The organism is Mucilaginibacter sp. P4_E8, from assembly GCF_056401495.1.
Genome location: NZ_JBFUJG010000022.1, coordinates 1 through 56,059, shown reverse-complemented (window position 1 = coordinate 56,059; position 56,059 = coordinate 1). Strand labels below are relative to the sequence as shown.

General features: G+C 41.7%; 64 protein-coding genes and 2 pseudogenes (1 of these 66 cut by a window edge). 26 read left to right on the top strand and 40 right to left on the bottom strand.

Annotation, left to right across the window (positions count from 1 at the left end; genetic code table 11):
• On the top strand, positions 1-41 hold the final stretch of the coding sequence (locus tag AC1DRQ_RS11840) for a hypothetical protein (RefSeq protein WP_477424581.1). It extends 511 nt beyond the left edge of the window; only the last 41 of its 552 coding nucleotides appear in the window; its start codon lies off the left edge, out of view; the stop codon is at positions 39-41.
• A 13-nt stretch (positions 42-54) separates the two neighbouring features.
• The gene (locus AC1DRQ_RS11835) at positions 55-1,047 is read left to right on the top strand and encodes an NADP-dependent oxidoreductase (RefSeq protein WP_477424579.1); all 993 of its coding nucleotides are present in this window, start codon (positions 55-57) and stop codon (positions 1,045-1,047) included.
• 313 nt (positions 1,048-1,360) lie between these two features.
• Here AC1DRQ_RS11835 and AC1DRQ_RS11830 read toward each other — a convergent pair whose 3' ends face one another.
• Positions 1,361-1,777 carry a winged helix-turn-helix transcriptional regulator gene (locus tag AC1DRQ_RS11830; RefSeq protein WP_477424577.1) on the bottom strand — a complete coding sequence of 139 codons (417 nt, stop codon included), beginning with the start codon at positions 1,775-1,777 and terminating at the stop codon, positions 1,361-1,363.
• A 131-nt stretch (positions 1,778-1,908) separates the two neighbouring features.
• Between AC1DRQ_RS11830 and AC1DRQ_RS11825 the strand changes: the two genes are divergently transcribed.
• Positions 1,909-2,703, top strand: coding sequence for an SDR family oxidoreductase (locus tag AC1DRQ_RS11825; RefSeq protein WP_477424575.1), 795 nt, complete (start codon positions 1,909-1,911; stop codon positions 2,701-2,703).
• 13 nt (positions 2,704-2,716) lie between these two features.
• Positions 2,717-3,040 carry a nuclear transport factor 2 family protein gene (locus AC1DRQ_RS11820; RefSeq protein ID WP_477424573.1) on the top strand — a complete coding sequence of 108 codons (324 nt, stop codon included), beginning with the start codon at positions 2,717-2,719 and terminating at the stop codon, positions 3,038-3,040.
• Between the two features lie 368 nt (positions 3,041-3,408).
• Here the strand turns inward: AC1DRQ_RS11820 and AC1DRQ_RS11815 are convergent, their stop codons facing one another.
• The 3 genes from AC1DRQ_RS11815 to AC1DRQ_RS11805 all read right to left on the bottom strand — a co-directional run bounded on the left by AC1DRQ_RS11815 (position 3,409) and on the right by AC1DRQ_RS11805 (position 5,265).
• Positions 3,409-3,651: a hypothetical protein gene (locus AC1DRQ_RS11815; RefSeq protein WP_477424571.1), complete on the bottom strand. Its 243-nt coding sequence runs from the start codon at positions 3,649-3,651 to the stop codon at positions 3,409-3,411.
• 195 nt (positions 3,652-3,846) lie between these two features.
• Positions 3,847-4,245, bottom strand: a complete 399-nt coding sequence (locus AC1DRQ_RS11810; protein ID WP_477424569.1) for a hypothetical protein — start codon at positions 4,243-4,245, stop codon at positions 3,847-3,849.
• 6 nt (positions 4,246-4,251) lie between these two features.
• Positions 4,252-5,265: a hypothetical protein gene (locus AC1DRQ_RS11805; RefSeq protein WP_477424567.1), complete on the bottom strand. Its 1,014-nt coding sequence runs from the start codon at positions 5,263-5,265 to the stop codon at positions 4,252-4,254.
• Positions 5,266-5,337: 72 nt separating this feature from the next.
• On the opposite strand from AC1DRQ_RS11805, the gene AC1DRQ_RS11800 reads away from it, so the two are divergent.
• Genes AC1DRQ_RS11800 through AC1DRQ_RS11790 form a run of 3 tightly spaced genes read left to right on the top strand, consistent with a single transcriptional unit; the run spans position 5,338 to position 10,471 of the window.
• Complete coding sequence (locus tag AC1DRQ_RS11800; protein ID WP_477424565.1) at positions 5,338-6,975, top strand: nucleotidyltransferase domain-containing protein; 1,638 nt, start codon at positions 5,338-5,340, stop codon at positions 6,973-6,975.
• Positions 6,950-9,145: a peptidase domain-containing ABC transporter gene (locus AC1DRQ_RS11795; protein WP_477424563.1), complete on the top strand. Its 2,196-nt coding sequence runs from the start codon at positions 6,950-6,952 to the stop codon at positions 9,143-9,145. Before AC1DRQ_RS11800 ends, AC1DRQ_RS11795 begins: the two co-directional genes overlap by 26 nt.
• Positions 9,146-9,154: 9 nt before the next feature.
• Positions 9,155-10,471 carry an HlyD family secretion protein gene (locus tag AC1DRQ_RS11790; RefSeq protein WP_477424561.1) on the top strand — a complete coding sequence of 439 codons (1,317 nt, stop codon included), beginning with the start codon at positions 9,155-9,157 and terminating at the stop codon, positions 10,469-10,471.
• A 322-nt stretch (positions 10,472-10,793) separates the two neighbouring features.
• On the opposite strand, the gene AC1DRQ_RS11785 is transcribed toward AC1DRQ_RS11790, so the two are convergent.
• Positions 10,794-11,567 carry a DNA-formamidopyrimidine glycosylase family protein gene (locus AC1DRQ_RS11785; RefSeq protein ID WP_477424559.1) on the bottom strand — a complete coding sequence of 258 codons (774 nt, stop codon included), beginning with the start codon at positions 11,565-11,567 and terminating at the stop codon, positions 10,794-10,796.
• Positions 11,568-11,602: 35 nt separating this feature from the next.
• On the bottom strand, positions 11,603-11,848 hold the full coding sequence (locus AC1DRQ_RS11780) for a hypothetical protein (RefSeq protein WP_477424557.1): 246 nt from the start codon (positions 11,846-11,848) through the stop codon (positions 11,603-11,605).
• A 97-nt stretch (positions 11,849-11,945) separates the two neighbouring features.
• Here AC1DRQ_RS11780 and AC1DRQ_RS11775 point away from each other — a divergent pair, with 97 nt between their 5' ends.
• The 11 genes from AC1DRQ_RS11775 (at position 11,946) to AC1DRQ_RS11725 (ending at position 19,973) form a co-directional block, all read left to right on the top strand.
• A complete protein-coding gene (locus AC1DRQ_RS11775; RefSeq protein ID WP_477424555.1) occupies positions 11,946-12,842 on the top strand; it encodes a DUF72 domain-containing protein in 897 nt (298 codons plus the stop codon).
• A gap of 360 nt (positions 12,843-13,202) precedes the next feature.
• Positions 13,203-13,973 carry a non-homologous end joining protein Ku gene (gene ku / locus AC1DRQ_RS11770; protein WP_477424553.1) on the top strand — a complete coding sequence of 257 codons (771 nt, stop codon included), beginning with the start codon at positions 13,203-13,205 and terminating at the stop codon, positions 13,971-13,973.
• A gap of 19 nt (positions 13,974-13,992) precedes the next feature.
• Entirely contained in the window at positions 13,993-14,235 is a 243-nt protein-coding gene (locus AC1DRQ_RS11765) for a hypothetical protein (RefSeq protein WP_477424551.1), read from the top strand.
• Between the two features lie 4 nt (positions 14,236-14,239).
• Positions 14,240-14,443 (top strand): hypothetical protein, encoded by a 204-nt coding sequence (locus tag AC1DRQ_RS11760; protein ID WP_477424549.1) that lies wholly within the window; start codon positions 14,240-14,242, stop codon positions 14,441-14,443.
• 149 nt (positions 14,444-14,592) lie between these two features.
• Positions 14,593-15,084, top strand: coding sequence for a RidA family protein (locus tag AC1DRQ_RS11755; protein WP_477424547.1), 492 nt, complete (start codon positions 14,593-14,595; stop codon positions 15,082-15,084).
• 68 nt (positions 15,085-15,152) lie between these two features.
• Positions 15,153-15,401: a DUF5712 family protein gene (locus AC1DRQ_RS11750; RefSeq protein WP_477424545.1), complete on the top strand. Its 249-nt coding sequence runs from the start codon at positions 15,153-15,155 to the stop codon at positions 15,399-15,401.
• A gap of 662 nt (positions 15,402-16,063) precedes the next feature.
• Entirely contained in the window at positions 16,064-17,773 is a 1,710-nt protein-coding gene (locus AC1DRQ_RS11745) for a tetratricopeptide repeat-containing sensor histidine kinase (protein WP_477424544.1), read from the top strand.
• A 53-nt stretch (positions 17,774-17,826) separates the two neighbouring features.
• On the top strand, positions 17,827-18,462 hold the full coding sequence (locus tag AC1DRQ_RS11740; RefSeq protein WP_477424542.1) for a response regulator: 636 nt from the start codon (positions 17,827-17,829) through the stop codon (positions 18,460-18,462).
• 94 nt (positions 18,463-18,556) lie between these two features.
• Positions 18,557-18,724: a hypothetical protein gene (locus AC1DRQ_RS11735; protein WP_477424541.1), complete on the top strand. Its 168-nt coding sequence runs from the start codon at positions 18,557-18,559 to the stop codon at positions 18,722-18,724.
• A 48-nt stretch (positions 18,725-18,772) separates the two neighbouring features.
• Positions 18,773-19,834, top strand: a complete 1,062-nt coding sequence (locus AC1DRQ_RS11730) for a hypothetical protein (RefSeq protein ID WP_477424539.1) — start codon at positions 18,773-18,775, stop codon at positions 19,832-19,834.
• Positions 19,835-19,859: 25 nt separating this feature from the next.
• Positions 19,860-19,973 carry a circadian clock KaiB family protein gene (locus AC1DRQ_RS11725; RefSeq protein WP_477424609.1) on the top strand — a complete coding sequence of 38 codons (114 nt, stop codon included), beginning with the start codon at positions 19,860-19,862 and terminating at the stop codon, positions 19,971-19,973.
• Positions 19,974-20,409: 436 nt separating this feature from the next.
• Here the strand turns inward: AC1DRQ_RS11725 and AC1DRQ_RS11720 are convergent, their stop codons facing one another.
• Entirely contained in the window at positions 20,410-20,862 is a 453-nt protein-coding gene (locus tag AC1DRQ_RS11720; RefSeq protein WP_477424538.1) for a DUF1003 domain-containing protein, read from the bottom strand.
• Between the two features lie 645 nt (positions 20,863-21,507).
• Here AC1DRQ_RS11720 and AC1DRQ_RS11715 point away from each other — a divergent pair.
• Positions 21,508-21,795, top strand: a pseudogene (locus AC1DRQ_RS11715) (DUF8188 family protein); the annotation flags it as partial.
• A gap of 115 nt (positions 21,796-21,910) precedes the next feature.
• Here AC1DRQ_RS11715 and AC1DRQ_RS11710 read toward each other — a convergent pair.
• The 4 genes from AC1DRQ_RS11710 to AC1DRQ_RS11695 all read right to left on the bottom strand — a co-directional run bounded on the left by AC1DRQ_RS11710 (position 21,911) and on the right by AC1DRQ_RS11695 (position 25,534).
• Complete coding sequence (locus AC1DRQ_RS11710) at positions 21,911-22,525, bottom strand: YdeI/OmpD-associated family protein (RefSeq protein WP_477424536.1); 615 nt, start codon at positions 22,523-22,525, stop codon at positions 21,911-21,913.
• 17 nt (positions 22,526-22,542) lie between these two features.
• Positions 22,543-22,950 (bottom strand): VOC family protein, encoded by a 408-nt coding sequence (locus tag AC1DRQ_RS11705; protein WP_477424535.1) that lies wholly within the window; start codon positions 22,948-22,950, stop codon positions 22,543-22,545.
• 72 nt (positions 22,951-23,022) lie between these two features.
• Positions 23,023-23,931 (bottom strand): helix-turn-helix domain-containing protein, encoded by a 909-nt coding sequence (locus AC1DRQ_RS11700; protein ID WP_477424534.1) that lies wholly within the window; start codon positions 23,929-23,931, stop codon positions 23,023-23,025.
• Between the two features lie 439 nt (positions 23,932-24,370).
• Positions 24,371-25,534, bottom strand: a complete 1,164-nt coding sequence (locus AC1DRQ_RS11695; protein ID WP_477424533.1) for an NAD-dependent formate dehydrogenase — start codon at positions 25,532-25,534, stop codon at positions 24,371-24,373.
• 308 nt (positions 25,535-25,842) lie between these two features.
• Between AC1DRQ_RS11695 and AC1DRQ_RS11690 the strand changes: the two genes are divergently transcribed.
• The 3 genes from AC1DRQ_RS11690 (at position 25,843) to AC1DRQ_RS11680 (ending at position 28,610) form a co-directional block, all read left to right on the top strand.
• A complete protein-coding gene (locus tag AC1DRQ_RS11690; protein ID WP_477424531.1) occupies positions 25,843-26,784 on the top strand; it encodes a helix-turn-helix domain-containing protein in 942 nt (313 codons plus the stop codon).
• 126 nt (positions 26,785-26,910) lie between these two features.
• Positions 26,911-27,642 (top strand): SDR family oxidoreductase, encoded by a 732-nt coding sequence (locus AC1DRQ_RS11685; RefSeq protein ID WP_477424530.1) that lies wholly within the window; start codon positions 26,911-26,913, stop codon positions 27,640-27,642.
• A 122-nt stretch (positions 27,643-27,764) separates the two neighbouring features.
• The gene (locus AC1DRQ_RS11680; protein WP_477424529.1) at positions 27,765-28,610 is read left to right on the top strand and encodes a helix-turn-helix domain-containing protein; all 846 of its coding nucleotides are present in this window, start codon (positions 27,765-27,767) and stop codon (positions 28,608-28,610) included.
• A gap of 29 nt (positions 28,611-28,639) precedes the next feature.
• On the opposite strand, the pseudogene AC1DRQ_RS11675 reads toward AC1DRQ_RS11680, so the two are convergent.
• Positions 28,640-28,822, bottom strand: a pseudogene (locus AC1DRQ_RS11675) (hypothetical protein); the annotation flags it as partial.
• An 88-nt stretch (positions 28,823-28,910) separates the two neighbouring features.
• Positions 28,911-29,363 (bottom strand): hypothetical protein, encoded by a 453-nt coding sequence (locus AC1DRQ_RS11670; RefSeq protein ID WP_477424527.1) that lies wholly within the window; start codon positions 29,361-29,363, stop codon positions 28,911-28,913.
• Positions 29,364-29,822: 459 nt separating this feature from the next.
• On the opposite strand from AC1DRQ_RS11670, the gene AC1DRQ_RS11665 reads away from it, so the two are divergent.
• Both AC1DRQ_RS11665 and AC1DRQ_RS11660 read left to right on the top strand, forming a co-directional pair.
• A complete protein-coding gene (locus AC1DRQ_RS11665) occupies positions 29,823-30,203 on the top strand; it encodes a helix-turn-helix domain-containing protein (RefSeq protein ID WP_477424525.1) in 381 nt (126 codons plus the stop codon).
• 17 nt (positions 30,204-30,220) lie between these two features.
• Positions 30,221-31,084 carry a helix-turn-helix domain-containing protein gene (locus tag AC1DRQ_RS11660; RefSeq protein ID WP_477424523.1) on the top strand — a complete coding sequence of 288 codons (864 nt, stop codon included), beginning with the start codon at positions 30,221-30,223 and terminating at the stop codon, positions 31,082-31,084.
• 44 nt (positions 31,085-31,128) lie between these two features.
• Here AC1DRQ_RS11660 and AC1DRQ_RS11655 read toward each other — a convergent pair whose 3' ends face one another.
• From AC1DRQ_RS11655 to AC1DRQ_RS11640, 4 genes are all read right to left on the bottom strand, one after another.
• Entirely contained in the window at positions 31,129-31,740 is a 612-nt protein-coding gene (locus AC1DRQ_RS11655; RefSeq protein ID WP_477424522.1) for an alpha-ketoglutarate-dependent dioxygenase AlkB family protein, read from the bottom strand.
• 28 nt (positions 31,741-31,768) lie between these two features.
• The gene (locus AC1DRQ_RS11650; RefSeq protein ID WP_477424521.1) at positions 31,769-32,848 is read right to left on the bottom strand and encodes an L-dopachrome tautomerase-related protein; all 1,080 of its coding nucleotides are present in this window, start codon (positions 32,846-32,848) and stop codon (positions 31,769-31,771) included.
• Positions 32,849-32,866: 18 nt separating this feature from the next.
• Positions 32,867-33,868: a YhdH/YhfP family quinone oxidoreductase gene (locus AC1DRQ_RS11645; protein WP_477424520.1), complete on the bottom strand. Its 1,002-nt coding sequence runs from the start codon at positions 33,866-33,868 to the stop codon at positions 32,867-32,869.
• Between the two features lie 627 nt (positions 33,869-34,495).
• Positions 34,496-34,717, bottom strand: coding sequence for a hypothetical protein (locus AC1DRQ_RS11640; protein WP_477424519.1), 222 nt, complete (start codon positions 34,715-34,717; stop codon positions 34,496-34,498).
• Between the two features lies 1 nt (position 34,718).
• On the opposite strand from AC1DRQ_RS11640, the gene AC1DRQ_RS11635 reads away from it, so the two are divergent.
• Positions 34,719-35,072, top strand: a complete 354-nt coding sequence (locus AC1DRQ_RS11635) for a hypothetical protein (RefSeq protein WP_477424518.1) — start codon at positions 34,719-34,721, stop codon at positions 35,070-35,072.
• Positions 35,073-35,086: 14 nt separating this feature from the next.
• Here AC1DRQ_RS11635 and AC1DRQ_RS11630 read toward each other — a convergent pair whose 3' ends face one another.
• From AC1DRQ_RS11630 to AC1DRQ_RS11605, 6 genes are all read right to left on the bottom strand, one after another.
• Entirely contained in the window at positions 35,087-36,694 is a 1,608-nt protein-coding gene (locus tag AC1DRQ_RS11630; protein WP_477424516.1) for a hypothetical protein, read from the bottom strand.
• 6 nt (positions 36,695-36,700) lie between these two features.
• A complete protein-coding gene (locus tag AC1DRQ_RS11625) occupies positions 36,701-37,741 on the bottom strand; it encodes an HlyD family secretion protein (protein ID WP_477424514.1) in 1,041 nt (346 codons plus the stop codon).
• An 11-nt stretch (positions 37,742-37,752) separates the two neighbouring features.
• Entirely contained in the window at positions 37,753-39,102 is a 1,350-nt protein-coding gene (locus AC1DRQ_RS11620) for a TolC family protein (RefSeq protein WP_477424513.1), read from the bottom strand.
• A gap of 248 nt (positions 39,103-39,350) precedes the next feature.
• Positions 39,351-39,653 (bottom strand): helix-turn-helix domain-containing protein, encoded by a 303-nt coding sequence (locus AC1DRQ_RS11615; RefSeq protein WP_477424511.1) that lies wholly within the window; start codon positions 39,651-39,653, stop codon positions 39,351-39,353.
• A gap of 618 nt (positions 39,654-40,271) precedes the next feature.
• Positions 40,272-41,141, bottom strand: a complete 870-nt coding sequence (locus AC1DRQ_RS11610; RefSeq protein ID WP_477424509.1) for an AraC family transcriptional regulator — start codon at positions 41,139-41,141, stop codon at positions 40,272-40,274.
• Positions 41,142-41,341: 200 nt separating this feature from the next.
• Positions 41,342-41,737: a nuclear transport factor 2 family protein gene (locus tag AC1DRQ_RS11605; protein ID WP_477424508.1), complete on the bottom strand. Its 396-nt coding sequence runs from the start codon at positions 41,735-41,737 to the stop codon at positions 41,342-41,344.
• Positions 41,738-41,927: 190 nt separating this feature from the next.
• Between AC1DRQ_RS11605 and AC1DRQ_RS11600 the strand changes: the two genes are divergently transcribed.
• On the top strand, positions 41,928-42,230 hold the full coding sequence (locus AC1DRQ_RS11600) for a tautomerase family protein (RefSeq protein ID WP_477424506.1): 303 nt from the start codon (positions 41,928-41,930) through the stop codon (positions 42,228-42,230).
• Between the two features lie 131 nt (positions 42,231-42,361).
• Here AC1DRQ_RS11600 and AC1DRQ_RS11595 read toward each other — a convergent pair whose 3' ends face one another.
• From AC1DRQ_RS11595 to AC1DRQ_RS11515, 17 genes are all read right to left on the bottom strand, one after another.
• Positions 42,362-43,270: an alpha/beta hydrolase fold domain-containing protein gene (locus AC1DRQ_RS11595; protein WP_477424505.1), complete on the bottom strand. Its 909-nt coding sequence runs from the start codon at positions 43,268-43,270 to the stop codon at positions 42,362-42,364.
• Between the two features lie 217 nt (positions 43,271-43,487).
• A complete protein-coding gene (locus AC1DRQ_RS11590; protein ID WP_477424504.1) occupies positions 43,488-43,871 on the bottom strand; it encodes a hotdog family protein in 384 nt (127 codons plus the stop codon).
• Between the two features lie 8 nt (positions 43,872-43,879).
• A complete protein-coding gene (locus AC1DRQ_RS11585; protein ID WP_477424502.1) occupies positions 43,880-44,824 on the bottom strand; it encodes an NADP-dependent oxidoreductase in 945 nt (314 codons plus the stop codon).
• Positions 44,825-44,999: 175 nt separating this feature from the next.
• Positions 45,000-45,482: a YbhB/YbcL family Raf kinase inhibitor-like protein gene (locus tag AC1DRQ_RS11580; protein WP_477424500.1), complete on the bottom strand. Its 483-nt coding sequence runs from the start codon at positions 45,480-45,482 to the stop codon at positions 45,000-45,002.
• Between the two features lie 27 nt (positions 45,483-45,509).
• Positions 45,510-45,983 (bottom strand): Dps family protein, encoded by a 474-nt coding sequence (locus AC1DRQ_RS11575; RefSeq protein WP_477424498.1) that lies wholly within the window; start codon positions 45,981-45,983, stop codon positions 45,510-45,512.
• A gap of 60 nt (positions 45,984-46,043) precedes the next feature.
• Positions 46,044-47,033 carry an alpha/beta hydrolase gene (locus AC1DRQ_RS11570; protein ID WP_477424496.1) on the bottom strand — a complete coding sequence of 330 codons (990 nt, stop codon included), beginning with the start codon at positions 47,031-47,033 and terminating at the stop codon, positions 46,044-46,046.
• 35 nt (positions 47,034-47,068) lie between these two features.
• A complete protein-coding gene (locus AC1DRQ_RS11565) occupies positions 47,069-48,100 on the bottom strand; it encodes an L-dopachrome tautomerase-related protein (RefSeq protein WP_477424495.1) in 1,032 nt (343 codons plus the stop codon).
• Positions 48,101-48,152: 52 nt separating this feature from the next.
• On the bottom strand, positions 48,153-49,298 hold the full coding sequence (locus AC1DRQ_RS11560) for an SMP-30/gluconolactonase/LRE family protein (protein ID WP_477424493.1): 1,146 nt from the start codon (positions 49,296-49,298) through the stop codon (positions 48,153-48,155).
• Between the two features lie 11 nt (positions 49,299-49,309).
• Positions 49,310-51,046 (bottom strand): thiamine pyrophosphate-dependent enzyme, encoded by a 1,737-nt coding sequence (locus AC1DRQ_RS11555; RefSeq protein ID WP_477424491.1) that lies wholly within the window; start codon positions 51,044-51,046, stop codon positions 49,310-49,312.
• 31 nt (positions 51,047-51,077) lie between these two features.
• Positions 51,078-51,440: a cupin domain-containing protein gene (locus AC1DRQ_RS11550; protein WP_477424490.1), complete on the bottom strand. Its 363-nt coding sequence runs from the start codon at positions 51,438-51,440 to the stop codon at positions 51,078-51,080.
• A 5-nt stretch (positions 51,441-51,445) separates the two neighbouring features.
• Positions 51,446-51,862, bottom strand: a complete 417-nt coding sequence (locus AC1DRQ_RS11545; protein ID WP_477424488.1) for an organic hydroperoxide resistance protein — start codon at positions 51,860-51,862, stop codon at positions 51,446-51,448.
• 2 nt (positions 51,863-51,864) lie between these two features.
• Positions 51,865-52,296 (bottom strand): cupin domain-containing protein, encoded by a 432-nt coding sequence (locus AC1DRQ_RS11540; protein WP_477424487.1) that lies wholly within the window; start codon positions 52,294-52,296, stop codon positions 51,865-51,867.
• Positions 52,297-52,333: 37 nt separating this feature from the next.
• Positions 52,334-53,272, bottom strand: a complete 939-nt coding sequence (locus AC1DRQ_RS11535) for an NADP-dependent oxidoreductase (RefSeq protein ID WP_477424485.1) — start codon at positions 53,270-53,272, stop codon at positions 52,334-52,336.
• Between the two features lie 195 nt (positions 53,273-53,467).
• Entirely contained in the window at positions 53,468-54,256 is a 789-nt protein-coding gene (locus tag AC1DRQ_RS11530; protein ID WP_477424483.1) for an alpha/beta hydrolase, read from the bottom strand.
• A gap of 44 nt (positions 54,257-54,300) precedes the next feature.
• Positions 54,301-55,239, bottom strand: a complete 939-nt coding sequence (locus tag AC1DRQ_RS11525; RefSeq protein ID WP_477424481.1) for an NADP-dependent oxidoreductase — start codon at positions 55,237-55,239, stop codon at positions 54,301-54,303.
• A 107-nt stretch (positions 55,240-55,346) separates the two neighbouring features.
• Positions 55,347-55,484, bottom strand: a complete 138-nt coding sequence (locus tag AC1DRQ_RS11520) for a hypothetical protein (RefSeq protein WP_477424479.1) — start codon at positions 55,482-55,484, stop codon at positions 55,347-55,349.
• Positions 55,485-55,529: 45 nt separating this feature from the next.
• Positions 55,530-55,847 (bottom strand): hypothetical protein, encoded by a 318-nt coding sequence (locus tag AC1DRQ_RS11515; protein WP_477424478.1) that lies wholly within the window; start codon positions 55,845-55,847, stop codon positions 55,530-55,532.
• Positions 55,848-56,059 lie beyond the last annotated feature (212 nt).

Sequence of the window (56,059 nt, the reverse complement as noted above, 5' to 3'; positions counted from 1 at the left end):
GCATAGAAAAAAAGGCGCTTACAGGTAACTACGGAATTTAATTAGCATTCAAGTATGAAAAGCAGACTTATCAAGCTTGCGCGCATGCCGGAAGGTATGCCACAGATCATTGACTTCCACTTGGAAGAAGACGAACTGGGACCTATAAAAAATGGTGAGTTGTTATTAAAGCCATTATATTTTTCCGTTGATCCATACCTTCGAGCTGCTATGAGCGGGGGACATCCGCCCAATTTGAACGTGGGTGATATAGTTAAATCACGTGGTATTGCCGAGGTAATTACATCAACTCATCGGAATTTCGCGAAAGGGGATTTTGTAATGGGTTATATGGAATGGCGTGACCGACTTGTGGCTAGTGCAAATGAGCTCAACCGCCTTGAGGCTAGAGGATTGCCCTTAAGCGCATACCTGAGTGTATTAGGATCTACCGGGTTGTCAGCTTATTTCGCGCTTAACGAAATTGGAAAGCCTAAGAAAGGAGAAACGATGGTCGTTTCCGGAGCAGCTGGCGCGGTTGGGAGTATTGCCGGCCAAATCGGGAAAATTTTTGGTTGTAAAGTTATTGGTATTGCCGGCAACGATGAGAAAATAAAGTTGATTACTTCTGATTTTCGATTCGATGGGGCAATCAACTATAAAACCAGTAAGGATATTGGTGCTGCCATAAAGAACCTTTGCCCTGAAGGCGTTGATGTTTATTTCGATAACGTTGGCGGCGATGTATCAGACGCAGTGCTCAGCAGTATGAACAATTATGGGCGTGTAGTAGTTTGCGGAACAATCGCTGAATATAATGATAGTCAACCGGCAATGGGTCCAAGATTGCTGCCGCTTATCGTTTTTAAAAAATTATTATTACAGGGATTCCTCATTGGCGATTATAAAGACCGGTTTGAAGAGGGTAGAACTCAATTGCAACAATGGCTGGCTGACGATAAAATCCGTTATCAGGAAACAATTACAAAGGGCTTTGAGCAACTTCCCAATGCGTTTATTGGACTTTTTAATGGTGAAAATTTAGGTAAGATGTTAGTTGAACTATAACCATGATGCGCCAATCCTTTATATTGTTGAGCTGACCGGCCCGGGAAAGGCCAATTCAAACCGATGACAGTTATAGCAAACGATCGGATGACGTAGATATGGTGCACCGATATCCGGCTGCTACGTGGGATTGATCCAAAGAAAGCCATGTCCTGGGAAGAGGAGGTTCACCGATCACAACGAAAGGATATTCTTCTTCGGGTATTATAACGTTCCTGAGCATTACCACAACTATTTAAGTACACATGGCCAACTCAGCAAGAATCTGGATCATCAGTCGCTCTCTTGAGGCAAATCGTGAAAAACCAGGACGTCAGGCTAAGACGCGAATTTTTGCTCCTTCGGTATGTGCTTCTACAGGTTCAGTTGATGACAGTGCGGCTCGCTTTAGAATGACCCTGCAAAGCCGCTCCTGATGCTCATCACCCCAAATGCCAATGGAACTGATAAGCGGGATAAGCGTTTTGCCAAAATCGGTTAGCGTGTATTCTACCCGCGGTGGCATAACCGGATAGATCTTTTTAATGACCATTTCATGGTCTTCAAGTTCTTTCAGTTGCACATTGAGTACACGCCTGGTAACATCCGGGATCTTTCGCTGAAGTTCACTGGGCCTTAAGCTGCCTTCGTGAATGAACCAAAGGAGACGGATCTTCCATTTGCCATACAGTACTTCACCGACCAGGTCAAGTCCGCAATTTAAATAGGGAATAGTCTTTTTTATATACATAAATACAAATATACAACAGGCCTGGTAAGTGAGCAATACGGATAAATTTATCACTATCTGATTCGTAAGTCCGTAATTGTTTGATATATGTGTACTGCTGAAATTTGGACAAAAAAATAACAATAAACATCATGACACAACAGTTCAATTACAGTAATGAATTATCGGGCAAAATCGCCCTGGTAACAGGAGGTACAAAAGGCGCCGGAAAGGCGATCGCAGAAAGGCTCTTGCAAGCCGGTGCAACGGTAATTATAACTGCAAGGAATGCTCCCGAAGAAGAAAACAACAGCCTGCATTTTATCCCTTCGGATCTAAGCAAGGCTCAAGATGCGCAAAAAGTGATCAGCGAAGTTCTGTCAACCTATGGCAGGCTGGATATCCTGATCAACAACCTTGGTGCTTCATCAACACCTGCCGGTGGCTTTTCAGCATTGAATGATGAGGATTGGATATCAACCCTGCAAGCTAATTTACTTGCTCCTGTCAGGCTTGACAGGGGATTTTTACCGCAAATGATCGAGCGGAAAAGTGGTGTTATTATTCACATCGCCTCCATCCAGGGCATTTTGCCGCTATACGATTCTACATTGCCGTACGCAGCTTCAAAAGCAGGATTGATCAATTACAGTAAAAGCTTATCGAAAGAAGTTACGCCAAAAGGTGTCCGTGTGTTAGCGGTTTCTCCGGGTTGGATAAATACATCAGCATCGGTAGCCTTTTTGGGCGAGATCGCAAGAAATTCAAATAGCACTGTAGAAGAAGCTCAGCAAGGTGTGATGGATGCATTGGGCGGCATACCTTACGGCAGGCCCGCCGAACCGGAAGAAGTAGCCGAACTGGTTGGCTTCCTGGTTTCACCAAGAGCCAATTATTTAACAGGAACAAATTTCATTATTGACGGTGGAACAATACCAACAATTTAAATAAATTAAGATCATGGAATTACCACAAATAGTAGAGCGCTTCATAGAAACGCAGCAGATTTACGACAGCAAGGCATTCGTGAAATGTTTCACCGAAACCGGCATTGTTCACAACGAATGCAAGACCCACACCGGAAAAGACGAAATTCATCAGTGGATCGAACATGCAATGGAGGCGTATAAATCTCAGCTGGAACCGCTTAATTATCAACAAGCTGAGTCAAACGGTGTCCTGACAGCAAATGTTTCCGGCACATTTCCTGGCAGCCCTATCGTGTTGAAATTTCATTTTGGACTAAAGGACGGCCTAATCGATTCATTAAAAGTAACCGAATAATTTACTACTGTAAAGCATCACTGGTAAATATCATTAGAAAACCGCCTATTTTAGATACGGCGGTTTTCTATCACTAATTGGACTGCCCAAACAAATCGTTACAAACATTGATCGTTGTTAAAAACAGCATTTTTAACAACGATCTTAAAACTACGCTTGGTTCTTTTTGACAGCGATAACCTGAATGAGATCAATTCGGACAGGTTTAAAGCATGGACATTCCGGGGCCTTGACCACCTTGTTCCGAGAAATACAAACAGGCAGTTCCGTAACACTTTGATCATATTAATTCATTGACTGTTAATTGCGATTTCCCAAATTACAAACACAACTCAATGCTCTAAGGCGCACGGAATGGGATGGTCTAGCTACTCATAATATCCACCCTTGGATGAAATAATCACAGAGCAGGCATCTTTATCTAAAACCCCACCCACTTTTAAAACAATAATTGAATCGGTCACAACTTTACCGGATTGTATTTTGTCTTTCAGATAAACGAGCTTACCTACGTACGACTTTGCTTCACTTGCTTTGATGGTGGGAACAGTCTGTGAAAAAGCTGTTCGGCAAAAAAAAGATATTAAAGCGATTAATAAAATTTGTTTCATGGCTATTTAGGTTTGGTAAGCAGGGATTACTGATCAAACTATTTTACCAAGGAATGACGGATACATCATGTGACAATGACCAAAAATCTCAAAAAAGCCTGTTATAATAACGATAACAGGCTTTTAAGTAAAAAACGCTTAACGTAGCTGAAAACCGTAGTGTTTGAGGGGAGACCTCATCAATTAGGGTTAAAGCTATTTAGTTAGACTAAAATTATCTAATCCATATGATATAAGTAGAGGCGCATCTTCTGTTCCTAAAACGAGACCCTTAATCCAGACTTTATTTAATTGAAATGTGTGTATATACTTCTGTTCTAAAGGAACTTTAGAGGCATTGATATAGATAAATGTTAAACGAGGGGTATTTGTTTTCTTACCGACCTGACAAACAGCAACAGAGTCCTGATATATTTTCGCGCTATAAATACTATCATGTACGATAACGACCCTTCCAATATATTTATAGGCCTCTTTAGCATCAATTTTTAAGGCATTAGGATCATTTTGATAAAGTGTTGGCATTTTTGTCTGAGCGAACCCAATCTGACCAAGAAAACACAGGATTACGGCAATTAATGAAATATTTTTCATGACGGTTTAATGTTGATATGGGTTTGCTGGTGAAGGTGAGCTGCCATTGTCCATTCCTTGAGGAAAACCAAGATCTTTTAAAAATTGTGGTAATGTATTCGGGTCATTAGTTACAGATTTAGCACCTGTACCATCGTTATATGTTTTGTACTGACTTCCAAATGCAGATCCATCCAAGAAATTTTTGTCAAGAATAGCGTAATTAGCTGAAGAATAATCCCCGGTAAGATACTTTTCCCATGCATTGTTAAAATCTATTTGTTGTTGTGATGTGGGGGCTTTAACCTCTATTTGCCTTTCATAATCTAAATTAAAAGCGCCCTGCGTGTTCATTTCTTTAATAACCTCGGTACCGAACATATAAGCATCCAGTTCAAGATTAGAATGTAAAGGGGACTGCCCATTGATATTTTGATAATCGTGATATAATTCATGAGAAACCGTGTAAACGCTCGAAGCAATATCTGCTCCATTCAATAACCCTATTCCCATATCAATTTCTTTTGTTTTCGGGTTGTAACTTTCTGTACCATTAGCCGGCATTTTATCGGTGATGGTAGGGGCAAGTTCATTAGGGAATTGTTTATAATGAGCTTCAATACCGGCCAAAATTTTATCGCCAGTCGCGCCGCTGTCCATCTCTGTAAGTATCTTTTTAAAATTTTCTTTTTCAGCAGCAGCATATTGCGGATCTAGTGAATAACTAAATTTACCAGCCAAAAAATCTACTGTTTCGGGGTGAAGTGCTTGAATAGTCATTTGTCCGGATTGATTGCTTCCGTCATTACCACCCTGACTACCATCACCATTTGGGCCAGAGGTGTTAAATCCTGGGCTGGAATATTGATCTGGCGGGGTAATGGGTGTCCCGTAAATGGTCACTTCAGAAAGCACGTATCCACCACCATAATATCCCCCGCCATCATAATTACCCGAATAAATATCACCGCCTAAAGTTGACTCTTGTCGTTTTTGTTCCATCTCGGGGAACAATAAGGTTAATTCATCTAAATTTTTCATTGAAGGTTTGGTACTTAATTTAAATATTTAAAGTTATTATTGCTATGTATAATTTCGATCACAAGATAATAAATGAATATTTTAATAAACGATTTAAAAGGTAAAATAATATCTTTTTTAGATTATTATTTACCCGATGTTTATGCGGCCTGCTTAACCGGCAGCTACGTGGATCAAAACTTTAATGAAGAGTCGGATATTGACGTCTGGGTGTTGAGTTATCAGCGAGATTACGTTTTTCATGAAACATTTGTTTATGAAGGATTGAAATTACAAATTACTCAAATCCCATTTACAAAAATTGATGAAATACTATGGAACGATTATTTTTCCAGGGACGGAACTTACCTGGGCGCATTTGCCAAATCCGAAATCATCCGGGATAGTAATAGTTATCTGCTTAACCTTATTGCCAAGTGTCGCACCATTTATGCCGATGGGCCAAGGCCAATGTCTGTTTTAGAATTACAGCAAAAAAAAGCGTTATTACTCGGCTTGCTGTCAGATTTTAAAGGTTCGAGATCAAAACCCGAGAGCTATGTGGTGCTAAATGAACTGTTTTCTCTTTTTACCAGGTTCTATATGCATTATAATAACGGATGGACTCATGGCGGCAGCAGGCATTTGATCCGGAATCTGCGAAAATATGATGCCCAACTATATGATGATCTCTTTTCCTTATATGAACATTATTTTATTGATGAGGATAAAAAACCATTTATCGAATACCTCAATACCAAACTGCAGGATTTCGAAGGGTTGGATGAAGGTTATACCGTTTCGGAAGGCTTGTTAGAGGTTAAACAACCTTACCTGGTTATACAGGTTTATGGCCTGACAGATTATTATGATTTTGCATCAAATAAATTACCTGTACTAATTGATTTGGTTCAGGGCCAAATTGAAGAACACCTGGTTTTCAGGACCCGTGCCATCGGGGATACACAGATCAATGAAAACAGCCTGTATGTTATATTATTTACATCCTCAACGGCAATAATAAATAAGGAAATAATTTCGATGCTTAACGATTTTATTATCAAAGACAGCCGGATATCGGCGAATTTTCCGGTTAATCTTGACCTTTCCCTGATCTTTAGCCAGCAAGCAATGATCAGACCTATAACGGCCTGGCTTTCCACATTAAAAATGAGTCCAGCATTTGAGGGCCTAACAGAAACAAAATCTTTTCTTGCAGGATTGGAATTTTTTAAATTGTTTCATGCTGCTTTGTTTAATCACGATGATCAGGAATTTTTGAACTTCCTTACCTATATACACGCGCTTTGGTTTACTTGTACTTATGACCGTGGCAAGTTTTTCAGGGTAGATCAGTTGATTATGGAAAAGGCAAACATGGTATCTATGTTTGTAAACCAATACACCCAACAGGAAAAAACATTAAAGGCTTTATTCGGAGACAATGATTTCCGGATGATCCCGGCTAAAAGCCTGCAAACGTTTCGGGATTTAATCACCGTATTGAACACCAATAAACTTCATCCCATTGCTATAAACCCAGTAATAGAAACCGAAAAGGGTTTACTCGAACCAAAAGCTAAGTGGATAGTTTATCAGAATGTATTAAAAATTGCGTTAGCCAGCCTTTTGATACCGGATAATAAAATGAGTTATCTATCCTTTTCCGTCATGGCCATTATTCAAGATAAAAATCAAGCACCCCATGAAAATCTGGCCGTTTCCAACTGAAAGGCAATTAGACAGCAAAGATTGCGGCGCTACCTGCATAAAAATAATCTCAAAATACTACGGAAAGTTTTACTCCCTGCAATACCTGAGGGACAAGGCGGGCACCAGGCGTGAGGGCATTTCTATTGCAGACCTGAGTTATACAGCAGAATCTATAGGTTTAAGAACGCTGGCATTTCACTGTACCTTAACTGAACTGAATGAGAAAGTACCTTTACCTTGTATTGTCCATTGGCGAAATAACCATTTTGTTGTTGTTTATAAGATCAGCAAGGGCAAGGTTTATACCTCCGATCCATCCGAAGGCCTGGTGAATTATCCGTTTGATGTATTCCAAAAACATTGGCACCTCCGTGATGAACCCAAAGGCGCAGTATTAGCCTTAGAGCCAATGGCCGATTTTGATCAAAGAGATGAAGGACAAAAAAGAGACAGGAAACGGACAATCTCCAATATTTTCGGGTACTTTAAACCATACAAAAAAAACTTCATCAATTTAGGAGTGGTCATGTTATTGGTTACCATCCTACAGGGCATCCTTCCTTTTATCGCCAAGGCTGTTATAGACGTTGGTATTCAAACTAAAGATCTAAAATTCATCAACGTCGTATTGGTCGCTAATATCTGCATTGTCGTTAGCATTATGTTGTCCAATGCCGTCAGAAACTGGATACTTTTGCATGTTACTTCCAGGATCAATATCGCTATTATTTCAGATTATCTGATCAAGCTCATGAAACTGCCGATCACCTTTTTTGAAAATAAGCTGGTTGGTGATATTTTACAAAGAGCCAATGACCACGAGCGGATCAGGAGTTTTATTATGAACAACGGGTTGAACATGATCTTTTCTACTTTGACCTTTGTGACGTTTGGAATTATATTGTCTATTTATAATACGGTGATCTTTTTGATATTCCTCTTTGGAAGTATTCTGTATGTGCTCTGGACGCTGGCATTCATCCGTGTGCGTAAAAAACTGGATTGGGAATACTTTGACCTGATCTCTAAAGATCAAAGCTACTGGGTGGAAACGATCAGTGGCATGCAGGATATTAAGATTAACAATTATGAGACGGCTAAAAGGTGGAAATGGGAAAAGAACCAGGTCAAACTTCACCGGGTCAATACGAGGGTATTATCGGTAACAGATACGCAGAATTTAGGCGCGCAATTTATCGATACGCTGAAAAATCTTTGTATCACGTTTTATTGTGCCAAGGCGGTAATTACCGGTGAAATTACCTTCGGGGTAATGATCTCCACCCAATTTATTATCGGTATGCTGAACGGGCCGGTGGTTCAGTTTATCCAGTTCATTATATCAGCACAGTTTGCCCAGATTAGTTTTCTCCGGTTAAATGAAATCCATCAGTTAAAAGAAGAGGAAGAGGATTCGATCAATAACTCTATTGAACTGCCTTCCAATAGAACGATCATCCTGAAGAATGTTTCTTTTCAATATTCTCCCAACAGTCCACTGACCATCAAGGGACTAACGATGGTCATACCGGAAGGCAAGATCACGGCGATTGTTGGCGATAGCGGAAGCGGCAAAACCACTTTATTAAAATTATTGTTGCGGCTTTACGAGCCTTCCTACGGTGAAATTTCTGTTGGTGGTATGAATATCAATAATATCAGCCTCAAACAATGGCGTGAACGATGCGGAGCAGTGATGCAGGACGGAAAAATATTCAATGACAGTATACTCAATAATATTGTTTTGGGTGATGAAAATATTAATTACGAGCTGCTCAGGCATGCAGTTGAAACGGCCAATATTGCCTATGAAATTGAATCACTGCCATCCGGTTATCAAACAGTCATGGGAGAACTGGGCAGAGGCTTGAGCGGTGGGCAAAAACAACGAATTTTAATTGCCAGGGCATTATATAAAAACCCAGATTATCTTTTCTTTGATGAGGCCACAAATTCCCTGGATGCAATAAACGAGCAGAAAATTGTAAACGCATTGGAACAGGTTTTTAAAGGTAAAACGGTTATTATCATTGCGCATAGATTGAGTACCATTAGAAAAGCAGACCAGATTATTGTGCTCCGGGATGGGCAGATCATTGAAGTGGGTAATCATGAAAGTCTTGTTAAACAGGCGGGACGGTATTATGAGCTGATAAGTACCCAATCCGAAATTTTGAGAGCAAATTAAACAGGCAGGATGACGAACATTACAGAATTTAAAGACACGGTGAAGCGATCTGAAAGAAGCGAAGAAGTACAGCATATCCTGGAACGCATGCCTACAAAATTCGGGTTGGTAGTGAGTATCTTGACTATCAGCTTATTTGYCATGCTGATTATATTTGGCTTTACAGTCAAATATCCCGATATAGTTACCGGAAATATTACCATAAACGCCGAGCATCCGCCCATTAAAATGATCGCTTTCAATGCGGGTAAGATCCGCCTGCTAAAAAAATCGCAGCAAACAGTAAACGCAGGTGAATTATTAGGATATATTGATAATCCAGCAAATTATAACGATGTGGGTTCTCTGAAAACGGCATTGAAATCGTTTAGAATCCTTCAGCCATCTGAAAGTCTTTTACATACGGATTGGGTTCTTGGAGAACTCACTCCAAAATATTTCCAGTTGATCAGTGCCATTCAAAATTACCGGACATTTTATTCCGCAAACATCTTCGCAAAACAAGCCGAGGATCTGGAAATATCTATTGTCCAGGGGCGACAAAGCCTCCAGCAATTAGAACAGCAGTTTGAATTGATAAAGGGCAATGTCGCCCTGATGTTTAAATCGTATCAGCGGGATTCCATACTTTTTAAAGGAAAGGTGGAGTCTGAATCTGAATTCGAGAAATCAAGGATGAGTTTTTATAATGTAAAAAAGAGCTACCACGAGGAACTCAATGCTATTTATTCCCAGAAACAGCAACTGGCCGACAATGCCAATAAGATACAGCAGATAGGAATTCAAAAAAATGATAAAGAACAACAGGTAAGAACGGCACTGGCTTCCGCATACAATGACTTGCTGGAAGAAATAGCCGCCTGGCAACAGAAATTTGAATTTATCAGTCCCGCTAATGGTAACGTACAATTTCTTGACTTCTGGCGTGAAAATCAATTTGTATCGCAGGGCCAGGAAATCTTTAGCGTTATATCGAGGGATAATAAGCCTTCCGGGGAACTGATCTTACCTTCAAGTGGAGCAGGAAAGGTAAAGGTTGGTCAGGAAGTAATTGTTAAACTGGAGAACTACCCCTATCAGCAGTATGGTACTATTAAAGGAAAGGTTGAAAGCATATCCTTAACCACCAATCAGTCCAGAGATAAGAATAACGCTTTTGTGAACAATTACTTAATCACAGTGAGCTTACCAAATTCTCTAAAAACAAATTTTGGGTCGGCATTGGATTTCAAATCAGAATTACGAGGCAGCGCGGATATAATTACCGCAGATAGAAGATTTGTAGGAAGACTATTTGATAACTTGAAGAATTCGTACCAAAGGTAATGTAATAATAAAGGCTATGCCAAAAGTTAATTATTCTAATGTCTTAATGATGCTTGCCGTACCAGCAAGCCAATCTTCTATTGCAATTGCAGAAAAAGCCTTGTTGAATTTTTTGATACAAAGAACATGGATTTGTATTAGGTATTGATGGCATGCCGACCGAATTCTTGAGCAAAATCCGTAGTGACGAGAGAAAGTCCTGGAACGTGATGGTGGGTAAATAAATTCCTGATGTATTGTAAATCCGACTATTAGAATACTTCCTTACAATCTGCGATGAGCCCCGTCATGGCCCTGTTAATTCCGATACCATTGGACAGAATTATTCAAACAGTTCCTGACTTGCCGTGTAATAAGTTTTCYGTGAATTGATTTCAGCTTTCAGAATAGCCTCGCCGACCGGCGTTAGCTGATGCTTAGGCAAATGCACCTGCAGGAAATCGCGTTCCTTCTCTGTAATGGTATCAGGGAATAGGCTTGAAATATGGCTTTCGGCGTCTGCCAATACCGTGTTGATCGCATTGATAATGACATCAACTTTGTCTTCAGGAATCTTATTCGCTTTGGAAAACGGGGAGATCTTTGCTGCATAAAGGATTTCATCGACATAGGCATTCCCGATGCCCCGAAGCACCTTTCCTTCCGTCAAAACTGTTTTGATAGGATGAGCATTGCCCCTTAACGCTGTGGCCAGGTAACCGTCCGGAATACTCAAAGCGTCAGGTACCTTTGTAGGCTTTGGGTCGAGCGTTAATATGACCGCTTTCTGCCAGTCTGTAATGGCCAAGCCCGTCCCGTCTGAAAACAGTAGCTCAGCGATGGTAAACCTGTTTTCGTTGTCGCCATCGTACCAATACATCGTTCCATGCAACATTAAATGAACGCCCAGTACATGCCCGTTTTCAAACGCGAAATGTAACTCTTTACCTTCCCTGGTGATAGCTGCGAGCTTTTGACCTTCGAAGGCATCTTTCAGATCAGATTCCGGCACTTTTAGTTTCCTGGGTACTAGAATATTGATCTCACTAAGCGTTTTGCCTGTAAGCCGCTTACGAAGGTTTTTACTGAATATGTTTAAATCTGGAATTTCTGGCATATATAATAGATATAAATGATTGGTTACTGCTTTTTTTAATTATAGTGGCTTTCGATTCGTTGCCCAATTTCGTCGATGATGCTTTGTGGCAATATTACCCCTGACGCCTGAATCCAATTGAATTGGTCTGTGTGTTCGACAGATGCCATCCACAATCCATTAAAAAATATTTCATAACTCCGCTCAGCCATGCTCGCCTCACAATAGATCATTTCATCACCGTAAACTATTCCGAATCCAATAACAGGGTTTGCCATTGCCGCTAAAATAAAAAATTGCATCTATAATTGCTAATCGTTGAACTATGATGCATCATGCACGATTTAATTATAAACAACTCCATGTACAACTTGTGTTCTTTACTGTTTACTTTGCAATATGGAATTTGGCAGAGTTGACGCATTAGAACTATCGGAAATTGACTTCAGGCTACCGGTTGATTCTGAATTAACCAATAAAACACTTTTAGAATCGAACAGTAGTCATGGTCTAAATATTTACGTCGGATGTCCGAGATGGGGAAATAAGGGATGGATCGGACGTGTGTATCCGCCCAAAACAAATGAAAAACAGTTCCTGAATGAATACAGTAAGCAATTTAATTCGATTGAACTGAACGCAACATTTTACAGCATTCCCAAACCGGAAGATGTAAAAAGATGGAAAGATCAAGTCGGTGACAGGCCCGACTTTAAGTTTTGCCCGCGATTTCCTCAGGCTATCACCCATATCAGGCGGCTAAACAATGCAGAGGCACAGACAGCGCAATTCTACGAATCAATTCATGGGTTTGGTGACAAGGTTGGGGCGTTAATGTTACAACTGGGAGATAACTTCAGTCCTAAAAGCTTCGACAACTTGAAACCTTACCTGGAAGCTTTGCCAACGGACATTCCGGTGTTCCTCGAGGTTCGCCATAAGGATTGGTTCAAGGATCAGCAAGCCAGACAAAAACTGTTTAATACCATGCATGACTTAAAGATCGGTGCTGTGATAACTGACACTGCGGGCCGGCGGGATTGTGCCCATATGGAGTTAACAACACCGCACACCATGATCCGCTTTGTGGGAAGCGATCTGCACCCGACTGATTACACACGTGCAGACGCATGGATGAAAAGGATAAAAAGCTGGAAAGAGAAGGGCTTACAGACCCTTTGGTTTTTTGTGCACCAGCTAGATGAGAACAATAGCCCTGAAATGTGCGACTACATCATAAAACAATTGAACAGCGAATTAGGCATGAATCTCCAGCCTCCAAGGCTTCTAAAATAGACGGGTCGCTTCATTTGTTCCCACCAGAGTTAAGTTTCTTCAACACCCGCTGACAGGGTAAACAATAACCAAATCCGTCGGTTATATTGCTATGGAGAATTACGCAATCACAATCAGCACGGACAAGGATGTGTACCATTTCGAAGTGGGCGAATATGCCCACCATGATGATGCGAAATGCAAATTCCGGGTTTTTGAGAACGGAGTGTATGTTGCCAGCTTTGAACCTGATGCGCACGATTTTTTGCACATATGTCAAAATCCAGGCGCGATAGACGAGGAAGTCCTCCACTTGCTCGCGGACAAAATTGAGGCGCACCACCCGCATGGCGTTAATGATAACATTAGAAAATTAAAGCAATGAGAAGTATCTGGACAGGTTCGATAGGATTTGGCTTGGTCAGCATACCTATTAAATTATTTTCGGCGGTACAGGAAACGCGCCTTGACCTGGATATGCTGGACAGCCGTGACCACGCGCATATTAAATTTCAGCGGGTCAATGAAAATACAAAAAAGGAAGTCCCCTATGATAAGATCGTCAAAGGTTATAAATATGATGAGGATTATGTGATCATTGAAGATGCTGATTTTGAAGCGGCCGCACCGGAAAAAAGCAAGGTGATCGAGATCGAAAGTTTTGTGAACCTTGCCTCAGTGAACCCTATGTATTACGAGAATTCCTATTACACGGAACCGGCGACCAAGAAGAATAAAGCTTACGCCCTTTTACTGGAAGCACTGAAAAAATCAGGTAAGGCCGGGCTGGCGCGATTCGTATTGAGGAGTACCGAGAGCCTGTGCATTGTACATCCGGTAGATAAAGACATCGTCGTAACCCGGATCCGTTTCGCGCAGCAGATCCGTGACCAGGGAGAACTAAGGCTGGATGATGATATTAAAGTGAGCGATAAGGAACTCAAAATGGGTTTAGCGCTGATTGATCAGTACGCCGAGCCGCTTGACCTTTCCAAATACAAAGATGAGTACCATACTGAATTGATGAATATTATTGAACAGAAAGCTAAAGGTAAGCGTCCAACCATTAAAAAACTAAAACCGAAAGGTGCTAAAAGCGATGATCTGTATGATCAGCTCATGAGTAGTCTGAACGTCAAAAAAGGCGCTTAAAACATTTAAAAATACACTTATGAAAAATCCATTTAAGAAAGAAGACCATACCGGCCTGATCGTCGGGATTGCAGTTGGTGTAACAGCAGGCATCGGCCTGGGCTGGTTGTACCTGACGGACGAAGGCGCACGTTACCGGGGACAACTTACCCGTAAAGTAAAAGAGGGGCTTAGTGATACCGCGGCCGAAGTGATCGATAAAAAAACCATCATTCCCAAAAAAGCGGCGAAAGTAGCGACGGACGCGGTGATCAAAGATTAACGTTATGGAAAATGGTAAAGCATTGATTGGCGTAGCAGCATCGGCGGGAGTTGCCGGCATCGCCTATGCCCTTTGGCCGAAGAAGAAAATTCCCGGTAGTGCGATTGTCGACCCGTTTGACAAGGAGCGATATTTGGGCAAATGGAATGAAGTGGCGCGACTGCCCTACAAGTTCGAGAAAGGCCTCCGTGACTATATGACTACCTGACGTCATTTAAAGATTCTGTAAAAGGTGACCTGACATGGCAGACTGATGAAGACTTTTTTGAAATATGTAAGGGCACGAAAACCTTGATTACCATCAAAATAGTAGAAATTTAGAATCAGGTATCTGGTAAACATCAAAGTCGCTATAAAATGGTGTGGGCATCCTTTCTGGCTTTCCGCTTTAATCTTTTCTTATTAGCTGTAATTCAATTTAATATCATCCCTTTGGAAAAGAACTTTATTAATCCCGCAGGATTACCAAAATGGCCCTGCTCATTCTCCCAGATTGTAACCGTAAGCAATTGCGGAATGACGACAATCTATCTATCCGGTCAGGTTTCTATTGACCAGGATAATGAACTGATTGGAAGAGGGGACCTTGCCAAACAGGCAGACCGGGCCTTTGCAAACCTTCAATTGGCGCTGCAATCAATGGGGGCGTCGACCGCGGATGTCGTAAAAATCACCATCTATGTAAAAGACTACAAACTGGAAGACGCTGACACGGTCGGCAATGCTTTCAGAAGTATATTTCCGTATAAAAACCTTCCTGCCAGCACTTGGCTCGGTGTACAGTCGCTTGCCCTGGAAGGCATGCTAATTGAAATTGAGGCCATTGCTGTCGTTGCACAAAAGCGATGACGAGAGCAATGGCGCCAAATAAAGCGAAAACCTGCTTTGGATTTTTCTCAGGTTTTATCTGACGAACTGTGGGGAGATACGATCTGATTGATAAGGGTGAGCTGCGCGGCAGTTATTTTCAAGGAGCATCTAATAAAGGCAGCAGCGGGCTGGTATATTACCTGGAAAAGAAAAACAAGCTCGATCATAAACAGTGGCCCGAGTATTGGTTTAACGGTCAGCAGATCAGGATCGAGCCCTATGAAGTCATGCGCAAGATTGAATGCAATTTTGCCAAGCTGGGAAAGACGATGTTAAATTCTACCTGGTCAATATAGGCCCGAACCAAAAAGAGATAGCTTTTCTAAAAGAGCAATGCGGCGGGAATGGTGCCATATAGCAGATCGAAGTAATTTCTACATAATAAATTGTCAGTTTTCGGTGTGATTACGTTATCCGGCCGGTTATCTTGGTCGCTTATCTGTTAAAAAGGGCTCGTTCGGTGATATGCGTATTGGTAAGCTCACTATTGAGGACCTGGATATTATAAACGGTAAAATCAATGTGGACAGGTGCACTGATGGAAAAGAAATCTAAATAAAGGGACCGAAAAAACGTTGATGATGAGGTCTGCCTAAGCCATCATTCAAACCCGGGGAAATATTATGCGATTATTCCAATTCCATTATTTTTAATAGTTCTACTGCATATGAAAATAAACACCGGAACTGTTTTACTTGGTACTGAGTTTCTCAAACCGCTGGAAGCCCATTGTGGAGGCTAGCTTTAGCACGCTTTAATTATATGCATGTATTACCTGTTGCTGATTTTTAAGATACCATTACTATCGCAGGAGTAATATTCGTAAAATTGCTTAGTAAAATCACCTAAACTGGTGATTGACAGATACGCAGAAACTAAGAAGATTTGCAGTTTGTAACTCCTATATTTATAAATGAAATCCCCGGTGATATATATATGTTTGTCAGCAATGCTCCTTATGCTTCCATTTGCTGCGCGGGCACAAAACAAATATATCGATTCATTAAAAAAGATCTTACCGGTACAAAACGCAGATTCCAATAAAGTAAAAACACTGATCAATCTAAGTGACTCCTATAAATTTTTTGCACCTGACTCGGCTTTAGTGTATGGAAAGTGGGCACTATCCATCTCTGAAAAACTAAATTTTGATTCGGGTATATTTTGGTCAATAGTTGCTATCAATAAGGCATTATATCTTTTAGGTAATTATGCACTGGAGTTGGACTATGCTTTTAAGGCATATCCGATAGGTATAAAGTTGAATGACCCGCAAGCCTTCGGATGGGCAAACGGGATGATGGGCGACTGTTACGCTAACCTGGGCGAATACAGAACGGCGCTAAGCTATTATCGGAAAATATTAAGAGCGGCAGAAAACCCAAGACGTCCGGATGACCTGCCTTTCCTATATAGCGCTTTGGTCCCCGTTTTTATAAATCTACACCAGAATGACTCTGCCCTGATATATGCAAAAAAAGGGTATAAACTATTAAAGCAAAATCCATCGCTTAATAAGGGCGATTATGATAGCAAATATGCAAATAGCTTTTTATTCAGGTATTTAGGCGAGGCGTATGCCGGAAAGGCCGATTATGATTCGGCATTATTTTATTATAAATTAAGCTTGCCATTCTATGAAAATATTGGGTTGGCATCACTTAAGATCGATGTATACATTGACATGGCGACGGCTTACAAGGAAAAACACAGGCTGGATTCTGCCACCCTGTATGCGAAGAAAGCTTTAACAGAGAAAATGATAAAAACCTACCCTGTCGGCTTATTAAAAGCAGCAAACACATTAACTGCTATTTATGAAATGCAAAACAAATCAGACAGCACGTTGAAATACCTTCGGATTGCATTCAGTGCAAAAGACAGTTTATTCAACCGGGGAAAAACAGTTGCGGTCCAAAATATTTTTTTTAAAGAGGAGGAAAAAAAGAAGGCCATACGGGAAGCTGAAGCCGCCATAAAAAGCCGGTACAGAGCATATGTTCTGTTAGCTTTACTGCTCATTTCCTTTATTATTGCCGGCAATATTATAAGAAACAGGCGGGTTAAACAATTGCAAAATATGCGTAACAGCATTGCAGACGATCTGCACGATGATATAGGCTCTACCCTAAGCAGTATTGGTATTATGAGTGAACTGGCGAAAGCTAAATCACCGGAAGCATCATCGCTGCTTGCAGCTATAGGGGAAAGCACAATAGCCATGCAGGAAAACATGAGTGATATTGTGTGGGCAGTTAATCCCAAAAACGACCGGTTTGAAAATGTATTGCAGCGGATGAACCTGTTTGCTTCCGAACTGCTGGATGCAAAAAATATTGAGCTGGATTTCACCAGCGATCCCTCACTTTCCGCCTTAAAGATCACTATGGAACAACGCAAAAACTTTTACCTGTTTTTTAAAGAAAGCATCAACAATGCAGCAAAACATGCTGATGCCAAAAAAGTGTCCGTAAGTATTATTAAAAGCGACAAAACGATTGAAATGAACATCAGGGATGACGGCAAAGGGTTTGATACAGCGAAACCGTCCAATGGTAATGGTATGAATACTTTAAAAAAGCGTGCCGCCGAGCTATTTGCTGATTTTAGGATACAATCATTATTGCAGGAGGGTACGTCTATAAAGCTGCTGTTTAAAATCACCTGAACGGGTGATTGACCCATATTGGAAGAATATGCTCTTTTACCTAAATATACACCATGGAAATAAAGGTTACTGTATTTGAAGACAATAAGCTGCTGCGCGAAAGCCTGCAGCAACTGATCGACAATGCGGAGGGCATGTCTTGTACAGGTGCGTTCCCTGATGCCAATAAGCTGCTGCATAATATGCACATGACCAATCCCGATGTGGTGATGATGGATATTAATATGCCCGGGATTTCTGGAATAGAGGCAGTGCAAATGATCAAAGCAAAATACCCGCAGGTACGTATCCTGATGCAAACTGTGTTTGACGATAATGACAAGATATTTGCTGCTATTTGTGCTGGTGCTTCGGGATATATGCTAAAAAAAACACCCCCGCTCAAAATGATCGAAGCTATCCGCGAAACTTATCTTGACGGAGCCCCTATGACAGCATCAGTCGCGGTAAAGGTTTTACAGATGTTCCGTCAGCAAACGGCCGAAAAAACGGAGTTTATTGATTTGTCCGAACGCGAAAAGGAGATCCTTGCGCTATTGGTTAAGGGTAAATCCTATAAAGCTATCGCGACAGCCTGTTTCATATCTATTGATACTGTAAGCACCCATGTACGGCATATCTACGAAAAACTGCACGTGCACTCCAAAAGCGAAGCCGTTGCAAAAGCCATTAATCAAAAACTGGTATAATCTCTCTTCTTAAAATTCTATTAAAATCACCAGTTTGGGTGATTGACCACCGTGTTAAGAGCAGATAACTTTAGATAATTAATCAGCTAAAGTTATGATACAACAAATTTCCTTATTCAACGGATATCATAAAGTGGTGATCATCCTTATAGCCCTGGTGACCACTTTGATCCTGGCGTATTGCTACGCGGAATTTATTTTGGCATTGATCAACGCTACGGCGATTAAAACATCGCCCGATGGATTAGTACCTGCTGAGTAATAAGGTAGGCAATACATAAACATTAACATATCCCGTAAACCTTACACCATGATTAATAAAGTTTTAAACCCTAACACCCCGGCTGATTCAGTTACCCATGATGGGGTGTGGAAAAAGCGGTTGCGCTTATGCTACACCCGTTATTTTTTTGTAGTAATGGCCAGTCTTTTCCCGATAATGGCGGTAATTGGTTTTACACCAGATTACCAGATGATAAAGTCCCAAGGGCTTGAAGTTCATTGGTTTCTTCATGTTCATGGTGCCATAATGGTATCGTGGCTGCTGGTTTTTCTTGTACAAGCGGTACTTGCGGCAAAAGGCAACCTCAAATTTCACCGCAGGCTCGGCCTTATTTCCGTGGTGCTTGGTGTATTCGTTTTCCTTAGCATCGGTATTGCCATCGTTCATGCAAAAATAGCCTATTCGCCCCCGGTAGGCGACGCTGACGCCTGGGGCATTTTGTCACAACAATTGTATGGCTTCCTGTTATTTGGCCTACTGTTCATATGGGGTGTCCTGGCCAGAAAAAATGCCGGCGCACATAAACGGTTGCTTTTACTGGCAACGGTGGTTCTGATACAAGCTGCTGTAGACCGGATACGTTTTTTGCCGGGAATAAACGAGGCATTATATATTCGTTTTATTTACCTGGATGTATTGTTAATTCCGCTGTTTATTTATGATCTTCTTACCGTAAGGCACATTCACAAAATAACAGTAATCGGTACAGTATGCATCATCTTTTTACAGTTTACGGTAACAAGGGCCTGGGGCTCGCCCGTTTGGAATAAGTTAGCCTATAGCCTGTTCGCACCCTTCATGGAGCAGCACGTAGAAATAAAGCTTACCGATGCGCAGATTAACCCCGTGCTGGGCTATTACGGCGACAAAAAATGGAAGATCTCAATTACCCGTACCGGCGGAAAGGTCTATCTCCAATTGCCAAACGTACCAAAATTTGAAATGGCAGCGATCTCTGAAACGGAATGGTTCCTAAAGGCAACTACATGGAGGATCTCTTTTATAAAATCCCCGGATGGCAGTATAACGAAGATGGTCAACAAACAGCCTAACATAACCTGGGAGATGCCGAGATTTAAACAGCAATAGGACTGATGAAAAATCACGTGAACAGATCATCGCCATTCCCACATTGATCCGGAAACTACCAGCACCAATGCGTGTATTGGTAGGCGACTTATCTGATAAAGACACGGTTCTGGTGGGGTTAAATATTAAACCGGCCTAAGCGCTGTTTTCGTATTTTCTCTTTCTATTTATTTACCGGTATGCGGGAAAAGCTCGATCACACGGCGGATGCAAAGGAATCTTATATAAGCCGTTTGAACCGGATCTCTACTTTCAAAGAAAAGTGCTTCCTCGATAATGCTAACCTTGTAGCTTGACGGTAAGTTTCGGTTTTATTTTATTGATGCCCACCTATTTGTTGGCCTATAATCCAGCCCGGATCTGTAAGTAACGTAAATCTATAAATAAGATGCTGTGTAAATGAGTTACTTCAGGAATTGAACATTTTTAAACAATCTGTAAATTATTAAATTTTTATTGCCTTATCTATTGGTTTATATTCTACCTCGGCCTGTGAAATCACAAAGAATAGACATAGCGAAAAAGTCGCTTACCTTTCTTTTTCACGCGGTATCCTCATGAAAATCTCAATGATATTACATCGTTGAATTATCGGCCTTCTTATCCAATTTTTCAACCAGTTCTAAAATGCGGTCAAGTTTATGAATCTCAATCGAATTTAGTTTCTTTAGCAACTCTTCAATTTCTTCTTTGGCTTCGCAATTTGTTCGATAATCGGCTTCCGCCTGAGTACGATCCCGCTCCGTCTGGCGATTTTGGGCCATCATAATAACAGGCGCGGCATAGGCAGCCTGTGTAGAAAAAAGAAGATTGAGTAATATATAAGGATAGGGATCCCAATGAGAAATATAGGCCACAGCATTCAGTATCATCCATAGGGTTACTATAATCGTTTGGATAATGATAAAACGCCATGAGCCCATGCCTGATGCAACCGAATCTGCGAGGCGTTGCCCAAAGTCTAAAGATTCCTGATGTAATTGATGCCAGGTTTTACCCGGCTTAAGAGGATTTAAACTGAATTTCATAACTTTAAAATATAAGCAATATAGATATTTTGTGATTGTACAGTCAATGAATTGATGGCACATAGCGGTGCATTTTCATGAGTTCTTCATGTTCGGTAAAAAGATATCACCCATTCTACATGATCCCATAATCGAGTTAAGCATATTAATCGGAACCGCGTGTTTGCAGACATGCGTACCGGTCACAATATTCCACCAGCAGGTTATATTCCCAAGGGTTACTGGTAACTCGCCTAACTATCACAACCATCTTGCAACGGACATGAACGAGCCGTTTGACAGTATGGGTAATTCAAAAGGTGCGCGTTATCTGTTGGCCAATCCGATTCCAGCTGCTATTTGCGGAACGCCGAGGAGTTTAGCCCTTTATATTTTTTAAAAAGTCTGTCGAAGTGGCTTCGTCAGTGAATCCCACCTCGTTTACGATTTCATTGATCCGCCTATCACTGTGCTGAAGCCTGGTTTCAATCCACTTCAACTTATAATTGATGATATATTGCTGAAGACTTTCTCCAGTATGCTTATTAAATATCGTCCAAGCCCTCAGAAATGTTAAAATGACCACTGATATTTTCAATGCGCAGGTTAGTGGACTTAATAATATTTTCTGCACATAACTAAGAATATCTATTACGGGAGTATAAGAAGTTATTTAACCTTTTGTTGTACGATTGGGAAAGAAATGAGAAAGATCTGCTTATACTAAATATTGATAAGCAACGGCTATCTGTAACAGTAAACAAAGATGATCTTAATAATGCCGGTTATGGAACTAAAGCGCAGCCGGTACCTGTTTTCAAATTTGATGTGATCTCGCCTAAAAATGATTATCCATTTTTACATACAACACAGGAGCAATATACTTATAACGTTTCTCAATATTTAAAATACGTTATGCCAAAGGATGAATTTAACAATCGGTTTGGCAAGTGATTACTATGCTTGAATGCGATGTAATTCCACAGCTTTCAACGACTAAATTTCTACCTATGAATGTAAAAAAAGCCATAAGGCAGCGGGTATTATCAGATACCCGCAATTGAGTGGCTCATTTCTGGTGCTTCCAAAACCGTCCTTTTCCTTCCGAAATCCACTCTAAAGCTTCATCGATTCTTTTTTGGCGGGTTTCATCAGTCTTTGCGTCGGTAATCCAGATGATATATTCTTTACGGAAAGAATTAGACTTGCTTTCAAACACTTCTTTTGCCTTAGGGTTACCCGCTAAGGCAGCCTGAAAATAGTCAGGTGTTTCCAGTATTTTAAGTTTTTCGGTTGCCGGTTTTTCCCGCTTTATTTTTACGCCTTGCTCATTCAACTGTACCGCTTCTTTGAGCACGGCTATAAATTCTTCGTCGGGAGGCAGGTCGCTTAGCTTAGTAATTTTTCCTAAAAACCGCTTGATCGGTTTAGTATCCTTATTCGCTTTTAAACGTGGGTCGCTCATGATTTGGCCCTTCATAAAAGTGAAAGAGCAATGGGCTTTATATGATGCCATTACACACATATGATCGCCTTTGTAATCAAAATGAGGAATTCCCCATTTAATTGTCTCGTGCACTTCCGGGCAATATTGTTGTACAAGCTTGCGCCAATGTGCCAAAATAGGCTGTGCAAATGTTTCCGCTTTTGCGATATATTGGTCTACTGCTGAATTGTTGTTCATAAGGTTTGAGTTGAAAATTACGATTGCGGAAAATGGCTCATGTCCACGTAGGCCAATTCCCACTTATGGCCGTCAAGGTCGGCAAAACTGTGCTGGTACATAAATCCGTGCTCTTTGGCTTCTGCATAAATCCGTCCGCCTAATGATTCGGCTTTATTGATAAACTGTTTCACTTCATCAGCAGAGTCGGCATCCAGTGCAATCAGCACTTCTGTTTGTTGCTGTGCGTTGCAGATTTCCGTATCAATGAAAGACTTGAAATAAGTATCGGTGAGCAGCATGACGAAAATACTTTCGCTTACTACCATGCAGCCGGCCTTCTCGTCGGTAAATTGCGGGTTGAATGAAAATCCTAAATTTTGGAAAAACTCCATAGACCTCGCCAGGTCTTTTACTGGCAAATTGATAAATACTTTACTAGACATATGTTTGAACTTAATCTACAAAGTAACCTTGTATGATCAAAAATACGCTGTTCAAAAACTTGGTTTATAAGATCAATTTCCTAAATCCCGCTGCCTGCGGAATTCAGACGGCGACAAACCTGTTTGCTTTTTAAAAAACCGGCCAAAGTTCGTCGGGTCTGAAAAGTTGAGCTGGAAGGCAATCTGAGCTATCTCTAATTTCGTATATAAGATAAGCGATTTAGCCTCCGCAGCTAGTCGGCCCGTAATAAAACTAAGTGCGTTCTTGCCTGATACCTGCTTGACAACTTGCGAAAGGTGGTTTGCTGTGATTGAAAGCATATCTGCATATTCCTGTACCGTCCGCTTGTCAATATAATGGTTATCGATCAGTTGCACAAACTTGCGCAGCAACTCCTGCTGCATGGTTACAGGCCGCTTTGCGTTGTCATGCTCCATAGCAAACTGTTCCAGGTTGCAAAAAAGGCCCAGCAACTTTAACCTTGCTTCCAAATGCTGATCTTTGTCTGATTGTTCATAAGCTGTGAAAACAGTTTCAAAGTGCGATGCCAGTTGATCAAACGTTGCGTGGTCAAACTTAAACAAGTTGGTATGCAGCAAATCAAACAGCGGAAATTGCTGGTGAAAGTCTGGTTTAAAAAAAGAGAAAGCTTCGGGTTTAAAGTAGATGATGTACCCTTCCAGCGCATTGTTATGTGCAAAACTGTAAATGAGATTGGGGGAATGAAAAACAAGATAAGAATCGGGGTTGTGAACCGTTTGATCGCCATAGTTCACCTGAATCTTGCCGGAATTAAAAAACAGGGCAAAAAAATAAAATGATCGCTTGAATGGAGGCCGGTAAATTGAAACCTGACCGGGAACCGGCTTTAGCCGCAAGCAATAAAAATTCGGATTGGCAGTTTCAGCAGGCCAGGGAATAGATGCCAGGAAGTCGTTGATCTCGGTATAATAAGGCAGCGTTGTTTTTGTTTTTCCCATGAGAAGATAGCATACGATTATGCTAAAATAAAAAAGTTCATTGACCGGTGGCATGTAAGTAACGGTTCTCGTGCAAAGGTTGTGCCTACATCCGCCGAGGGTTTAAAAACAACTTGAGATACGATAACAGCCATTGAGGAGTTGATGAGCATTTTTTACTACTTTGAAAAATGATACGCCTGCTTTCAAAAAGTTACTTCAACAACTGATTAATAAAAATATGACACTTTATCAATTATAATACACATATCGAGTCATCCGTAGTATACAGAAAGAACTTAGAGGGTAACTTAACCCAGGTACTTTTTATGTAAGTGGCGAAGGTGGGTATACAGATATTTGCCTTTTTAAACGTCGCTGAAATTTGATTTGTCTTAATAATTGGTCCTGCAGCAATGACCATTGCCGTTGGACCAATTATCGAAAATATTAACAGATGCTATTTTTCTTTTTTGACAGTATAAGAACTTGCACCTACACCGGCAAGCTTGCCGCCTTTTGTGACCAGATAAACATCCCGGATAGGTTTGCCTTCAAAAAAGCATTCCAGGATCTCGCGGGTTCCCGCAGAATATCGTGCCTGGCCTGGCAACGATGAACCTGAGATATGCGGCGTCATCGCGTTGTAGGGCATTGACCTCCATCGATGATCGGCAGGAGGGGGCTGCGGATACCAAACGTCACCTGCGTAACCGGCAAGCTGTCCGCTTTCCAGTGCGCGAACAATCGCATCCCTGTCGCAGATTTTTGCCCTTGCTGTATTTACAATATAAGATCCTTTTTTCATTTTGCCGATCAGTTCGTCATTGAAAAGCCCTTCAGTCTCCGGATGTAAAGGTGCGTGAATGCTTAACACGTCACAGGCAATGGCGAGCGATTCTGCATCAGGATGATAAGTAAGTCCTAATTCCTTTTCGACTTCTTCAGCTAAACGGTGACGCTGGCTATAGTGAAGTTTAACGTCAAATGGTTTTAATCTTCTCAACACGCCAAGTCCGATTCTTCCCGCAGCCAGGATACCTACATTCATGCCCTCGACATCATAAGATCTTTCTACGCAGTCAGCAATATTCCAGCCGCCGTTTTTTGCGATTTCATGAGACGGGATGAAATTTCTCACCAATGAAAGAATACTCATTACAGTATGCTCCATAACACTGGTGCAATTGGAGAAAGTAACCTCGGCAACGGTAATGTCGTGCTCATTAGCTGCTTCCAGGTCCACGTGATCTGAGCCGATGCCGGCAGTAATAGCCAGTTTTAATTTTTTAGCTTTAGCGATCCGCTCTTTAGTAAGGTAAGCTGGCCAAAACGGTTGCGAAATGACTACGTCTGCATCCGGGAGTTCCTTTTCAAATTCGGAATCAGAGCCTTCCTTGTCACTTGTTACCACGAAAGTATGGCCAAGGCCTTCCAAAAATTTACGTAAGCCCAGTTCCCCGGATTTACTGCCAAGAAGTTCTCCCGGTATGAAATCTATTGCATGGGGTGTTGGCAGCGTCTGGCCATCGGGATATGATTGAATAACCGGGATATCAGCACGGGCATAGGTCTTTGGATAACCGTTTATTGGGTCGGGATAAAGCACACATAGAATTTTCATTTTTGCTGGTTTTAAATTGTTGTAATTTTTAATAGGTTTGAAAAAAATGGACTTATAAAGCTGTCAGTTGACAATCGTAATTACCCGTTATAGAAAACTTCATGCCAATGGGTTAATTAATTGCTAATCAATTTGTTGGATACTAAAAACCAATTTTAAAAATATCGACATATCGTTATTTGCAGATTTGTAACGATAATATATTGGGGTTTAACGATGGATGCGTTGAATCTGAAAGGAGGTATTACAAAAAAGCAAAATCTGTTCGTTATAATTTTTGTAAATTGTACTGTGAAATCCGATAGATCATGAAAAAATATCCCCGACCTTTTACGTTTAATTCCCTCGCTAAACTAAATCATGAATTAGGATTGCCGGAACCGCTCCATCGGTTAATTACAATTTCTGATTTTCGGGAATGTACGAAAGACGCGAGCTATTTGGGAGAAGCAGGGGTTTTGCTTAACTTTTATCAGATATCCTTTAAAGAAGTTTTTACTGGAAAAGTAGGCTATGGACAACAATCTTATGATTACGACCATGGCGGCCTGTCTTTTTTATCTCCTAATCAACTTCAATCCCGCGAAACCTGTGACGAAGAGTGCGAGGGAACTTCGCTGCTTATTCATCCGGATTTTCTTAAGGGTTATTCTTTGGCGAGATCGATAAAAAGTCATGGCTACTTCTCTTACGCTGCAAAAGAGGCGCTGCATATATCCGAAGATGAAAAAGTGATTGTAAGGGAGATTTACCGGAATATCAAAGCCGAACTGGAGCAGCGACTTGACTCGTTCAGCGAGCAAATTATCATCAGTCAGATTGAATCGCTGTTGAATTATTGCGACAGGTTTTATCAAAGACAGTTTATAGCCAGAAAAGTAGTAAATAACGATCTCCTGTCTAAAATGGAGTTTTTACTGGACGAATACTTTAGCCGGTCATCGGCTAAAAACGGCTTGCCCACGGTACAATACCTTGCTGATCAACTATGTACCTCCTCTAGCTATTTGAGTGATATGCTGCGCAGCTACACTGGTTTAAACGCACAGCAGCATATTCATCAAAAGATGATCGAAAAAGCGAAGGAGTTTCTGGCAGGGACCGACTTGCCGGTTGCACAGATCGCCTATCAGTTGGGTTTCGAGCATCCACCTTCTTTCAACCGCATTTTTAAAAAGAAAACTAACTTAAGCCCTAACCAGTACAAGAATCAAGCAGATAAAGCGCAGGAACTGCAACTTACTGCCTGATAATTCAAACCTGAGCACGGGAATTAATTTACTAAAGTTATTGACCGAATCAGGCAAGTTTAATGACCTCCTGAGACAAATTAGCGCGTACTTAACCGGCGACTTTTGTATTAAACATTTAAATAAATGGAAAATATAAAAGATAAAGTTGTCATTATTACGGGTGCGAGCAGTGGTATGGGTGAGATCACCGCGCGAAAATTAATTGATCTGGGAGCCAAAGTGGTGCTTGCCGCCCGGCGGACAGATAAATTAGAAGCCCTTGTCAGTGAATTGGGCAGTAACTCATTTTTTGTTAAAACTGATGTTTCTGTACGTACAGAAGTCGATAAGCTTATTGCAGCGGCAATAAACAAGTTTGGCAAAGTCGATGTCTTGTGGAACAACGCGGGGATTATGCCGATTTCTTTTTTGGAAGAAGGCAAGGTGGAAGAATGGGATAAAATGATAGATGTAAACATCAAAGGCGTGCTATACGGTATAAATGCTGTTTTACCGCACATGCTCAAGCAAGGCTCAGGTCACATCGTTGCAACATCCTCCGTAGCGGGAAAAAAAACTTTCAAGAGCAGCGCAGTGTATAGCGGCACAAAATTCGCGGTCGCGGCCATCATGGATACGCTTAGGGATGAAACTGCAGGAAAGATTAAAACGACCACCATCTATCCGGGCGCAGTAGTAACAGAACTTGGGCATGATATTACCAGCCCTATGGTTGCTGAGATGAGCAAAAGTTTCGGCACTATGGACATGCTTGATGCATCGGCAATTGCGGACGCATTTATTTATGCGATCAGTCAGCCGGGGAACGTAGCGGTAAATGATGTGACTATCCGTCCCATCGGTGCATTTTTATAAGGAACTAAGCTAATATTGAATTAATATAAATTGTTAGCCTGGGTGCTATCCGCATTTTGGCTAACAATTTTCACTGTTGCCTGTGTCTTAATCCCGCTAACTTAGCCTGAAAAATTATCATAATGGGACAACAACAGGATAAGGGTGTGGATATTCAATTTGCTGTAGGAGCAATCTGTACCCATGCGCGCCTGGATTATATAACTGAGCATTTTGTATGCCACATCGTAAGCGGTGAAATTAGGGTGATCGAAAGTGATCGCCAAAGTATTTACCGTGCCGGCGATTCTTTTTTACTTCGCAGAAATACCCTTGCCAAAGTGGAGCATCGGCCAATCGGCCACGGAATCGAATTCAAGGTCATGTTCTTAGTGTTGAAAAAAGAGTTTTTGCAGGATTATGCTATTCGCCGAAACTTATCCAATTCCCCCCAAACAGCCAACTTAATACCGCAGGTAATGTTGCTGCGGCCGTCACCAGCGCTAACGGGTTTGTTTAATTCCCTATTGCCTTATCTGGATGCGCATAATGATCCCAGTTCACTGATCGTTACGCATAAGTTGGAAGAGTTATTGATTTGCTTACAGGAATTGGACAGCGGGTTAATATCCAGTTTAATGACTGTAGCATCAACTGAACGGCTGGATTTAGCTGAGTTTATGGAACGCAATTATATGTTTAATGTGCCGCTTACTAAGTTTGCCGAACTGAGCGGGCGAAGTTTGTCGACCTTTCAGCGTGATTTCAAGAAGATTTTTCATGCCCAGGCCGCACACTGGCTACTGAAACGTCGATTGAAAGCGGCCCATGATCTTTTAACGCACTCTGGCCGGAAGCCCAACAATGTTTACTTAGAAGCAGGATTTGAAGATTTGGCACATTTTTCAAGATCGTTCAAAAAGGAGTTTGGCTATAACCCATCACAGGTCGAAAAAAACCGAACAAATAACAGTGTTGAAACTATTTGATTGTCAAATAACGGATTAGATAGGGCAGGCTATCGATTTGGAATTTCAGGACCACCGTAAGGATTATCTAGCGCCCTCATGATTTCCATAAGCCGTTGTCTGGCTAATGTATCTTTGGGGTTCGCCTTCATTACTTCCCTATTACGTTCAATAGCCTCTTTAACATGGTACTGGGTTACAGCCCTGTTTATTCTTAATACTTCCGGCAATACTGCTGCTTCAAATTAGGCAATTGATTCTTGGTCGGTCATGTGCCGAAATTAACAAACGATCTTCAAAACTTTAATCATAGGCCAAGACCTATGTATTATCTTTCAATTTTTTCAAATTTTCCTGCTCTTCCTCAGGGAACTCAACATAATTCGAAAGATCCTTCACCATATTTCTGGCGAAGATTGCGCCTGCTGAGTTGCTGGTCAGGATATCATCATCGCCTAAATCTGCCTTTTCACCGTATATCGCTTTTTTCAACTCGACCCTTTGGTGAACCTCATTCAATTTTCCCCGCATCTTTTCTACCATCGTAAAATCGGGTTTCGCCTTTTCCATCAGGTCTGCGAAGTCTTTATAAGGCGATAAATTAACGGTAATTACTTGCTGCAACACTTCACCCCATTGTAACACTTCCTGAGCAACGTATACCTTATTGTTCTGTGATTGAAATTCCATCACCATTGCCAAGAACATTTCCGGAGTTCCGCTAAACTTGCGTTTGCCCTTAAATAGCTTACCAAAAAAATCAATTATTCCCATGGTGCCCTTAAACTGTTATCTTAATATAAATATAAGTTGCATAAATTTGTTTTTCAAATCAATACTTCCTTTCTCTTATCTTCATGGCATCCCCTTCGAGCCGGGCTTTCCCCTGTTTCTGCTCCGCCGGATGGCGCTAATATCGCATGATGCATTGGCAACGCGCCAGTTTTGCTCAAACTGGATTTCCAATCATAACCCGTCTCGACTTCTGATTTGTTAGGCATGCAAAGAGATATTTAAAGTGTTCCGGGTTTTGCCGCGCTTTGGCTAATTGTTTCCTCATTTTGGCTAATTTTTCTGTCTTTCGGATTCGGAGATTTGTTCGAATAAAACATTGCTTACCTGCTTTTTTTGTAAGGAAATTAAAACGGTTTTCGATGTATTCAGCAAAATATGATGAACAGCCAAATGGAGTTGCTCTTTAATTATTGTGACCGCTTTTTTCAAAGACTACTTATGACCAGAAAAGCCGTAAAAAACGATCTCTTGTCAAAAATGGAGACGCTGCTGAACCACTATTTTGATCAGCAATCTGCAAAAAATAGGCTACCCACCGTTCAATACCTTGCGGATCAATTTGGAGTATCACCCAGTCACCTAAGTGATTTGCTGCGGAGTCTTACCGGTTTAAATGCACAACAGCACATACACCAAAAGATGATTGAAAAGGCAAAGATATATCTCGTTTCAGGCGAATTATCGATTGCGGAAATAGCTTATCGGCTTGGATTTAGGCATCCGCCGTCTTTCACCCGAATTTTTAAAAGGAAAACAAATTTATGCCCTCACCAATTCCAAAACCAATCCCAGAAAGGCATTGGAAGCCGTAATTTATAACTAACTGCTTATTAGCAATGAACAAGAAAAGCCTTTATCAGCCATTTGACATTATCTACAAGGAGTTGGAGGCTTGCAGGCAAAATCCCTATAAACATAATTTTTTTGAACTGGTCTATATTCTAAAAGGCAGAGGCAAACTATTTATCAGCGATAACTCTTTTAACTTCTGTTCCGGCCAGTTATTTTTGATTACTCCAGCTAACCGGCATTTTTTTGATGTCAAGGATGCTGTTCAGGTGATTTTCATCCGGTTCAATAATATCAGCTATGAACAATCGCAATTTGTTCGGGACGAACAATGGTTAAAAAAAATTAATTTGATCCTGCTTAAGGCCAGTCACCGCCCTGGTTCGATACTGTTTAATTCGACAGATAAATTATTAGTTAGGGCAGCGATGGATGCGATTCTAAATGAACTGACATCCAGCCAGCTTTATCACTTGGAATTGATTGCTCAAATTGTGTTTACGCTGATAACTATTGTAGCGCGGAACATTGCGATGACATTGCCTGAAAAGGTGGGTGAACATACAGGCGACACCGTAATGAGCATTCTTCATTACATTCATGAAAATATCCACAAAAACCACGATCTGCGGCTGGATGTCATCAGCGATCATTTCAATATCTCAGAAGGCTACCTGGGTCGCTATTTTAAAAAACACACGGGAGAAAGTTTGCAGCAGTATATCATTAGTTATAAACTTAAACTCGTCGAAACCCGCCTTCAGCACAGTGACATGCGCATCAATGAAATTGTGAATGAACTCGGATTTACCGACGAAAGCCATCTGAACCGGCTATTTAAAAAATACAAAGGGCTAAACCCATCCGCCTACAGAAAACAACAGCATCAGATTATTGCACTTGCCAGCTAAATACAGACGGGCTCAATGTACTGGTAATTTTTCATCAGGAATCTTCAGGTTCTGCTGATCCGAAAGGTCAGATTAACTCTCTCCTTCATAGGAATCGTAGATTTTGCGATGCGGTGCTGCCATTTATCCTGAAAATCACCTTTCATCAGCAAATAAGATCCATCCTCCAATAAAATATTGAATTTGATCGTATGATTTTCTTTATTCCTGATATCAAAAACCCGTTCCTGGCCCAGGCTTACGGAAGCTACAAACATATTTCTTCCCGGTATTCCATCACCGTCGCTGTGCCAGCTCACGGAATCATTGCCATCACGGTAGTAATTTAGGAGCACACTGTTAAATGACATACCTGCGAGTTTTTCGACTTTGGATTTAATCGCCAACAAATCTTCGGTCCACGGTGATGGGACTTCCCTTTTTCCCTTAATCGAATAATCTGCATCGCCATCTCCGAACCATGCCGTCAATCTGGGGGTAATCACCTCTTTACCATACATCAATACAGCCTTTTGGGTCCAATCCGTTTCCTTAATTAATTTATTTAATAATATTTTACTTTCGGCGGGGCCGATAAGTCCGGGTCGGTAATCAAACAAATCTGTGGTGATATCCCGGCCACTGCCAAGCTGGTCTAAAAAGTTTAATTGTTCCATTTTTGCTAATATTTAAATTGGTTACAAATCAACTTTTGAACGGTTTGGCGTCAATCTGCATTTTATAAATATATACAGGTAAAACCACCTTTGATGATCCATTTTGAAAAGGCGCTAACCTGTTAAGCTGACCGGCAGGCATATACAGGTAACCCGATTTATCAATCCATAGCGCGTCCGACCAGGCCAATCTTGTATCCTGAATGATAATCGTTGACTGACCTGCAGGATCGATTTTTAATATACGGGAATGGTTTACGTCAGATAGATATATATTACCATCTTGATCTATCGCTGTTCCTCCGGTTGTCGGTGATTCAAACCACAATTTTACATGCGAAGAAAGTTGTTCTTTGCTTAAGCTTTTGTCCGTCAGGTAACGGCATTCAACCCTCGACATTGGCCCCGAGGCAGGCTGGAAATATAAATACTTACCGTCAGGTGAAACTTCAAGCTGGTCAGCATGAATCAGCACTTCCTTTTTATCTTTTGTCTGCATGATGTTACCTTCTGCTACCAACGGAATCGCATCAGTGGTGGATTTATCACCTTCCAAAACCCGTCGTCCCTTACCCGTTTTTAAATCCATAATGGCCAATGCCGGTTCCCCCGCATCAGTAAGAAATATGGTAGATCCAAAAATCCGCAGATCATCAATAAAGCTATTTTTCTTCATCACCCCATCGAGCGGGATAGTCCGGATTACTTTATTGGTTTTAATGTTAACCACAACTAATTTGGATGCTCCGTGAAGAGCCTGATCACCCATCTTTGGCGCACCGGTATCTACAATCCATAAATTTCCATCCGGCCCGATTCGCAGTGAATTTGTCCTGACAAAAGAATGAGCTACTTCTTTGCCCTTAGCCCAGGAATTCCAGGCTGCATTTGGATAAGCAACAACATTTCCGTCTTTTTTTATCTCTGCGATACTTATGCCATTTTCGCCCTCCAGTTTAGGGAAACAAACAAAAATTCGTCCATCATCAGAAAGGGTAACTCCATTCCAAACGGTATTCGACCTACTGACGGTTAAAAGCTTTTTTGTGGTCTGTTCATTGGTGATGGTTATTGAAAAAAGCAAAGCTGTAATTAAGAGATTTTTCATGTATAACAATTTATAGATTTAATCTACCATTCTGATAACTATCCTGCCATGCATCTGCCCGGCAAGAATCTGTTTAATCTGTTCGGGCAGCTCATTTAGGGTAATTTCGCGCGCCAATTCATCCAAATTATCCGGTAGCCATTCCTTACTCAGTTTTTCCCATACCGGTAATCTTTGTTCTAAAGGCAATTCCACCGAATCAACACCAACCAATTGTATTCCTTTCATGATGAAAGGGAAAACTGTAATGGGCAGGTCGCCGCCGTTTACCATGCCGCAAGCGGTTACCACCCCTCCATAATTCAGGCTTTTGATAATGGAAGCCAACACCTGGCCGCCAACCGTATCTATGCCCGCCGCAAATCGTGGTTTCAATAAAACCTTATTCGGCTGCTCTTCTAATTCAGATCTTGGAATAACAGCTGAAGCGCCTAAATTGGTAAGGAAATTAGTTGCAGAGTTCTTCGAACTGACTGCTAAAACGCGGTACCCGAGTTTTGCCAGTATAGCAATGGCCACAGAACCAACCCCGCCTGTAGCGCCGCTAACAACAATATCCCCTTTATCAGGCGTAATGCCATTGCGTATTAACGCCTCCACCGACAGTCCTGAGGTAAATCCTGCCGTACCATAGATCATGCTCTGTCTTAGCGTAAGGCCTTCAGGAAGTTTGACCAGCCATTTAGCCGGAACTCTAACGTACTCCGCAAATCCGCCATCAGTATCCATCCCAAAATCAAAACCTGTAACAACGACCTTATCTCCTTTTTTCCATCCTGAGGCGTTGGAAATCTCAATAACTCCCGAGGCATCAATACCTGGTATGTGCGGATAAACCTTCGTAACCGCCCTGTTGCCACTGGCGGATAAAGCATCTTTATAATTTAAGGAACTATAATGTACCTTAATCAGCACTTCACCTTCAGGTACATCATATAAGGTGTTCGTAATCGTTTCTAATTTAAATGTGCCATTTTCACCCTGAACGGCCTGTAAAGCATTAAATGATATCGGTTCCATATTTTATATCGGTTAATAAATTTTATAATAGTTCTTAAAGATCAGTACTATTTGTACGCTTTTCACAGCGCCGTTTAATTCCAACTCGCATTATAAATCTCGGGACATTTGCTATAAAAAAAGTGTATATATCAGTTTAAAAACAGTATAAATCATCTTCCGTCTGCTACATATTTTCCCAGCTCAATAACTTTTTCCGTCCCAATAAATAAAATCCCCCTCTGTCCGTAGTCAATCTGAATGGCCAGTAAGAACCGACAATCATGAGCTCTTTTTTCATTAATCAGAGTGATGAAATTCAACTTGGTTTCCGAAACCGGAAATTCCTGTTGTCCCTGTAACCACCACAAAAATCCCGGCCTTAACAACAAAAAATCGTCCGTGTATCCCTCATGATGCAGCGATATGATTTTCCTCGTCATCTGGCACTTGGTCAACCTGTAGGGTTTCATTTGTCCTTATTTGAATAATCCTGAATCAAGCAATTTGTATAAGCAATTAAAATGAGATAGAAAATATTATGCCATGCATGTATATTTCTGTGAATGAGTGGTTTGTAAAGTTATTCAGCTGGTTGTTTTAGCGAATAGCCGTTGAATAGCAAAAGTATAGCGCAAATACTCAGTATCAGGCGATGTCGGCCAGGAACCTGTGCCGTAATCCGCTTATAAATGGCGGAAGCTCAAGAGGGACAAATTCTTTCGCTAAGGAGGCCACTAATAACGAAATAGCGATAAAAATTAATTGTTTGTCTTTCGATAATTGGCTGAATAATAGTGTTTTGCATATTGGCATAAAATTTACATAAAGCTCACTAATCATCACAACAACTATTAAATTATTATCCATTATGGAATTGCCGGAATTGCCTCCTCACCCTGAGAAACCTCACAAAAAAAAGGCTTATAAGCCTGTCGAAGAGCCTGTTGCTCCATCTATAGTACAGCCGGAATCTGAAGAGCCTAAAAAGAAGTCCTGGCTTTTTAAGGATTCTAAAGAAAACCTTTCGAAAAAGGAAATCGTTTTCAGGGCAGCCTCTATTTTTTTATTGCTCCCTGTGGTAGCTATCGACTGGTATTTCGGAACCAAAATTGTATATGTATTGGTACCAACCTTATTTTACCTTGAAGTTACGGCATTTACCAGTTATTGCCCGATTAAGGCGATCTTCAGCGATGATAGTGAGCCTATTAAATACGAATAGTTCAGTTTCAGATTTTAATCTTTAAACGTCGTGGATTTATTTCTAACGTTTAAAGTGCCATACCTGATTTTTACACTTATTCGGGTAAAGACAATAATGATCAAAATAACGGCGATGATCATTCCTGCCAGCGAGAATATCGCCCGAATAGTCAATAGCTGGCTTTGAATAGTTAAGGAGTCTTGCAGCGATACAAGTGCGGCTTTTGCAGCTTGACCACCGGAGTATCCTTTGGACTCAAAGGACCGGCTTAATCGAGCCGCCCTTTCCTTGAACTCTTCATCCTGCGTGGTGTAGTGCGCAAGGAAATCATAGCGGAAATGCTGATTAAAATATAACTGTAAATTGTAGAAACCTGCATTAGCATTCAATAGCGAAACATACCTTGTACTAGCGGCTATGAACAGTGGCGTAACACCAGTGGATTCAGGCACTGAAGTAATTATAAATAGGGAAATAGGGACAAATAATATGCCCGAGGCTGCCCCCTGGAGAAAAACCGGTAGGGCCAGGTCATTAAATGACAAGTCCGGAGTAAGATAAAAATTCACCCACAAATGATAAATCAATAACATGGTAAACCCGGTTACTAAAAAACGGGAAACGGAAACAGTGGTTTTAATCAGGATTTGTGCTGTTATGATCATAAAGATAACCAGGCCCAGTATATTACAAAAGCCAAGCTCAGCAGTTTGAAACGGGCTCCAATGCAAGGCAACCGCGGTGTAATTGTAGATTAGGTTGATACTTTCCTTGATGCCGTAATAGATTCCCAGCAGTAATAAACCGGCGATAAATTTCTGATTTTTTAAAACATACAGGTGCATTAACGGCCGTTTAGTGGTTGCTTGCCGCCATAGGAAAAGGCCTGCAAACACCACAACTATAATAAAAGAAAGAACGATTCTTTGGTCGGTAAACCAATAGTACTTTGAACCATATAAAAGCGTATAGGCCAGTGCAATTCCAGAAGTGGCAAAGAAAATCAATCCCACCCAATCGATATATCCTAGCGGCAAGGGCCTCATCAGAGATTTCTTTTTAAAGCCAAGAAAAACAATCGCCAGTACCACGCATTGGAATATGATAATGTAAACGTAGATATCAATAATCACAGAAGTTAACGTCGCATTGGCAGCGATCAACCCTACAACAACCGTACTGCTCAGGACAGTTCCGAAGAAAACCGTAGGTGCAAAAACCTTTCTCACCGATGGTTCCAGGACATTAGTAATGATGACCAATACACCGACACAGATAGCATTAATCGATATTCCTTGAAGAAACCTTAATATGAAAAAGATCAATAGGTTCCTGGTATTGAGGCAGCAAATATTAAGCACGATCCCGAAAAATATATTCAGCGCAATATAATTTCGTACTTCATAATGCTTTAACAACCTGAAAACAATCGGCACGTTACAAAGAATCCCCACATAAGTCATTTGGATGGCAAAAACGATATCCTCCGATTGCGCACCAAAGTAGGATACGATATAATTTTGACTGAGCGTAAAACTTCCAAACTGCATAATTGCAGATAGCAAAATTAAAAAAAGGGTTGCCCTTACACCGAAACTCCATTTGGTTAGCCATGGCTGGAAATAATGAGGTTCGTTCATTAGCTGCTATTTTTTAATTAATACCAAAGCATTCATGCCGAGCTTTACCTGATTTAGGTCTTCTTGGTTAAAACTTATTCTCACCGGAATGCGCTGTACGATCTTTACGAAATTTCCTGTTGAATTATCAGGCGGTAACAGGGAGAATTTGGCGCCCGTTGACGCAGCTATTGCATCAATTTTTCCCTTAAAAACCTTACCTGGAATGGCATCGATTTTTATATCTACCGGCTGTCCTATATACATTCCATTGACTTGCGTTTCTTTAAAATTGGCGGTAATCCATTTCCTTCCTTCATGCACAATGGATACCAGTGGCTCACCGGTTTGCACCTGCTGGCCCTCCAGGATAGTTTTACGCCCTAAACGCCCGGAATAAGGGGCTTTGACAATCGTATAATTTATTGCTATTCTGGCTAAGGCGAGATCTGCCTGCTTTTGTTTGATGGTAGCTTGTAATAATGAAATCTGAACCTTTAGCTCACTGATCTTTGAAACATCAGCCACCAGTTTATCTTTTGCTGCTTCATAATTGCTTTTCGATACGTCAAACCGGGATTGTACGGCATCCAAATCGGATCCCGTCGCTGCTTCTTCTTTCACGAGGTTGTTAATGCGTTTAATATCCCGCTGCTGTTCGACATAACGGGCGTTCTCCCCGTCGATCTGATCACGGTCTACATTCATGTCAGCTTCAGAAGCCGCAATATGTGCCCTGAGCACCTTTAAGTCAGCTTCGGCGGTTTCTAAGCCACCAATGGCATTGATCAGTTTTTGCTGGTATTCCTGATCATCAATTATGAACAGGGTGTCGCCTGCTTTTACTTGTTGCTGTTCATTAAATTTGACTGACTTGATAAATCCGCTAACCCTGGCTGAAATCGGATTAATATATCCTTCGACCTGCGCATCATTGGTTTCTTCATACCGCTGTCCGTTTATCAAATATACAGTCAGATAAATTCCAGCGGTAACTAAAACCAGAATAGCCACAACCGATAGTAAGATGTTCTCCCAACGGGTACGCTTGTTTTTTTTTACATTCATGCTCTTTTTCGCTAAAGGTTTCCGGACAGGTACAGCAGCCGGTAATAAATTGCTCTCGCCTCAGTTTCGGCCTCAATCAACTTGTACCTTGTTTCCTGGTAAATATTATCGGCGTCCAACAGGTCGGTCAGCAACGCCAGTTGATTCAGGTATTTAGTGTTAACGATTTTATAATTTACCCTGGCTTGTTCGATAGATTGCTGATTTACTTTAATCCTGTTAAGCGACTCATTATATTTTATGATCAGGGCTTTTTGTTCCTGGGCGACATCATCGGAAATAGCCTCTTTCYTAAGCTGTAATTCCGCCGTTCGTGTCCTGGAAGCATTGAGCTTGTATTTATTCTGATAGAGGGCCGATAGATTGTACTGAATGYCAATTCCAATATACCCCAGGGAATAAGCCTGGTCTACATGCGGGAAGGGTAAGGTATTGGGATAGGCCAGGTAATAAGTCCCGAACAGGCCCAGCGACGGCAATTTGTTGCTTTTAATTTTTTGACCGCGGGCCTGCTCTAATTGTATCTCCGCTTGCGCCTTCCTGACAGCGTAAGATTCTTCCGTTCCCGTCATGCTTAAGGTGTCCAACGCTGTACCTGCTTCGTTTAAGATCTGGGTTGAATCGGCTGTAAGAATTTGGGTGCTTTCTGGCAAGTTCAAGAGGACATTTAGCTTTTGCCTATTAATAATGATGTTATTATGGGTTTCTTCCAGGCTAAGCTTTACATCGGATAAGTTGACCTCGGCCCTTAGCAAATCACTTCTCGTTATCTTTTGGTTCTGAAAAAGCGAGTTGATATTTTTTAACCTTAATTCTGCCCTTGATAATTGATCTTTCGTTAAACCCTCTTCGACTTGCAGTGCGACCAGTTCAAGGTAAAGGTCAGCGGCCTTTAAACTTAGGCTACCCTTTAAGTCCAGTGTTTCGGTTTTGGACAGCAACAGTTCCAGTTTGCGTTCCAGCACGTCCGCTTTCAGCTTTCCCCCCGAATACAGATTAAAAGTCGAGGTTGAATTGATTAGCGCAGCGTTGGAAGACGGAAAAACATTAACCGACCTGGAATGATAAATAAAGTCATTGTATAAAACCAACTTGGAATATCGCTGGTACTCCGCTGACAAACTTACTTGCGGTAGTTTGGCTTTTTGGGCATCGTGAAGATCAGACTGCGAAGCACTTTCTTCCATTATAGCCGCCTGTATTTTTTTATTTTGAAGCTTGGTCAACCCGATAACTTCACCAATGGTAAATTTCTTCTTTATGGTGTCCCTTGACGACTGGCAAAAACCGGTTTGCTTCCATAGTAAAAGAACTAAAAGAACAATATAGCGGTGCCTAACAATTCTGATACGGGATGACATTGTTCAATTAACCTGGTGTTTAAATAATTATGAAATAGGGTTTATGGCGTCGTATCTATTGCACTTACGCATCAATTAGGAAAGTAATACCGACAACCATACTCGGCTAGTATTCTAAAAGAATGCCAATATTTAATTTATTGAATAACTGGTGTTTATGTATTTCGGTAATAATAAAAAGTAACGACATATCGATATTTTTTATCTAATAAACTGAACCGGAAATGCTAATGGCCATGTAGATTTTATCACAAATCTTCTGCCTGATTCCTGAAAAGCGAGGGGGAAATGTTCGTATACCTTTTAAAATATTTACTAAAATGAGATGCGTCAGCAAAATGCAACTTGCCTGCAATTTCCTTGATGGAATAATCTGAACATTTTAGTAAGCATTTAGCTACAGCTATGTTTTGTTCGGCTATCCATAAGCCGACAGGCCTCCCCGTGTTGGTTTTAATAATGTTATTCAAATAGTTAGGGTGCAACTTTTGATCCTCCGCATATTCATGTATGCGAAAAATGCACTTTGTCGTCCCTCTTTTTACATCCACGTAATGTTTATCAAGTGCGCATTTAAACCTGTTAGCGATCTGTGACGCGCGATTTGTTTTCCTTGGGGCCACCTTTCCATTTTATCACGAGAATGAAAATTTAATGCCATTTTACAACTTCTTTTATTTCAGTTAGTTAGCGGATTTTCGTGCACTTTGAAATATCGATATATCGTTATTAATGCTTCAAGTATCATAAAATGAGTCCTTTAACTTATTGTGCTATTTCTTTTCTAAAGAACGTGATTCGAATACGCGTAAGGAAAATTTGATCAGTAATTTAAGCCATCGTTTAACTTTCGCTATCACATAACAACTGTTATCGGGTTATACATGCGGCTTCTTGAGGACCTAATGCGGTATTTAAGTCAAGAATATTTTTAGTCGAAAGGGGTGAAAAGCGCTGCTAATTTGGCGCCCGTAATTGACGTGGGAGGCGCCATCCTGCCACATGCCACTTAATCCATAACAGGCAGTCCAGCATTTCGGGTCGCCGGCTTTTAAAAGCACTATTATCCTGCGATCATCATTACTTTTCTTAGAAACAGGCATATTTCCAGAAATGGATTGGGATAATTGCTATTGAATGATAGTCTCGTAAAATTTATTGGGAGGAAACTATCCGGCTAATGCCATCGCACTGGCATATTGCTTTCGGAATGCTGACGGGTTCACGCCGCGATACTTTTTAAAAAGCCTGTTTAAATGGCTCTCATCCGTAAACCCAAGCTCATTCACAATTTCATTGATCCGCATGTCGCTATGCTGTAGCCGGGTTTCTACCAGTTTTAGTTTGTAATTGATAATGTATTGCTGTAAGCTTTCGCCGGTATGCTTTTTAAAGTATCTGCCCAGGTACCCTTCGGCTATACCAAAATGATCACTGATCAATTCCAGCTTTAACTGGTCGGCATTGTAAATATTTTCTTGTATATAATTAAGAATTTTCATGATGGTGTTACCCGTACTGTCACAAACCATCGTGGGCAGCATCATCGCGATGTTTCTGGCTACAACTGTGATAAGGGTATTGACAACCTGTGCAACCACTTCAAAATGATAAAGCTGTTTTCCTGTCAGCTCGCCCAGTGCCGATTCGATCATTGCCTTAACAAAGACCTTATCCGGTGGATTACAAAGAATGCAACCCGGTTGGTGGCTGGCGTTATGCAGGATGTATTCCATTTTCTTTATCCATTCCGAATCCCGCTCTCCCGGCTGATGCTGAGATTTAACATAAATATCGTTAAACCTGATGAAAACGAATTGGGTAGTATTTTCTATCTCGAATGAATGACAATCCTCGGGTGTAATCAGGAACATATGTCCGGCATGGTAATCAAAGTAATTATCGTTGATGCATTGCTTTCCTGTTCCGTCAAGAATATATACCAGCTCAAAAAAATTATGCTTATGAGCAGACTTCGGGCATACGTCCAGCGTTTTGTAGACGATCTCAAATGGTTGATATAAACTTTCCCGGTGCATAATCAAATTTAGTGAATTTTTAAGTTAATTTATTTATAGTAATTTATCTCTCTTTTATCAAAATGGCCGCTTGGATTTTGATCCCATCTTCAACACGACCTCAACTATAGAAAAATGCCATAAGACCATTCGCTGTCTTACTGGTGACCTGGAGAAGGGCCGGTAAGAAAACAGTTTTTGCCTCCGCCGTTAACGGTTCTTTATTTTATTCTTTTAAAAATATCTGCAAAGTCAAGTGTGTCCAAAAATGCAGTTACTTTAACGATTTTCCCTTCTTTCATCGTCATGAACCAAGCGTAGCTTACGTTATAGGATTGGCCGTCTTTTGCTGTTGCATTACCGTCCCAAATGACAATGACTACTTCTCCGTCTGCATAGGATTCCCGGACATGCGGTACGATCTTTTGTGAAAGCCGCTCATTGAGTGGGTCGATCACCTCATCCAGGAGTGCTTTTTTGGATTTATAAATTTTAGACAATGGCGAGCTTCCGGAAATCGTCCATTCCACGTCTTCTGATAGAAGGTCAAAGAAGCTTCCCGTCCCATCTGTCCAGCTTTGAAAACCGGCCAGGATAATTTGTTGATTTTGATTCATGGTTCAATATTCAATTCGTTAATACGTATGTAAATAGCGTTATATGGTTAAAACTTAATCGAAGATTTTATTGCAAGGTGTTGATATCTAATTAATTGAATAATGGCATAATTCTTTCTTTTATTGAGTTACCCGGCTCTTTGAGATGCCGGTAAACGTATTCAACAAACTCAATTTAAAACTCAACATTATGCCTTTTGTAAATGTAAAATTGGTTGAAGGGGTGTTTTCTGCGGAAGAAAAACACGCACTGGCAGCAGCTTTAACTGATGTAATGGTAAAATTTGAAGGTTCAGAAGCCTTCCGGGAAACCGTTTGGGTGCTGATTGAAGAACTCCATCCCGATGGATGGCACATTGGCGGAAGAGCTTGGGAAGGCCCGCCTGCATTGGAAACGACTTTGAGAAAACAAAAAGAGATTCTCGAAGGAATTGGCGATGCGCACCCGAAAACACGGCCTGAATGGGCAGCGGTAGCGCCTGTTAAAGGCTGATTATTACAAACAGGCGGCTGGATATGTCGCCTGTTTGTTGCACTTTGTATCTTTTTCTTTTTTATGATAGGATCAGTTACTGATGCCATATTCTTTAAATTATTGTTAATCACCACAGGCGGTTTAAAATGCTATAATTCTTTATAAATTGGCTTTGTATCCTTTCTGTTGAGCATCCAATTGGCCGCTTCCTCAATGGCTCGTGCTCGTTCCGGTACCGGGTATAAGATCCAATTATGAATCGCCCCTTTATAAATGAGTGTATCCACGTTAGTCTTTGCTGCAGCTTCCAGTTTTTCTTTTAATAGTATACAATCAGGATAAAATAATTCGTTGGTGCCAAACATTATTAAAATGTCTCCAAGGTGATCCATCGGGCCAAATAAAGGCGAAACTCTGGAGTTGCGCAGATCCAGCACGTCAGCATATTTCCTTGCTGCACTTTGCAAAGCCCTTTTCGACAAAACAGGGTCCTTTCTTTCAAATAGATCAATGTCGGGATTTGACATAGACAAATCTATCCATGGTGATAGTAAAACCGTCCCTACCGGTAATGGCAGGTCATCGGATAACCGTAAATATTGTAAAAAGGCCAGTGCCAGTCCTCCGCCGGCATCATCTCCGAAAAACAGGAATACATCCTTACTGAAATTATCCTGCAAATAACGGTAAGCACTGATCAGGTACTGGAAAGTTCTACGCTGATCATTTTCCGGGCCAAGGGGATACTGCATCAGGGTAACTTTCATCCCAAAGTCCTTGCAAAGCGCTTCCGCTAACCTGCGGTGCGCTGGAATTGCCTCCATGACATAACTGCCTCCATGAAAAAACAATACGTGTTTGCCTTTAGGCAACTCCGGAGTTAAAGTGGTCAGTGGGAATCCATTAATGAGGGTTTGTTGTACACCAATCCCGCTGGAAAAACGGCTACTGTCAAATACTTTCATGTTACGCTTTGGTTTAAGAATATTCGCCGACAACACTTTTTTTCCGCTAATCACCTTTAATATAAATCGGACTAATTCCAATTGAAAACTCATAACATGCTTTTATTATCACTAACCGCTTTCGTCATTACTATTAAACAAAAAGGGCTGGTTAGTATTCATCACTCTAAATTTTTTGTAGAAAAACTCTATATAATTTCACCTTTAAGGCCCTGTTTCAACATGAAATAGTGGCCTATTTTACATGCCCCCCTAAATATTTTGCAGGAGAGCGCTTGTCCTGCTGATTTGCTAAATAAACAGGACAAGCCTATACACTAACAGCCATATCTTTTTCGGATACGAAGGTGAATACTCCGGAAGCGGTCCGTTCTCTGGAAAACTCCTTAATATCTTCTGATACCACATCTACCTTAACTTTTAAATCCGTAAGGCTTACTTCAATTACTTTCCCTGTTAATTCCACAATGGAATTGGGACAAAACGCCTTAATATATTTAACCTGGTCACCGCCATCGCAGACCATTTTTTTCCTTGCAAACCTTGTAGCGGTAATCAAGGCCACTTCGTTCATCATTTCCACGGCGGGAGCGACAAATTGATTGTCGCACCCTTTTTGCTGAGCATCAGCGTAAACTAATTTAAAGGAATGGGTTTCAGATCCTGCGATCCTTTCCTCCATAACATTCTTCATCCTTGACTTCAATTAAAAGATACGACGATCTTACCCCAAATTTTTCCGGTTGACATTTTTTCGTGGATTGCTATAATATCTTCCATCTTGAACCTATGGGCAATATTCGGCCTGATCACATTTTTTTTCAGAAGTTCTGCCAATGCCTTCATGTCTGTTCCGCTGGAATGAACAAACAAAAATTGCGCATTAATATGCCTTTGAGTGGCCACTGTTTTCCAACTGTCGCCCACGCCGCTTGGAATCGTAATCACACGGCCGTTTGGACTTAATATGTTGAATGCTTTAAGCGTGCTCTGACCACCCAGTGTGTCCAGTACAAAATCTATATTCGAAGTCGCCTGTTCAAAATCGGTAGTTTTAAAATCGATCAGTTCATCTAACCCATGATTTTTTAAAAACTCAGCATCTGCCGCCGTTGCCGTGCCAATCACGTAAGCTCCAAGATGCTTGGCTATCTGTAAGGCGAAAAACCCTACTCCGCCCGCAGCCCCCTGGATCAGTACCCGTTCTCCGGGTTTTAAATTTGCCTCCATTAAGGCTTGATAAGCCATTAGCGCGGATAAAGTAGTCGCGGCTGCGGTTTCATCATCAATATTTTCGGGTTTCAGCGCCAGTTGCGTGGGATCAGCTGCYACATATTCCGCATAAGTTTTCCCATGACCGGGAAAATTCAATAGACCGAACACGTGATCACCTGTTTTAAAGCTGGTTACATTTTTTCCAATACCGGTAATTACACCGGAGACATCCCATCCCAGGATTATTGGATTAGCTGCCTTTATATTATTAAATTGGCCTTTGCCACTCAGTGTTTTGTTATCAACAGGGTTAATGTCAATTGCATTGACCTTTATCAAAACTTCATTGTCATTAATCTCAGGAATTGGTAGATCTGCAAATTCTAACCCTCCGATTTCATCATTGTTATGTGTTAAAATAATTGCTTTCATTTTAATAAGTTTATTCAAAGTTCGCTTTTCGGACACCGGATATGCTGTACATTTCGGTGCTATTTAAGTAAAAATCCGACCTGTAAAACCTACGATGAAACTTTACAGGTCGGATTAATCCGGCTAATATGTTGCTTTAAAACTATTTGTTACATAAAGGCGGACAGTGTTAACATTAAACTTTCAAGTAAGATATAAGTGAAGCTTTACCAAGCGTAAGTGGCCCCATGGTAAAACCGGCAGTTGCGGGATTGGTATTACCGTCAAGGGACAAAACTTCTGATAACGCATGCACGGTGATCAGATAAGGATGAAATCCACTTCCAGGAATAGGAACAGGGCCGCCATATCCCGGTTTTCCAAAGTCGGTAAGACCAGATATCGCACCTTTGGGAAGTAGCTCAGGGTTAGTACCGGCACCCGATGCAAGTTCATTGACATCCGCCGGAATATTAAAAACAACCCAGTGCCACCAGCCACTGCCGGTAGGGGCGGCAGCGTCGTAAATAGTTACGGCAAAACTTTTAGTGCCTTCAGGGGCATTTTGCCATGATAGTTGCGGAGATATATTTTGTCCTCCGGCACCCCAGCCATCAAAAAAATGAGGTAGGGTAAATTGTCCGCCCAGGTCTTTGCTGGTCAATGTAAATGTTTTCATCTCTTTAGTTTAATTTAAAAATCGTTGTTATTTAAGGTGTGCGCGAAGCATCCATGCAAGTTTTTCATGTGTTTCCATCAACCCGGTAACATAATCACTGGTACCCAGGTCATGATACTTATCCTGGAATAGTGTGATATATTCCCGCAAAAGGATAATAATACTCTCATGATCCTCCAGCAATTCAGCGAGAAATCCCGCGCCCGTATTGGAATGAGACAATTTCTCCGTCAGGTGGGTCAGGTCAAGAAATGACTTTAACGTTGCCGGGGCGTAATGTCCAAGACTGCGAATACGCTCGGCCACGCTATCCATGATCTCGTCCAGGTCATTGTATTGTGATTCGAAAAAAAGATGCATCGTATGAAAATCAGGCCCTTCGACATTCCAATGTGCATTCCGGGTTTTGGTATACAAAACATATTCGTCTGCCAGCAGGCCGGACATACATGTAGCCACAGCAGCAAGGTCATCCGGTTTTATTCCAATGTTTGGTTTCATTTTCGTGTTTATTATTACTGGTTAAAAACTAATTTTCACAGATTTAGGTTGTGAAATCCCTTAGAATAAAAATTTCTTTAATTCTGCGGCCGCGTGAACAAACAATGACTTAACCTGCGCCAGATCAGACAGCGGGTTCAGTAATCCAAAATCATGGATCATGCCGTTATAGCGAATGGTCGTTACAGGAACACCAGCTTCGTCAAGCTTCCTGCCATACGCTTCACCCTCATCACGTAATATATCTGCATCTGCGACCTGGATCAGTGCCGGTGGCAGGCCTTGAAGTTGTTCAAGGGTAGCACGTAATGGAGAAAGATAAATGCTGGAGCGCGCCGCCTCATCTGTGGTATAGTTATCAAACATCCACTTCATTAACGGCTCGGTCAAAAACCTCTTTTCACCATACCTTGCATAAGAATAGGTGTCAAATGCGACATTCGTAACCGGCCACATCATAATTTGTAAACTGATATGCGGGCCACCGGCCTCTTTAGCCTTGATAGCGGTTACTGCCGTCATATTACCCCCGACGCTGTTACCAACTACGGCCAGCTTTTTGCCGTCCACTCCGATCTCATGGCCATTTTCAGCAACCCATTTGGTGGCTGCGAAAATCTCATTGATAGCCTGCGGGAATTGCGCTTCGGGGGATGGGGTATAGTTAACGAATACCCCTGCAGCCCCGGACAATACCACCAGGTCACGAACCATACGCTTATGGGTCGGGTAATCGCCCAGCACCCAACCACCGCCATGCAGGAATATAAATACAGGTAATATACCCGTTGCGCCTTCAGGTTTTACAATGTTTAGTTTAACCTCAAAACCATCCTGGCTGATCGTTTTTTCGGATTCGATAATTCCTGAATAATCAACTTTTACCGAGTTTTGAGCTCCGACCAATACCAGCCGTGCTTCCGCAGGCGACAGGCTTTCTACCGCTGGTCCACCGCTGTTTAATACGGCCAGAAATGCTTTAGTTCCTTTAGAAATTGAATCGTCATCCGCTACGGCGGGAATGACTACTTTTTGCTGAGTTGTTTCCAATTTGTTGAATGTGTTAAATGATAGATGAGGGTCTTTTAAGTTCTTAATGGGGTCGCTTTAATATCAATTTTATAAATCACAAGCGGCGGTTCAAGTTTTGACTGCCCGCCCTGGAAAGGTGCCAGTCTATTTAACTGTCCTACAGGTATCCAAAGAAATCCATCTTTGTCAATCCAAAGCGCATCGCCCCAAAGCAGCTTGCTATCCTGTATAATCGTTTCTATGATGCCATGAGCATCAAGGCGGATGATCGCAGAGTGATTGACATCAGATATATAAATATTGCCGTCTGCATCCATAGCAGTCCCGCCAGTAGTTGGCGTGTCAAACCATTTTATCACGTACGGTTCAATTCCCTTGCTGTTATTTTCGGGATGATGCAGGTAAGCGGTTTCGATACGGTATAAAGGTCCGGAAGCGGGTTGGAAATAGAGGTAGGTACCGTCAGGCGAGACCTCCAATTGATCCGCATGAATGCGCAATTGCTTGCCATCCGTGGTGCGCATCACCTTTTTTTCAGCTACTAACGGTAGCTTATCCGTGGTAAAAGCGCTGCCCTCCAATACACGGTAACCTTGTCCCGATTGTTTATCCATAACAACCAGTGCGGGATCTCCCGCATCCGTCAGGTAAATGAAGTTGCCGAACATACGCAGGTCATCTATAAAACTATGCTTGTTCATTACCGGCCCTAAAGGAATTGTTCTGGCCACTGTATTAGTTTGCAAATCAATGGCCACCAGCTTGGCTGCCCCATCAATAGCATCTTCGCCCATGCTGGGCGTGCCGGTGTCTACTATCCATAGATAACCATCTGGTCCTATCCGCAGGGAATTTGTCCTTACAAAAACACTGTCGGACGATTTACCCGGCATCCAGCTGTTCCATTGCTGATCAGGATAAGGAGTTGCCTTCCCATCCACCAATTCACCAATGCGAATTCCGGTATCACCCTCAATTCTGGGAAAGCAAACGAATATTCTGCCGTCATCACTGGTAGTGACACCGTTCCATACTTCTTTTGATTCGGCGACATGGATGAGTTTAATTGCAATTTCTTCAGACATATTCAGGACTATTTGAGTTTAGTTTATAAATTGGTGGTACACCGGCACGACCTTATTTTATTTTGATTCTGAATACCCGATATGGATATCTTGTGATGTTTTGGTTGACGTTGAACCATGGCATCTGCTGGATTTGGGAACAGGATACGTAGAGGTAGCCATCTTTGCTGATACTGTAACTGTCAGGCCAACTCAGTTTTTCTTTATCTTCGACAAGCGTGGTCATTTTTTTATCCGGAGTGATCTTTACGATACGACCGTTTTCCAGGTCACCCATATACAGGTTACCGTCAGCATCCATCTCCATTCCGTCGGTACATACATACTTTCCGTAATCCTCTACCTTGGCTTCGATTTGTTTCTCTGTGCTGCTGAAATCGCGTAATACATCAGTACTCACCCGATAAAGCCTGTTATCGGTTAACGGTTTGTAGTATAGCCAGGCCTTATCAGGGCTCAATGCAATTCCATCCGAGTTGATTTTAACTGCGCCCTGGGCATTTTTCATTTCCTTGCCATTCATGGTAAAATGGTAAGAAGGATCAGATAAAGTGGACGGATGCCCATGCAGTACAAACCTGGAAGCACCGGTTTTTAAGTTTACTACTACAATACCACCATTGCTTGAACTGCTCATATAGCCAAAACCGTTTTTATGGTCAATGCGGATATCATTGATGTAGGTTTTGGGCCCAGCTACCTCAACCGGAAAGGTATAAATCCGTTTGATTTTATTGGTTTTAAGGTCTACCTGTATAAGTTTATTACTTTGCTGATAAACATCGGCCAGCCCTATACCCGCAGGGTCAACGATCCAAAGATTGTTTTCTTCATCAGCTACAACTGCCTGGACGCAGACGAATTTATCTTTCCCATTATCACCCTTTTTGAAGCTGTTCCAGGCAGTGTCAGGGTATAAAATTGGTTTTTTGTCTTTTCCTACTTCTACAACAGAATAGCTGTGTTTATCAAGCCAATAAGGATAGTTAATAAATAAACGGCCCTCGGGAGAAATCGCAACCCCTGTTAATTGATAGGTGCTGTCTGCATACACTTCTTCCAGTGCACTGCTGGTGCTGTCTGTAGTTTTCATAGTTGAATCTTTTGTTTGTTGATCTGATTTTTGTCCGCTGCCTGAGCAGGATGCCAGCATAATTCCAACTGAGAGAATCAAGGCAGGCGCAAATAACTTTTTCATGATTTTAATTTTTAAATTATTTCCGGAAGATGTTTATAATTCGAACGTACCATTTCTAAAATATCGTCCATTCGGCCGCCTAGCATCATTTTCGTCATGGAGAGGGTATAGCCTTTGACCTGTTCCCATTCAATTTTTGGCGGCATAGCCAGCGAATTTGGATTCGTTAATATATTCAGCAATACCGGACCATTATGGCCCAATGCATCTAATACAGCGTTATGTACTTCGTCAGGTTCATGAACAGTTACCCCTTTGAAACCCATAGCGTCCGCAATTTTGGCAAATTCAGGGTTAACCATGTCCGTTTCATTATCTGGCAGACCCTGTACCTGCATTTCAAGTTTCACCATACCCAGCGCACGGTTATTAAAGACAATCACCTTGATAGGTAAATTGTATTGCTGGATTGTTGCAAGATCCCCCAGTAACATGGACAGTCCTCCGTCGCCGCAAAAGGCGATAACTTCGCGTCCCGGATTAGCCAGCGCTGCGCCAATAGCCATAGGCATTGCGTTCGCCATGGAACCGTGATTGAAAGAGCCCAAAAAGCGTCTTTTACCGGTTGCATGCACATAACGGGCGGCCCAAACACAGCACATACCGGTATCCATGGTAAATATGGCATCATCAGCTGCAAGCCTGTTGAAGACATCGGCTACAAATTCAGGTTGGATTTTATCGGTTGTCCCGTTATCATTAACATAGGTTTGCAAATGCTTTTGTACATGACCGTAAAGCTCCAACTGCCCCTTTAAAAACCCTGGTTCAAGCTTTTGTGTTAAATAGGGAATAAGTGCAGTAACAGTATCTTTAATGTTGCCGCATAAACCAATCTCCAGTTTTGCCCGGCGTCCCAATTTTTCCGGGCTGTCGTCTACCTGGATGATTTTATTTCCGGTTGGCATAAATGGCGTATAAGGGAAATCGGTGCCCAATAAAAGAACAACATCTGCCTCATGCATGCTGTGATAGGCGGAAGGCAGACCGAGCAAACCCGTCATACCTACTTCATTTGGATTATCATATTGCATACCCATTTTTCCCCTGAAAGTATAACCGACCGGGGCCATTAATATTCTGGATAGTTCAACGACTTCATCATGCGCTTCGCGGGCACCGTAGCCGCAAAAAATTGCAACCTTGGGGTGTTTATTGAGAAGGGCGGCAGTTCTTTCCAGTTCACTGTCAACAGGTCGCAGTAGTGTGGGTGTGGGATAATTATGCATGGAACTGATACTTTCCACAGCAGGCAGTGCTGAGATATCTCCGGGCAGGCCGATCACCGCCACTCCACGGTAATGAATGGCGTGCTGAATCGCAGCCTGTAACATTCGCGGTGCTTGGGCTGGTGTTTGGATTACCTGGTTGTAGCAGCTGCAATCGTCAAATAGTTTGATGGTGTTAGTTCCCTGGAAATAATCTGTTCCGAAATCTCCTGAAGGAATAGTAGCCGCGATTGCCAACACTGGCACCCTTGTTCGATGGGCGTCATATAAGCCATTAATGAGATGAACATGACCCGGTCCGGAACTGCCTGCGCATACGGCAAGCCCGCCAAGTTCTGCCTCAGCCGCTGCTGCATAAGCCCCGGCTTCCTCATGTCTCACATGTATCCATTTGATGCCACCGTTACGCCTGACCGCGTCATTAAGTTCATTAAGGCTGTCACCGGTTACAGCGTAAATCCTTTTTACGCCATTTTCAATCAGGGTTTCTACGATTTGATCTGCAATGTTCTTACTCATGTTTAATTAATTGATGGGGTTTTAAAATCTGTTAATGTCCGAGGTAATTATCTGTGCCATCCAGCCAATCTTTCCGGCCCGGTGAAAAGAAATCGATATCGTAGGTACCATCCTCTAAGGCTTCGAACATGTGTGGCACATTCGACGGAATAATAATCGCCTGGCCGGCTTTTACAATATATTCGACGCCGTCTACTGTTACTTTGCAGCTCCCCCTGGTAATAATGGAAAACTGCTCATTGACATGATGATGCAATGGGACGATAGCACCTTTTTTATATATAAAAATACCTATATTTCCTTGTTCACCGAACAACATTTGCCGGGTTAATTTTTCATTGATCGCCTTAACAGGAAGTTCCTGAAGGGTCACATGTTGTACTTCTGCTGACATGACCTTTATTTTACAGTTAGTTTAACATCAATATTTCCCCGGGTCGCTTTTGAATACGGGCAAATTTGATGGGCTTTGTCCACCAGTTCAATTGCCAGTTCCCTGCTGACACCAGGAACTTCTACTATGAGTTCCACTGCGAGGTTGAGACCACCGTGGTCATCTGCTTCCAGTCTAATGACCGCTTCGGTGGTCGGCAAATCCGTAACTACTTTTTCGATGCGCATAATATGCATGACCGCATTGTCAAAGCAGGCTGCGTAACCGGCCGCAAAAAAAGTCTCCGGGGTCAGGTGCTTATCATCTTCACCACCTAAAGATTTTGGTAAACGGACATCCGCATTTATCAAATCAAAATCAGAACGTACATGACCGTTTCTACCCCCAACCGAGGTCGCTTTTATAGAGTAAATAGTTTTCATCTTTATTGTGCCGGTTTAGTAAAGTAGGTGTCCGTACCATTGATCCAGTCCTGGCGCTTAGGCGCAAAAAAGTCCATGTCGATGGTGCCGTCTTCAAGCGACTCAAACATATGCGGCACATTGGAGGGGATATAAATTCCTTCACCCGCTTTGACGATATAAACCTTACCCAGAATAGTTACTTTAACACTGCCTTTTAGGATCATGGTATATTGTTCATTGACATGATGATGTAAGGGTACAATAGCCCCTTTTGCGAAGGTGAAATACCCGATTGTAGCATTTTTACCGGAAAAAAGGCCACGCGTAATTTTATCAGTTAGCTGTTTTGAAGGCAGTTTGGCCAGTTCAAAATGAGTTACTGTCGTTTGTGAAAAGGCGGCCATTGTCATACAGATAAAAGCCGCGGTAAGGGATGATTTAATATTTTTCATTGCTTTATTTTTAAGGGTTAGAATGGGGTTTAAATGTTCAGAGCGTGAGTACAACCTTACCTACGGTGCGGTGGCTTTCCAACTGCTGGTGCGCTGCTGCCATTTCCTCAAATGCGAAAGTTTTAGCGATATGCGGCTTCAATTTATCGTTCGCCAAGAGCTTTGCGAGTTGAGCCATATCGTCACCATTGGAATGAACCAGGATATTTGCGGCAGTAACCCCTGCTTCCTCTGCCTTTTTTTGATTTGCTTCGCTGATGCTGCCGGGGATCGAAATCAGAATACCATTCTTCTTCAATACAGGAATAGATCTGCGGACATAATCATGACCTGCCGTATCCAGGATAAAATCAATGTCATGGTAATGATCTTCGAAATTTCCGGATTTATAATCGAAATGTTCATCAGCACCAAGGCCCAGGACGAATTCTTCATTTTCAAGAGAAGAGGTTCCTATAACATAGGCCCCCTCGGCTTTGGCGATCTGTACGGCAAAATGACCTACGCCGCCGGAAGCTGCATGGATCAATACTTTGTCACCAGGCTTGATCTGGCCATGTTTGTGAAATGCCTGCCATGCGGTAAGCGCGGCAAGTGTGGTAGCTGCTGCCTTTTCAAACGATACATTTGCCGGCTTTAAAGTGATATGCTTAGCAGGAGCGGCAATATATGCTGCATAAGCCTTACCCTGCCCTAAAAAGCGAACCATTCCAAATACCTCATCTCCTTTTTTGAATAAAGGCGAATTCGTTTCTTCAATAACACCGGCAACATCCCATCCTAATATGATGGGATCAGTATTTTTAAATTTGAACGCAGCACCGCTTCCGGCACGAGTTTGCACATCAACTGGATTGATCGTTATGGCGACAGTACGAATTAATACTTCGCCGTCTTCAATCGTAGGAATTGGTAGATCTGTCAGCTGCAGCTGGTCAACGCCGCCGTATTCTTTAAGTATTATAGCCTTCATCATTTCTGGGTTTTAAATTTGGTTGGTATAAAATTGATATTAAAAATCTCCTGGAATTTGTACTTTCAGGACATAAATCTGTACGGATTAATCATTACTCATCTTGTAGCTTTAGCTTAGACATCTAAGCTGTTGAAAATTTATGCCGTTAAAAAAGGGTCAGCCTTGCTTGGCATAACCCTTTTTAAATTCTTATTTTTAATTTTTAACTGCTTTTTGTGCAGAGGCCATGATATAATCTGCTACTTCTTTTGAGTGAGAAAGGAAGGCGACATGACATGAATTAATTTCTATAAAAGGGGTATGCGCGCGGTTATACATATTGCGCTGTATGACCGGGTTGATACTTTTATCATTGGCAGTCACAATCGCAAAGGATGGTTTGGTTTTCCAGGCTGCTATGGTCACTTTATCTCCAAAAGCAGCACCTTTTATAGGTTGTTGATCGTCTGCCATAAACGCTGCATCTGCGGCACTTAGCTCAGCGCAAAACCCTGCGTGGAATTTTGCCTTGTCATAGTAAACATATCCTTTGTCATCCGGAGCAAGCAGGCCGCTTTCCGGTGCGGCTGGGGCAGAAGAAACCCATTGAAAACTATTTTCTCCTTCCGCAGGTTCGAAAGCGGCGATATAAACCAATGCGGCCACTTTTTCATGCATACCGGCTTGAGTTATTACGGTACCGCTCCAGGAGTGACCAACCAGAATGGCCGGACCATCAAGTTTGTCAAGCGCCAGGTTTAATGCTGTTACATCCTCAGCCAAAGAAGTTAGTGGTAACTGCGGCATAACTACGTGATAACCTTTTGCAGTTAATATCCTGTAAACCTTTTCCCACCCTGCGCGGTCTGCAAACGCGCCATGAACCAGCACTACATTTTTGATTGCAGATTTTGGCTGGCTGTAAGCAGGGTTGATCTGGAACCACGATAAAAATAGGAGGATTCCGCAAGTGTAAATTAAACGGGAAATCAGATGATTTTTCATAAGGTATTGTTGATTTTATTTGGTGAATTTTTGTTTGATGTAGATTAGACGTTAACGACGATTTTTCCGACAGTACGGCCGCTTTCCTGTTGCTTGTGTGCGATGGCCATATCCTTAAAATCGTATACTTTGAACAGATGGGATTTTATAGTACCCTTTGATAATAAGTCGGCTAACTGTTTCATGTCTGCTCCGTTCGATTGAACCAATTCGAAACTGCAGGTTACATTAAGATCCTTTGCCTTTTGCTGGTTTTCCGGCGAAATCCCGGTCGGTATGCTGATTAGTCTGCCTCCGGGTTTAACCACTTCCAATGAACGTGAGATCATCTCCCCGCCGCCGACCGTATCAAAAACAAAATCAATATTATTTACCACCTCTTCAAAAGGTTTTGCTTTGTAATCGATATGTTCGTCGGCACCAAGCGACAATACAAAATCCCGATTTGCCGACGAAGACGTGGCGATAACATAAGCACCCAGATATTTCGCAATTTGAACACCATAATGACCTACGCCTCCGGAGCCGGCGTGGACAAGTACACGTTGACCGGGCTGAACGTTCGCATGGTGAACAAATGATTGCCAAGCTGTCAAAGCGGCTAAGGTGGCCGCAGCCGCTTCTTCATGACTGATGTTTGCAGGCTTTATAGCCAATTGGTTTGCCGGGGCACTTATTAGCTCTGCATATGCCTTGCCGTGACCGGGAAAATTTATCATCCCAAATACCTCATCACCAGTTTTAAAATCAGGGGAATCAGATGTAACTACTGTTCCTGATATGTCCCAGCCGAGAATGATGGGCATCTGGTTTTTTAACCGGCCGGCTACACCAGAACCAGCCCTTGTTTTCACATCAACCGGGTTAATGCTAATGGAGTGGACCCTTACCAGCACTTCATTTTCAGCGACGTCTGGTATGGAAAGGTTTGTCATTTTCAGCACCGATGACGGGCCGAACTCTTCAATAATTATTGCTTTCATTTGTTAAGTTTTAATATTACGAAAGTCCATGTTTGGCAATTCGAAATTTTGTACAATCAGGATAAAAACCGGTAAAATAGATCCTGTTTGCGAACCCTGTTCCAGGGTTAGTTTTGTTTGCTCATCACCCAATCAGCATATGGCTGGTAAATTATTACACCGGCAGCAGTCAGTCTGATCAATCCTGTTATTAAATAGATATACATTTCCATCTTGATCGATATAGAGTACTGCGCCTGTGTCATCTTTACTGATAATATTGCCGCAACTAGCAGATGCAGCTTAAAATTCTATTTATAGGCCATGCCGGTAGATTTGATCAATGTATCCAGATCCTGCCCGTAACCTACCAAAAGACCAGAAACGCCATTCGTACTTTCCAGTGCCAAAACTGATGCTCCCGGCTTATGGTAATACACTTTTTCAACCATTACTTTAATTTTCAGATCACTGGCTGCAATAACATTTCCTGTCTGTTTACATATCATTTTTCCTTCGCTGCTGACGTAAAAATCATTTTTGTAACCGGCAGTCCTCAGATTAATGATCACATTTTCCAAGCCCTTATAACCCCACCAATATGCTTTAACCAGTCCTTTTAATCTCATGGCAGCGTTTTATGATTCAATGATGATATGTCGCATTTAAGATAAATTCATGCCAATGCACTAATTCCTTGATAATGAGATTTATGAATCGAAATTGGGCGGGAAAACCATATCGCTATGTCGTTATTTTTAGGCGTGTTAACGAAAAAGTAACCGATTCTTGGCATAAAAAAAGCCGGAAACATTACTGCTTCCGGCTTTTACCAAAGTAT

Excerpts from the sequence above, each read along its gene's own strand:
- AC1DRQ_RS11835 (WP_477424579.1), top strand. The coding sequence starts at position 55 with ATGAAAAGCAGACTTATCAAGCTTGCGCGCATGCCGGAAGGTATGCCA.
- AC1DRQ_RS11830 (WP_477424577.1), bottom strand. The coding sequence starts at position 1,777 with ATGTATATAAAAAAGACTATTCCCTATTTAAATTGCGGACTTGACCTG.
- AC1DRQ_RS11825 (WP_477424575.1), top strand. The coding sequence starts at position 1,909 with ATGACACAACAGTTCAATTACAGTAATGAATTATCGGGCAAAATCGCC.
- AC1DRQ_RS11820 (WP_477424573.1), top strand. The coding sequence starts at position 2,717 with ATGGAATTACCACAAATAGTAGAGCGCTTCATAGAAACGCAGCAGATT.
- AC1DRQ_RS11815 (WP_477424571.1), bottom strand. The coding sequence starts at position 3,651 with ATGAAACAAATTTTATTAATCGCTTTAATATCTTTTTTTTGCCGAACA.
- AC1DRQ_RS11810 (WP_477424569.1), bottom strand. The coding sequence starts at position 4,245 with ATGAAAAATATTTCATTAATTGCCGTAATCCTGTGTTTTCTTGGTCAG.
- AC1DRQ_RS11805 (WP_477424567.1), bottom strand. The coding sequence starts at position 5,265 with ATGAAAAATTTAGATGAATTAACCTTATTGTTCCCCGAGATGGAACAA.
- AC1DRQ_RS11800 (WP_477424565.1), top strand. The coding sequence starts at position 5,338 with ATGAATATTTTAATAAACGATTTAAAAGGTAAAATAATATCTTTTTTA.
- AC1DRQ_RS11795 (WP_477424563.1), top strand. The coding sequence starts at position 6,950 with ATGAAAATCTGGCCGTTTCCAACTGAAAGGCAATTAGACAGCAAAGAT.
- AC1DRQ_RS11780 (WP_477424557.1), bottom strand. The coding sequence starts at position 11,848 with ATGCAATTTTTTATTTTAGCGGCAATGGCAAACCCTGTTATTGGATTC.
- AC1DRQ_RS11775 (WP_477424555.1), top strand. The coding sequence starts at position 11,946 with ATGGAATTTGGCAGAGTTGACGCATTAGAACTATCGGAAATTGACTTC.
- ku (WP_477424553.1), top strand. The coding sequence starts at position 13,203 with ATGAGAAGTATCTGGACAGGTTCGATAGGATTTGGCTTGGTCAGCATA.
- AC1DRQ_RS11765 (WP_477424551.1), top strand. The coding sequence starts at position 13,993 with ATGAAAAATCCATTTAAGAAAGAAGACCATACCGGCCTGATCGTCGGG.
- AC1DRQ_RS11760 (WP_477424549.1), top strand. The coding sequence starts at position 14,240 with ATGGAAAATGGTAAAGCATTGATTGGCGTAGCAGCATCGGCGGGAGTT.
- AC1DRQ_RS11755 (WP_477424547.1), top strand. The coding sequence starts at position 14,593 with ATGGTGTGGGCATCCTTTCTGGCTTTCCGCTTTAATCTTTTCTTATTA.
- AC1DRQ_RS11745 (WP_477424544.1), top strand. The coding sequence starts at position 16,064 with ATGCTTCCATTTGCTGCGCGGGCACAAAACAAATATATCGATTCATTA.
- AC1DRQ_RS11740 (WP_477424542.1), top strand. The coding sequence starts at position 17,827 with ATGGAAATAAAGGTTACTGTATTTGAAGACAATAAGCTGCTGCGCGAA.
- AC1DRQ_RS11735 (WP_477424541.1), top strand. The coding sequence starts at position 18,557 with ATGATACAACAAATTTCCTTATTCAACGGATATCATAAAGTGGTGATC.
- AC1DRQ_RS11730 (WP_477424539.1), top strand. The coding sequence starts at position 18,773 with ATGATTAATAAAGTTTTAAACCCTAACACCCCGGCTGATTCAGTTACC.
- AC1DRQ_RS11720 (WP_477424538.1), bottom strand. The coding sequence starts at position 20,862 with ATGAAATTCAGTTTAAATCCTCTTAAGCCGGGTAAAACCTGGCATCAA.
- AC1DRQ_RS11710 (WP_477424536.1), bottom strand. The coding sequence starts at position 22,525 with ATGAACAACAATTCAGCAGTAGACCAATATATCGCAAAAGCGGAAACA.
- AC1DRQ_RS11705 (WP_477424535.1), bottom strand. The coding sequence starts at position 22,950 with ATGTCTAGTAAAGTATTTATCAATTTGCCAGTAAAAGACCTGGCGAGG.
- AC1DRQ_RS11700 (WP_477424534.1), bottom strand. The coding sequence starts at position 23,931 with ATGGGAAAAACAAAAACAACGCTGCCTTATTATACCGAGATCAACGAC.
- AC1DRQ_RS11695 (WP_477424533.1), bottom strand. The coding sequence starts at position 25,534 with ATGAAAATTCTATGTGTGCTTTATCCCGACCCAATAAACGGTTATCCA.
- AC1DRQ_RS11690 (WP_477424531.1), top strand. The coding sequence starts at position 25,843 with ATGAAAAAATATCCCCGACCTTTTACGTTTAATTCCCTCGCTAAACTA.
- AC1DRQ_RS11685 (WP_477424530.1), top strand. The coding sequence starts at position 26,911 with ATGGAAAATATAAAAGATAAAGTTGTCATTATTACGGGTGCGAGCAGT.
- AC1DRQ_RS11680 (WP_477424529.1), top strand. The coding sequence starts at position 27,765 with ATGGGACAACAACAGGATAAGGGTGTGGATATTCAATTTGCTGTAGGA.
- AC1DRQ_RS11670 (WP_477424527.1), bottom strand. The coding sequence starts at position 29,363 with ATGGGAATAATTGATTTTTTTGGTAAGCTATTTAAGGGCAAACGCAAG.
- AC1DRQ_RS11665 (WP_477424525.1), top strand. The coding sequence starts at position 29,823 with ATGACCAGAAAAGCCGTAAAAAACGATCTCTTGTCAAAAATGGAGACG.
- AC1DRQ_RS11660 (WP_477424523.1), top strand. The coding sequence starts at position 30,221 with ATGAACAAGAAAAGCCTTTATCAGCCATTTGACATTATCTACAAGGAG.
- AC1DRQ_RS11655 (WP_477424522.1), bottom strand. The coding sequence starts at position 31,740 with ATGGAACAATTAAACTTTTTAGACCAGCTTGGCAGTGGCCGGGATATC.
- AC1DRQ_RS11650 (WP_477424521.1), bottom strand. The coding sequence starts at position 32,848 with ATGAAAAATCTCTTAATTACAGCTTTGCTTTTTTCAATAACCATCACC.
- AC1DRQ_RS11645 (WP_477424520.1), bottom strand. The coding sequence starts at position 33,868 with ATGGAACCGATATCATTTAATGCTTTACAGGCCGTTCAGGGTGAAAAT.
- AC1DRQ_RS11640 (WP_477424519.1), bottom strand. The coding sequence starts at position 34,717 with ATGGATAATAATTTAATAGTTGTTGTGATGATTAGTGAGCTTTATGTA.
- AC1DRQ_RS11635 (WP_477424518.1), top strand. The coding sequence starts at position 34,719 with ATGGAATTGCCGGAATTGCCTCCTCACCCTGAGAAACCTCACAAAAAA.
- AC1DRQ_RS11630 (WP_477424516.1), bottom strand. The coding sequence starts at position 36,694 with ATGAACGAACCTCATTATTTCCAGCCATGGCTAACCAAATGGAGTTTC.
- AC1DRQ_RS11625 (WP_477424514.1), bottom strand. The coding sequence starts at position 37,741 with ATGAATGTAAAAAAAAACAAGCGTACCCGTTGGGAGAACATCTTACTA.
- AC1DRQ_RS11610 (WP_477424509.1), bottom strand. The coding sequence starts at position 41,141 with ATGCACCGGGAAAGTTTATATCAACCATTTGAGATCGTCTACAAAACG.
- AC1DRQ_RS11605 (WP_477424508.1), bottom strand. The coding sequence starts at position 41,737 with ATGAATCAAAATCAACAAATTATCCTGGCCGGTTTTCAAAGCTGGACA.
- AC1DRQ_RS11600 (WP_477424506.1), top strand. The coding sequence starts at position 41,928 with ATGCCTTTTGTAAATGTAAAATTGGTTGAAGGGGTGTTTTCTGCGGAA.
- AC1DRQ_RS11595 (WP_477424505.1), bottom strand. The coding sequence starts at position 43,270 with ATGAGTTTTCAATTGGAATTAGTCCGATTTATATTAAAGGTGATTAGC.
- AC1DRQ_RS11590 (WP_477424504.1), bottom strand. The coding sequence starts at position 43,871 with ATGAAGAATGTTATGGAGGAAAGGATCGCAGGATCTGAAACCCATTCC.
- AC1DRQ_RS11580 (WP_477424500.1), bottom strand. The coding sequence starts at position 45,482 with ATGAAAACATTTACATTGACCAGCAAAGACCTGGGCGGACAATTTACC.
- AC1DRQ_RS11575 (WP_477424498.1), bottom strand. The coding sequence starts at position 45,983 with ATGAAACCAAACATTGGAATAAAACCGGATGACCTTGCTGCTGTGGCT.
- AC1DRQ_RS11565 (WP_477424495.1), bottom strand. The coding sequence starts at position 48,100 with ATGTCTGAAGAAATTGCAATTAAACTCATCCATGTCGCCGAATCAAAA.
- AC1DRQ_RS11560 (WP_477424493.1), bottom strand. The coding sequence starts at position 49,298 with ATGAAAAAGTTATTTGCGCCTGCCTTGATTCTCTCAGTTGGAATTATG.
- AC1DRQ_RS11555 (WP_477424491.1), bottom strand. The coding sequence starts at position 51,046 with ATGAGTAAGAACATTGCAGATCAAATCGTAGAAACCCTGATTGAAAAT.
- AC1DRQ_RS11550 (WP_477424490.1), bottom strand. The coding sequence starts at position 51,440 with ATGTCAGCAGAAGTACAACATGTGACCCTTCAGGAACTTCCTGTTAAG.
- AC1DRQ_RS11545 (WP_477424488.1), bottom strand. The coding sequence starts at position 51,862 with ATGAAAACTATTTACTCTATAAAAGCGACCTCGGTTGGGGGTAGAAAC.
- AC1DRQ_RS11540 (WP_477424487.1), bottom strand. The coding sequence starts at position 52,296 with ATGAAAAATATTAAATCATCCCTTACCGCGGCTTTTATCTGTATGACA.
- AC1DRQ_RS11535 (WP_477424485.1), bottom strand. The coding sequence starts at position 53,272 with ATGATGAAGGCTATAATACTTAAAGAATACGGCGGCGTTGACCAGCTG.
- AC1DRQ_RS11530 (WP_477424483.1), bottom strand. The coding sequence starts at position 54,256 with ATGAAAAATCATCTGATTTCCCGTTTAATTTACACTTGCGGAATCCTC.
- AC1DRQ_RS11525 (WP_477424481.1), bottom strand. The coding sequence starts at position 55,239 with ATGAAAGCAATAATTATTGAAGAGTTCGGCCCGTCATCGGTGCTGAAA.
- AC1DRQ_RS11520 (WP_477424479.1), bottom strand. The coding sequence starts at position 55,484 with ATGACACAGGCGCAGTACTCTATATCGATCAAGATGGAAATGTATATC.
- AC1DRQ_RS11515 (WP_477424478.1), bottom strand. The coding sequence starts at position 55,847 with ATGAGATTAAAAGGACTGGTTAAAGCATATTGGTGGGGTTATAAGGGC.